The sequence below is a fragment of the Sessilibacter sp. MAH1 genome (assembly GCF_054658315.1).
In genome coordinates, this window is record NZ_BAAGIC010000012.1 from 1 (window position 1) to 57,671 (window position 57,671).

The following is a 57,671-nucleotide window of genomic DNA, read 5'->3' on the forward strand; positions in this document are numbered from 1 at the left end:
CCTAATGAATTATTTATGGGACAGCGAGTTGATTTACTCGCTGCGTTATGAAATTGCAGTTATTACTTGAAACCGCGTTAAAATAAATAGCTCTAAAGTTAACTTATAATCTCTAACTATCTTTCTAATTTGAATAAATCATTACAATTAGCTTATCAAAGTAGCTTCACACATATCTGCAACCCAACTGGGATCACCACATTGTTCTGCTGTCGGTAAATTTCCTTCCCTTATTTTCTCTAATCGCTGTTTAATTTTAGGGCTTACTCTATTCCACGCATAATGGGATTCTTGGTATCCATTGATCTGTTTTAGGTTTTGATACCAAACAGCAATATTGGGATAGAGCGCTAAAAAATCAGGAAAGTCTTTATCAATTTCTAACGCCGAAATCTCACAGGCAAATAAAATATCCGCCGCCGACGCAATGCCTGTTGCTAAAAACGGAAGTCTTAAAATAAATTGATCCAAATACGCAAATACACTTTTAACCGAATTTTTGCGCTCTTGCACGATACTCTCATTGGGCATTTGCCAACCTAAATAGACAGGCATCAACAATACCGGAAGAAAATACTCTAGGAACCTCTGATTAACTCATCCTTGATTTAATCAGAGGGCAGAAATTGAAAATGTGATTTCCAATTTCTTCACAATTTCAATCACTTACAGTTCTTGAAATTGGCGACACATCCTTGTGTCGCGAGAAACTCTAGGTTAATCAGAGTTTCCTCTAATGTTACAACACGTTTTAGATTTAAATGATACCAAGATAATCCTTGATTAATTATGGCTCTGTCTTGCTGAGTTTTACCAAACCACTGACTTTCTTTACCACTTAAATCTGCGATGTAGCGCATGATGGCCGTCGCCTCGGATAAGCATAGATTCTCATGCTTTAAAGCGGGTACTTGATGAAGTGGATTTATTTTGAGAAAAGCTTCACCTAGATGTTGATTTCGCGATAACCAAATATGCTCTATTAAAAAATCAATGTCGGCCTGTACACACAACCAGTGCACCGCTCGACAGGGCTCTGACGTAGGATCAAGATAAAGAGTTAGCTGATTCATAATTCAAGTATTTGTATACCTAGCAAACTTATAAAGACAACAATTTAACGCATCTAGATGCTGTCTCCATTTAAAAACCCTTAATTTCAAGCCTTTAATAATTCCTTGACCAGTAAAATATAGTTTTGCATGGAGTGGTCACTTACGGATTCTTTGAGTTTTGCTTTGATGTCATCGGTATTGAGCGTCATTTTATCGAGTGCTTTATACCAACTCGGTGGATTCACTACACCTTCTCCAAGGTCGTTAAAATAAATTAAGGTGCCACCGTGTTCGTAATCAAGCTTTAACGTGATCTCGTCATTTAACGAAAAGTTCGGTGTGGTGAAAGGTATGGTTGGCACTATGTCGCGGTTGTTCACCACTCGGAAATAACGATTAATTAATACCATATCCAAACGATTAGCGTAGTTCAGTGAACCAACTCGCGGTTGGCCAAAAGTGTATAGACCCGCGATATTTAAACTGCCTGCCCATTGTTGATCGTGCTCTAATTTACACTGTATTTTTTCTGCGGCCATAACAGCAAGAGCACCACCTAAACTGTGCCCCGAAATCCACAACGGAATGCTTTTTTCTTGCGTGAACAGTTTTGTTTGCTCAAATAATCCTTTAATGGAGTTCCAGTTATCTTCTATTGCTTGAGAAAAACCTTGGTGCAGTGTTATATCGAGAATTTCTAGATCACTTCTACCCAAATACCAAGGAGATTTAATATTTTGAATGTTTAGGTCTGTTAAATAATCGTCAATGTTTTTTTCGGTACCGCGAAAAACCAGCACAGCAAAATTGATGTTATAAAATAAAAAGGCCTGTGTTCCAAATTTGCCCTCTTCAAAACCAACAACCTCCAGCCCCCAAATCGCCGCCTGAGATTGTGCAACAGAAAGATTGGAATAAGCTAAATTTGCCAGTCGTGCACACCACAGCATATTAACGGCGTTGTAACCAATAACAGTGCTATTAAACGATTGAATACTATTAAGGTCTAGTGCTTCGGTTACTGCTTCGGGTGTTGGTAATCTACCTTGATTTAATTCTATGGGTTTATTGGCGCTTGATGTATTTGCAGCGCCAGACACTTCTGTTTTGGAGCTTTCCATACCCAAGACAGATCTTACCGAGGTACGTGCCTTAACAAGACGATTTAACATGTCAAACCAAAATGGCGCGCCTAGCGATAATGCAACGGCGGTAATAAACCAACCAATAAGAGTTCCAAAAACTGTTATCGAAGACTGTACAATCCCGCCGCCTTTCCCGGTGACAACCTCATAAATGGGCGTTTTATCGGACCAACCAACAACGGGAATAACATCAATGGCTAGGTCTTTTATATTTTTCTGACAATCTTTGAAACTATTTTTTTCGAGATTCTCACTAGCACAGGATTCAATCTTAATTTTACCGGATTCAACCAATTTTTCGGCCAGTGAAACCTGTTGCTCTCGAACCGTTGGGTTTTCCATGATTAAGCGCAAAATGTCGATGGTATTTGCGTTGACAAAAACAGCCAAACAAAATCCTATGGGTAGCAAAACCCACAGGCGCAGTCGTCGTTTAAACCAACCTTTTGATCGCTCTGCGGCGTCGTTAAACCAAACCGCAAGCAAGTGCTCAAATTGTTCAACATTTTGTCCCGATTGAATCCAATATTGAAACACCTGTGCTCGCCAGCGATTATCTCTGTGACTGCAATACACACCGTTTGCCATAGTCATGGCGTCTTCACATTTGTTGTGAAGCGCAGCATCTAGTTTGATGGTATTGGTTCTTAATTCAAAGTACCGATAATCGAGCAAAGAATCTAATAATACAAAAACGAAAGTATCGGCGGGAATTTGCGAAGGTACGTTGGTATGTCTCGGACGATGTTCGCTATCGAAAATTAATTTAAAATAAAGAACGCACAGTTGCTCGCGAAACCTGTACAACCAGGTAGCTTTCGGCTCTTTATCATCATCGGGTTTTGGACGCAAACTTTGTATGCGCTGATGTTTTAGCATCACGCTGCACTGTGCGTGGCTGGTCATGTTTGAAATAAGACGACACAGTATTTGCGAATGCAATCGCCAAATCTGCACAATAACTTCACTTCCAGCCGTTACAATTAAACTTAGGGTAAAATAAATAGCAATAATACCAATGAAGGCATCAAGCATATCCAGCGCAGTCATGGTTCCTTCCCTTTATTCTGAGTTGCAAAAAACAGCCTAAATAACGGCGGCTATTATTGGAACCTCTGATTAACTCATCCATGATTTAATCAGAGGGCAGAAATTGACAATGTGATTTCTAATTTCTTCACAATTTCAATCACTTACATTTCTTATAGTTGGCAACATATCCTTGTGTCGCGAGAAACTCTAAATTAATCAAAGTTTCCTATTCATTATTATTTGCATCGTGATTATCGAATTGTGTCAGCGCTGCGTAGCTACACACTACAAAATCGAATTCCGTGCAATTTATCGGTGATGCTTCAAGTTGTCTTAACAGAGGTCATTAAAGATCTCACCGATATCTGTAAAAGTGTTGCGAAACCGTGAATGACTCAAGTTTCGCAATGGATTTTAGAATACCGTTTAATGTCTGAAACCAAAAGTCAAAAAGCCATCGCAGCCTCTGATTAAGGCATCCATAACTTAAGGACAGAACAGCAATTGAAAAGACGTTGATGGCACAACCTTGTGTTGCTGGAAATTATAGGTTCCTGAGCGAGGCCAGATTTCATAAAAAAGCCCACACAGAAACCTGTGCGGGCTTTATAAAACGACTATTGCTGGGTTAGCGTTACTGAATAAAACTACCCAGTTTTTTGGCAAGGTCGGTATTGTCTTGATTACCAGCAAATTTAGAGGCGGCGACACCTTTGGCCAGCACGGGAACATCCACCGCGGTGTGTCCATCGGTGGTCCAGCCCGTGTGGGTTTTTAGGTCGATGTAGTGCTTAACCCAAGCATAAAAAGCTTTGTCGTCTTTTGCCGTAATCGCTTCTAACGATTCTTTTTCGTCTTTGGTAAGTTCAACTTTTAATAATTTTTCGGCGCTTGCAGCGCGTTTTTTCGCGTCGTCAATTTTGCCCAATTCATCGGCAATGGTTTTTGGTGACTGATCAAGGGTGTGAATAAACTCAGGGCTCCAAATGTATTCCCCATCACGAGCGAGCGTTAAGCCACCGGTGCTGTGATCGGCGGTTACCACCAATAGAGTATCCGGATGAGAGTCAACGTAAGCCTCTAGCCATTCTAGCGTGTCGGAGAGATCGGCCATTTCTACCATTGCGGCTGCGACATCATTGGCATGCCCAGCCCAGTCCACTTGGCTTGCTTCAATCATCAAAACAAAACCTTTGTCGTTTTCAAGCTGATGGACGGCTGCCTCAGCCAAAGGTAACAGGCGACGTTTTTGCGGATAATCCAGTGCCCAAGGCAAGCCGATTTCTGCAAATAACCCCAACAGTGGTGAACCCTGCTTTACCGATGGCAGTTGATCGATTTTATCAACGTAGGTGTAACCTGCGTCTTTAAACTGCTGAACGATATCGCGGTCTTTGCGCTGAAAATATAACCAACCACCGCCAAGCATAACGTCGGCGGTAAATTGACCATTTACGCGCTGATCAAAAATACTGTCTGCAATGGCATTGTAATTGCGACGGCTCTCGTTGTGAGTAAGAAACGCAGCCGGTGTTGCGTGGTTAATTTGTGACGTTACAGCAACGCCGGTTTTATAACCGGCGGCCTTGGCTTTTTCTAATAGGGTTTGTACGGGTTGTTTATCGGCATCAACGCCAATTGCGCCGTTATAGGATTTAACGCCAGAAGAAAGCGCCGTAGCGGCAGCGGCAGAGTCGGTAACATAACCTGAAACCGGTGCAGGATAAGTACTTGCTGATCCGACATAAAGGCGGTCAAAGACGGTTTCTTCGACTTCTTTGGTGGCAGGGTCGTCGGCAAAATACCGGTAACCGGTTGTATATGCTGGCCCCATACCATCACTGATTACAAAAATAATGTTTTTTGGCGTTGTTTCAGCCCATACCGAGGCTGAAAAGAGACAGAGCCAAGCTGCTGCAAGTTTTTTCATAAATATCCTATAGATAAGGAACGTGATCACATCAATTAAATCGGCTAACAACCGCATACGGTGTAGGTCGTTTTCTCGTAAAAGATTACGTACAAACATCGTTGCGCTGGTTAAAACTAAATATGTCTGTTATTTAAGCTAAGAATTAACTCTTTTTATAACATCATGAATTTATGAAGTTTTTACGAATACTTGTGGAAGTTACAAAGAAACATTCAAAAAAATTCACGTTTGTATAAATCACTCATACACTTTAGATGAGATGACTTTTTCAAACACATGTCATCTGACAAACTTAACCCATAAAATTCAGTAATAACGAGCATTATCTCGGCAACCATAAAAAATAAAGATACCCGATATGTCTGATCCTGTAATTTTACTCGTCTCTGTGGGCCTCGCTTCAATCGCTTGCCAATTACTCGCTCACAAATTACGTATTCCCGCGATTTTACCGCTTTTAATATTGGGAATTCTTGTCGGCCCAGTTTTCGGACTACTCGACCCAGACGCCTTGTTTGGCGATCTGCTCTTTCCGTTAATTTCCATTTCCGTGGCAATTATCCTGTTCGAAGGCTCTTTAACGCTCAAACTTAAAGAAATGGCTGAGCACGGTTCTGTGGTCAGAAACCTGTGTACAGTAGGTACGGTTACTACTTGGCTTGTGGCAACGCCTGCGGCGCATTACGGTTTAGGATTTTCTTGGCAGATGTCCGCACTGTTTGGCGCTATTGTCACGGTAACTGGGCCAACGGTAATTGTGCCTATGTTAAGGTCGGTGCGTCCGGCGAAAAAAATTGCCGATATTTTACGCTGGGAAGGCATCATTATCGATCCCATCGGCGCACTTTTAGCGGTGCTCGTGTACGAGTTTATTATTTCGGTACAAGACGCTTGGACACACACCTTAGCGGTGTTTGGGTTAACGCTGGCCGTAGGGCTTGGATTTGGGCTTTTAATCGGCTTTTCTCTTGGCTGGTTATTAAAAAAACGTTTAATTCCCCACTATTTGGAAAACACCGCCGTGCTTACTCTTATGCTCGGCGCATTTGCCTTTTCGAATCACATCGCTCACGAATCCGGCTTATTAACCGTGACCATTATGGGTATGGTCATAGCTAATATGAAAAATATCGACCTCGATCCCATCATCGAATTTAAAGAAACTCTCAGCGTTTTACTGATCTCGGGCTTGTTTATATTGCTCGCCGCCAGACTGAACATTGACGCCATCACCAATTTAGGATTGGGTTCGATTTTGGTATTGCTGGCCATTATGTTTATCGCCCGACCCATTGCAGTGTTTGTCTCGTCTCTGGGCAGCGAATTAACCTTGAAAGACAAAGCGTTATTAAGCTGGATAGCGCCACGCGGTATTGTCGCAGCGGCAGTTTCATCGCTGTTTGCTATTAAGCTCGAAAGCAACGGCTTTGATGAAGCAAGTGCATTAGTGCCTATGGTTTTTTTGGTGATTATCGTAACGGTTGTGTTACAAAGCCTAAGCTCTGTAAAAGTGGCCAAGCTATTAAAATTGCGTTCGCCATCGGCGACTGGGATTCTTATCTTTGGCGCCAATGAATTTAACCGTCGCTTCGCCAAGGCTTTAAAAGAGCACGGAATCAGCGTCACCTTGGCCGATACCAACTGGGACTCGGTGAGCAAAGCGCGAATGGATAATCTCAATGCGTACTTTGGCAACCCAAGCTCTGCACACGCAGAAAATGTTCTCGATTTTAGCACCATAGGCCGAGTGCTAGTGATGTCGCCCTACAGACAACTTAACCCTGTAGTTACCTACCATTTTGAATATCTACTCGGAAAAGGACATGTGATTGGCTTATCGCATGCAGAACAAGATCAACGCGCTAGCCACAAGATTGCACAGGCCTACGCCGAGCGTTTATGTTTATTCGAAAAAAGCGCAACCTACGGACGCTTAGCCAGTATGACCGCGCGCGGAGCCGTTATTAAAACAACGCGATTAGGTGATAATTTTGATTTAAACAGTTACGAGTCTTTGTATAAAGGCCGCTCCTTTCCCTTGTGTGCGTTTGATAGCCACGGCAAAATGCATCTCTATACAACGCAGCCAAATTTTCAGCCTAGCAGTGGTTGGTTGATTGTAAGTCTGGTAGAACCAGAATCCGAGGTATCAAAACAGTTACCAGTTACCGATGACTTAAAATCCACCGTCAGCTTGCCAAAAGACGCTTAAATTTGGACAACATTTAAGAAACTCTGATTAACCCAGAGTTTCCGGTGACACAAGGATGTCGCCAATTTCAAGAACGGTAAGTGATTGAAATTGTGAAGAAATTGGAAATCGCATTCTCAATTTCTGACCTCTGATTAAATCATGGATGAGTTAATCAGAGATTCCTTTAAAATAAGTTTGGTTTTGATAAATTATTCATCCGTATTTTATCAAAGCCATTTTATATACAGATGCACAAAACCCTATGACACCGGCCATCAAACTCTTACAAAAGCTTAAAATAGCCCACACTATTCACGAATATCAGCACGACCCTGGCGCACAGTCCTATGGTTTAGAAGCTGCTGAAAAATTAGGGTTAAACCCTGCGCAAGTTTTTAAAACCCTCGTTGTTCAGCTTGATAATAAAGAACTAGCTGTTGGTATTATTCCCGTCGAAGCCAAACTCAGCATGAAATTAATTGCCAAAGCCGCCAAAGCGAAAAAAGCCGCCATGGCCGATCCCGTATTGGTTGAGCGAACGACAGGTTACGTTTTAGGTGGCGTAAGTCCTTTAGGCCAAAAAAAGCGTTTGAAAACCGTTATTGATCAAAGTGCAGAAAGCTTTGATCGCATTTATGTGAGCGCGGGAAAACGAGGCATGGATTTAGAATTATCACCCAAAGATTTACAAACAGTAACCAGTGCAATATTTGCTGAGTTAATGCAAATATAATAATCACTAGAGAACATCGTAAATCAGTTCTAAGTTAAACATGTTACTTATAGGAACCTCTGATTAACTCATCCATGATTCAATCAGAGGTCAGAAATTGAAAGTGCGATTTCCAATTTCCTCACAGCTTCAATCTTGTACCGTCTTTGAAATTGGCGACACTTCCTTATGTCACTAGAAATTCTCATTAAAAACCTTTTAGATACCGATATTAATTACAATTACTCGGAAATACCGACAAAAAAGTCGCGTAATCAGATGCAACCAATTCTGCGTAATTAAAGGCAATGCTGCGCACCAAGGCCCGAAATTCTGAATGTGAACCATCGGTGAGATTATCTACCTCGGTATCGAACGAATAATTAATAAAGTTTGCATTGCCGTCGCGATCTGATCGAGCGTGAGCATAAGCAAGCGCAGCTCCCCACTGCTCCGCTAAATTAATCATGCGAGTTTGAGTAGTTAAATCAGAAGTATCAAAGGTTTCTCGAAAAGCGGTACGCTCTCGCACCGAATAGGTTCCACCATTAAAACTCATCCAACCCACATGGTCATCGGTGCGGCGTGTTAAGGCATTAAATGCAATCGCATGACGTGACGCGTGATTAATAAATTGTGAATTGTATTGAGACTGAAAACTCGTTCCTAAAAAGCGATACGGAGTTGGCGACTGTTGTAATTTTACGTCTAAAATTCTATCGTCACTGGCGCTATTAGTGGGGCCTTCAATTAACACATAAAATCTCGGTGTTCCGAAGGAACCAATTCCTGCAAGTTTACGTTGGGCAATATCTTTTACTCGAAAATAACTGGTATTGTAGCTAAGCGCGCCACTAAGTGTATTTCCGTAATGACTCATCTGATTAATAATGGCATTGCGAGTAGTGCTAGAAACAGACGATAAACGTTCATCCGTTAAATCAAAAATTCGCGACGAACTCGACAGGTTTGTCCATTGATCCAGCATTTTAAGACGACTTTGTGATTGCTCCACATCTCGCAAAAAATCATCGAGTAAACCGTAGGTATTTGAGGCATTAAGCGTAATACTGGTTTCTGAGGAATTTCCACGAACATCGGCAATGGTGTCTAGATAATTTTCGGTAAAGGCATCAACAAATATTTCTTGATCACCATTACTGAAACCACCATTTTCGCGCGCAATTAATAAAATACTGGCCGCCATTCGCCAAATATCGTATTGATAATTCGCAAGAACCGACTCATCAAAATCATTTAACTCATAAACCACCGTACCTTTGTCATCATCAAAGGCACCGTAATTATTTGCGTGCAGATCACCTTGCAACCAAGCAACCGTTCGAGAACTGGAAAACTGATTTAAACGCGGATCATTCGAAAAATCTTGCCAAAATAAATGATTAGAACCACGATAAAAAGTGAAAGCAGATTCCGCCATACGGCAGTATTTTCCCTGCCGATCAACCGAAGAAAGTGGTGCATTCCATTGCTGAATTGCGTTAATAACATCCGTTGCTCTATCCGCTTGAACCGTTGCAGACAAACCCAACATCAACCCAAAAACAGCGACGAACTTCTTCATAACATTGACTCTTATAACATCACAAAAAATTGTGATCATTGAATAGGAGGCAACGTTTTAACGAGCTTTGGTGACAGAATAGTGATTGTTGTGTTTCAAAAATTTAACAAGTTTATGACTTGAAAATTATCGAATAGACGACCATTTTTAATCCTGCAAATGAAAGAAAAAGTCAAGTTTTTCTAGAATTGACTTACATTAAAAAAGTGGCGAGTAACATAGCAGATATTTATTTTCTCTAAAAATTAATACGAATTATTAACCCATCAAATCTCAAGATAGATCTGAAAATACCACACATCAAAAAGACAATTGTGGATAATCTTAACGCCACCATAAACTAAAGTGTGGCAATTTTTTCTTAACTAATACACTCTTTATCTTCTTTAAACGTCGGTGTTTATGCTAAATTACCATAAGAATTGAGCAATAAATCGAATTGGTTTACTCCAAAAAAAATTTATTTAACACATCAGCACAATCATCACCTTGGGTATTTTTTATGCAAAAAACGTTGTTTTCAATTGCTATTCTTGTTTTAGCACTTACGGGCTGTACCTCAACAACTACTCTTACACCAGTACAAGTATCTGCATTGGAAGAATCTAAATTATCTATAGAGGCAGTGACCCAAGCAGATAATGCCGTAAAAGCACCAAACCCAACCACCGAGCCAGGTTATAACTCTGCGGTTCCAGCAGGTACCGGCGGTGGATTAATTCCTGCGCTAATTGGAGCTGCTATTGACTCTTCGATAAAAGCTGACCAACGTAAAAACTTTACCGAAAAATATTCAGAATACTTTGACGCGGTTGACAAGAATACTCCCGAAGATCTCAGTAATGCCCTTAATGATAAGCTGGCTAATGCTGTTACAAGCAATGAGTTCTTCGCTCCATTAATTGTTGAGGAGTCACGTATTAAATTAAATACAACCATCACGTCTTATGGTTTAAATAGAACCAACAAAATAAATGATGACGTATTTTTAACGTTTGGTGTTTCCGCTTTAGTTGAAATGGCAAGCGCTGGAGAGAAACCTATTATAAAGAAAATCTTTTCTGCCCAAGCAGGAAAAGAATACACCATGAAAGATTACGCAGAACAAGAGCAGCTTATCAATGAAATGTCTCTAAAAGCTGTTGAAAATTTATCAACGCTAATAAAAGAGCATTTAGACCAACTTACGGCGTTTGATAAAAAGTAAATACAGAAAATACCCTTATTTATAAGGACTTCCAAAGACACAAGGACGTGCCACTATGTTCGAAGAACTATTAAAACTTTGGAAAGATTGAGAATTTCTTTTTCTAACCTCTAATTAAATTTTCTGTAATTCAATTAGAGGTTCTCTTAGAGTTTAAAACCTGCCTTCATAGAGCGTTAGTGCTCATCAAACAACTGAACCGCGTAACCGGTTTCCAGCGCTTCTTGAATTTGTTTATCTTTTCGTTTGAGCTGCAATACTTTGCCTTGTGGTAGTTGTTTTCTTTTTTCGATAATAACATCGTAAAAACCGGCTTTCATAACAAAGAGTTTCGCCAGCTGTTCTGCGCCAAATAAATCTTTAAAATCTATGTATACAATAAATGGCGCAGGGCTGTCTTTACTGAATCCTTCGATATCGGTTCGGGTTTTTGCGGTTACTGAAAAAATATACATAAGCTCGTTTTTTATCGCACGGTGAATTAATTAAGCGTTAAATTTAAATAAGATCGTTAAGAACACTGATGAGCTTTTGTGTTTGCTCAAGCGTACCAAAGGTAATTCTAAGAGCAGTTTTGCCTTGGTTATCTACTCTTGGTCTTACTAAAATTCCAGCCGTTTCTAACGCACGCTTAATGTTTTCTGGGTTATCGAAGTACACCAAAATATAGTTTGCGACAGATTTCCAAAAATTAATGCCTTTTTCTGCAAGAAAACTTTCAAGTAATGGCTTACTTTGCCCCATAACTTCTTGAATATATTGCTCTGTATATGCTGGATCATTTAAGGCGGCGCTCGCGGCCACCACAGCCAGCTGATTAATATCGTAAGGCCCGCGCATTACCAATATTGCATTGATATTTTCTTTACAGGTAATCACATAACCAAAACGCAGAGAGGGCATTCCCCAAGTTTTTGAGAAGGTGCGAGTAATGACAATGTTTTTGTATTTCTCGATTAACGACTTAGCGGTTGATCGCGTGTATTCATAATAACACTCGTCCACCAAGATAACGGCGTTAGGCGCAGCCACTGCAAGTCGCTCAATATCACTCAAACTAATGGGTGTGCCACAAGGGTTGTTTGGGTTTGCAGCAACTATTAAGCGAGTTTTATCGGTGATCGCAGCGATTACTTCATCTATGGGATAACCGCCTTCTTGAGTGTATTCCGGTGAGACAATACTTAAGCCTTCGACCTTAGCAACTTGGCTGTAAATAGCGAAGGTTGGCCCAGGAATAATAGCCTGATCACCTTCACGGCATACACCGCGAATAGCAAGTTCAATTCCGTGGTCGGAACCGTTGGTAATGGCTACTTGATCGGAGGTGACTCCGCAGTACTCTGCCAACTGCCCGGTGATGTTGCCGTAATTGGGGTACTGCTGAATACGATCACTGTGAATAAAGTCGACCAATGCTTGTTTGATTGCCGGGCTAACTGGAATGGTTCGCTCGTTGAAATCTAACAATACAAAACGCTGGCCGTCACGACCTTCTAGAGGTGGTTTGTAGGCGTCCATAGCGCTAATGTGATCTTTAAATATACTCACTTGATATTCTCTTCAGCAGTTTAAAGTAAACTAATTTTTTGCGACTAAAAATGATGTTTGTGTACCACCAGATTATCGCGATGAATAAGCTCGTCTTCGTCTTTATAGCCGAGCAATTCCTCAATGGATTCGGTGGGTTGACCTTTAATTTTTTCCACTTCCCGCGCACTGTAATTGACCAGCCCACGGGCAACTTCGATTCCTTCAAAATCGATACAGCGAACCATGTCTCCGCGAGTAAATTGACCAATCACATCTTTTACACCCACGGCTAATAGGCTGCGGCCCTGTTGCCTAAGCACTTTTACGGCACCTTCATCTAACACTAATGTGCCACGAGTTTGAAGGTGACCCGCAAGCCATTGTTTACGCGCTTGATCGGGCTGGCGATCGGCCACCATCAATGTGCCTAGGGTTTCTCCATCGGCGATTCGCGAAATTACCGATTCGATTCTGCCGCCAACAATAAAGGTATGAGTACCGGAGCGCGCCGCAAGACGTGCAGCACGAACCTTGGTTTGCATACCGCCGCGACCTAAAGCGCCCCCGCCACCGGCCATTGCATCTAAAGATGTATCACTGGCATTAGCTTCGGCAATGAGTTTCGCGTCAGGATTATTGCGAGGATCTGCGGTATACATGCCGTCTTGGTCGGTAAGAATGACGAGAATGTCGGCATCAACAAGATTTGCAACCAGTGCCGCAAGGCTGTCGTTATCACCAAAACGGATTTCATCGGTTACTACCGTGTCGTTTTCGTTAACGACTGGGATCACACCATAATGCAATAAAGTATTAAGAGTTGATCGACTGTTTAAATATCGCTCTCGACTGGATAAATCGTCGTGATCAAGAAGTACTTGTGCGGTTTGAATAGAGTACTTCGAGAAGGCTTCTTGATAGGTCTGAATCAGACTCATCTGACCGACCGCAGCCGCCGCTTGTAATTCGTGAATACGATCAGGGCGCTCGTTCCAACCCAAACGTTTCATGCCTGCGGCCACAGCGCCGGAGGACACTAAAATGATTTCTTTATCGAGTTTTTGCAATCGGGCAATTTGTTCAACCCAGCGCTCGATTGCGGGTTTATCCAGCTTACGTCCGTTGTCGGTTAATAACGCACTGCCAATTTTTATGATCCAGCGTTTACGCTGATGTAGGCTTTCCCTGATACTCATGATGACCACTCAACTCCCAAAATAATTATAGGCTCGTATGACTTGCGAACACTTACTATCACAGCAAGCGCGCAAGTGTAACTCGCTCGGATTTTTTTTGGGAGCCAACCATTACTCAGATCTATAGTTAATAAGTAAAACTTGAGAACCTAAATTAACTCATTGAAAAATATAAGAAAATTTTCATACCTGCTCAAAAAGCAAGTGCAGATTCAAGGATCGATCAGCACCAAGTTGCACCACTTAAATCGAACTCAATGAGTGCCAACTTGGCTTCAATTGGAAATCTTGACAATGCTAACTTAAGGCGCGTAAATGATTTCTACGTCGTAATCGTCATCATCCCAGTCATCGTCGTCATCACTGAGGTTCTTGGCAATTCGTTCCGCTCGCTTCGACTCTCTTAGGGCTTCAATACGCTCGCGAGCCTCTTCCTGCATTTGCCGTTGAATCGTTAATTCGCGCTCACCGACTTCGGGATCATCTTTCTCCAGTTGCCATATGTCTTCGAGGTGATTAAGCACCTGAGAAGCAACAACAGCGGTACCATTTTTATTGATCGCAGAAACTTTAACGACGCGACCTTGCCAATTCAGTGCATCAACGACTTCCTGACAGCGAGATTCAACTTCTTCCGGCGGCAACAAATCTATCTTGTTCAACACCAACCATTGCTCGCGCTGCGACAGGGTTGGGCTGAACTTTTCAAGCTCTGTTTGAATTTTTTGAATATTTTCAGCCGGTGTAGAACCGTCGTAGGGAAACATATCGACCAAATGCAACATGATTCGGCATCGAGTCAAGTGCTTCAAAAATCGAATACCTAGGCCTGCACCTTCTGAGGCGCCTTCGATAAGACCGGGAATATCTGCGATCACAAAACTTCTGTGCTCGTTAACTTTCACAACACCTAGGTTAGGAACAAGCGTTGTAAATGGATAATCTGCCACTTTGGGTTTCGCCGCCGACACGGCGCGAATAAAGGTAGATTTACCCGCATTAGGCATACCCAACAAACCCACATCAGCCAAAACACGTAATTCAAGCTTGATATTACGAGCTTCACCTTCTGAACCGGGCGTTGTTTGGCGGGGAGCACGGTTAATACTCGATTTAAATCGCGTATTTCCCAAACCGTGGAAGCCTCCTTGAGCGACTTTCAGTTTTTGACCCGGCTCTTTTAAATCACCGAGCTGTTCTTCGGTATCTAAATCGATAACCGTGGTGCCAACCGGGACCTTAAGAAAAAGGTCTTCGCCTTTACTGCCGCGGCAATCTCGAGAACTTCCCGACTGCCCATTTTGGGCGCGATATTTAGGTTGGTATCGGTAATCAACCAATGTATTTAAATTTTCATCCGCCAGCAGATAGACGCTGCCGCCATCACCGCCATCACCGCCATCTGGCCCACCGTTGGGGATAAACTTCTCACGGCGAAAGCTCATACAGCCATTACCACCGTCACCGGCTTTCACAAAAATCGGTGCTTCATCGACAAATTTCATCAACTACCTCTGTTTGGAGTTGTTCGGTCTTGGAAACCGCAACAGTTGAATCCCTTTGTTCGCGGCCTTATTACCATATCCAATTTACTTAATTTTATAATAAAAAAAACCCCATCGGAGTGATGGGGTTTTTCGAAGAACCTTACCAGAAGGTTGGCTTTAATCGCCCTGCTTATTGAACAACAGGAACAATACTTACGTATTTACGATTTTTTGGGCCTTTAACTTCAAACTTTACAGTGCCATCTTCTTTTGCAAACAAGGTATGGTCTTTACCAATACCAACATTTACACCAGCATGGAACTTAGTACCGCGTTGGCGAACTAGAATGTTGCCAGCAAGTACTTCTTGACCGCCAAAGCGCTTAACCCCTAAGCGTTTACTTTCCGAGTCGCGGCCGTTACGTGTACTACCACCTGCCTTTTTATGAGCCATTAGATTATACCTCTTAGATTAGCCTTGGATGCCGGTGATTTTCACCTCAGTGTACCACTGACGGTGACCCTGGCGCTTCATGGAGTGCTTACGGCGACGGAATTTAACAATTTTCACTTTGTCAGCACGACCGTGGGCAACAACTTCAGCAGAAACTTTTGCACCATCAACAATTGGCGCGCCAATTTTTACGTCGTCACCGTTGGCAACTAACAAAACTTTATCAAAATCAACGGTTTCACCGGTGGCAACTTCGATTTTTTCTAATCGAAGAACTTCACCTTCGGCGACACGGTGTTGCTTACCGCCACTAACAATAACTGCGTACATGCATTTGCTCCAATTAATGAAATCGGACGCCACGAAGTATGATGAATGCAAAAAATTACTTGTTCATCATTTTTTCAAGTCAACACGAATGAAAAACTTGCGACGTTTGTTTAAGGGTGGCGGATTTTATGGGAAATGAAGCAAAGATACAAGCGCCTATTTCATAACCAAATATTTTAACGCGAAACGGCAATCTTGGGCGCCACTGCAAGCTTGTTGGTCATCGAAGAGCAGATAATCGGTGTTAGCACGTCCTAGCGCGACGACTGTCTATTAATAGGATCTCTTATTTTAATCAGACCAAAGGATGAGCGAACTGAAAATGTGTAAAACAAGCGGCATACAATGATAACTAAAGCGTCACAACAGCTTGACGGTAGCAGCTCTCGTGCCTAGGATGCGCCTAACTTTATTTTTTGTAAAATGAATCACCGAATGCTCTCTTTTCATAATGTTGTCCGCACTGACTTTGAAGCGGTTAATCAACTTATCATCGATGAACTCTATTCCGACGTTACTCTTGTTGAGAATATTGGCCAATACCTTGTCGAAGCCGGCGGCAAACGCCTGCGACCACTTCTGGTTCTGCTCGGTGCAAACGCATTGGGCTATTCAGGCACAAACCATTTAAAACTTGCAGCTATTATTGAATTTATTCACACCGCAACATTACTGCATGATGATGTTGTCGACATGTCTGAACTGCGACGAGGCCGTCCTACAGCTAATGCCAACTGGGGTAATGCGCCAAGCGTCTTGGTTGGTGACTTCTTATACAGCCGAGCTTTTCAAATGATGGTCGCCATTGGCAATATGGACATCATGAGCATTCTTTCGAACACCACTAACGTGATTTCGGAAGGAGAAGTGCAGCAATTGGTTAACGCCAAAGACCCGAACGTTAGCGAAGAGAATTACTTTAAAGTTATCAACAAAAAGACCGCCGCACTGTTTGAAGCTGCTTGTGAAACCTCTATGGTTTTATGCAATGCAACCGATAAACAGCGACAAGCCTTTGCTGCGTACGGCTCCAGTCTTGGTCTTGCCTTCCAATTGGTCGACGACGCCTTAGATTACGAAGGTGACGCACAAGCGTTGGGCAAGAATGTCGGCGACGATCTCGCCGAAGGCAAACCAACATTACCTCTTATTTACACCATGAATCACGGCACCGCTGCCGAAAAAGATCTGGTGGCAAACGCGATTCGTAATGGTAGCGTTGAACATCTAAATGAAATCGTCGCGCTGGTAAAATCGACCGGCGGGCTAAAATATACTCATGAGCAGGCGGCACACCATGTGCAGAGAGCTAAAGATTCTCTTTTAGAACTGCCCAAAAGTGATTACAGAGATGCGATGGAGGACTTGGCTAATTTCGCCATAAACCGAGATCGCTAAAGAAGGACAAACCTTAAGCAAGGATAGCAGGCAAGGGATTACAGCGAACCATGACCAACAATCTAGATTCGAACACTTCAATTAAAGACCACTATTCTTACCCCAGCTGGGAAAAGCTAAAGTCTTTAGCGCTCAGCTGGGATGAAAATCTTACCAATCTATTTGCAAAAGATCCTAAACGAGCCGAGAAATACTCACTCTCAGTAGGACAAATCTTTCTGGATTTCTCGAAAAATCACATCGACGAAGACATTTTCGAGGCACTTTGCGAAATTGCCAACGACGCAAAACTGCCCGCTTGGATTCAAGCGTTGTATTCGGGTGATCTGGTCAACAATACCGAACACCGCCCTGCCCTGCATACGGCATTAAGAACGCCGGAACTTTGTCCCTCAGAAAAGCAAGCCGAGGTAAAAGCAGCGCTCGAAAAAGTTGAATCATTGGTTAATGAGGTTCATACCGGTCAATGGCTTGGTCACACCGGCAAAGCCATTACCGATGTAGTTAACATTGGTATCGGCGGATCGGATCTTGGCCCGAGAATGGTAGTTACGGCACTTAAGGCTTTTAAAAATAAATCCTTAGAGGTTCATTTTGCGGCAAACATCGATGGCGCCGACCTTGCCGACCAACTGGAAGCATTAAATCCAGAGACGACATTGTTCGTCATCGCGTCAAAATCATTCTCAACCTTAGAAACCCGTGAGAATGCTCTGGCTGCACGACGTTGGTTATTAAACTTCGGCTGCAAACACGAACAGCTACAACATCATTTTGTGGCCGTTAGCAGCAACATTTCAGCAGCCATTGAATTTGGCATTTCTGAAAACAACATTCTGCCAATGTGGAGTTGGGTTGGCGGACGCTATTCCTTATGGTCAGCCATCGGCTTGCCCATCGCGTTCGCACTGGGCTTTGATAATTTCAGACGTCTACTCGACGGCGCCGCCGTAATGGATCGGCACTTTCACGATGCTCCGCTCAAAGAAAACATGCCGGCCGTGCTCGCTTTACTGACGTTTTGGTACAGCTCGACTCAGGGCTATGAGAGCCAAGCAATCCTGCCTTATGCGCAGCGCTTAAATCGCCTTCCCGCGTATCTTCAACAGTTAGACATGGAGAGCCTCGGCAAGCGCGTAAACCATAATGGCAATCCTCTAGACTACAATTCGGGACTTATTCTTTGGGGTACTGAGGGAACCAACGGTCAGCACTCTTTCCACCAGTTACTGCACCAAGGCACTCGTAAGGTGTTAGTGGATTTTATTGCCAGCATAAAACCCATGAGTGGTCTAGACAGCCATCACCATTATTTATCGGCAAACTGTATTGGCCAATCCCAAGCATTACTTGCAGGAAAATCTTTTAAGCAGGCTTATGAAGAGCTTCTTGAAAGCGGCAAAACAGAAGATGAAGCGCGAAAAATAGCGCCTCACAAGGTTATCCCTGGCAATCGCCCCAGCAACACACTACTTCTAGAGCAACTCACGCCAGAGTCTTTGGGAAGCTTAATCGCGCTGTACGAACACAAAGTATATTGCCTAGGCGTGCTTTGGGATTTAAATCCTTTTGATCAATGGGGCGTTGAGCTTGGCAAGCAACTCGGGATGAAAATCTACCCAGCGCTCACCAGCGGGGAATGCCCAGACTCTTGGGACTCTTCGACCCGCTCTTTAATTGCAAAATTAGGGGCCACCGGCAAATAAAACACAAGCGTCGCCACGGAAGCACATGTATCGCTTGCGTACATCTCTCTTAATAATTGCTAAAACCATTAAGAGAGATGTCATCTTAGTTTTAGTCCAACAAACTCTTTAATCGCAATAACATTAGATCAATAATAGCCCGGTGCCCTATAAACCAAGTCTCCGGCGAATTCACAATTGCATTCTCAAGATAAATACACCGAAATACATTTTTCGAAACGCTGGTTACTCATTGTTACCGGCTGGATATCGTTAACGCTGGGTATCTTGGGAATTTTCCTACCGTTACTGCCTACCACACCTTTTGTGTTGCTCTCGTCATGGTGTTTCGCTCGATCCAGTAAGAGATTTCATCAACTGCTGGTATCGAATCGATTTCTTGGGCCAATTATCACCGAATGGGAGGCTGGGCGGGGAATCTCATTAAAAGTGAGGAATCGAGCACTAATCACCTTGTGGATCACATTAGCGATATCGATGTTAATTGTGGGTAAATGGTGGTCGGTGCTTCTTCTGTCGAGCATCGGCACGGGAACAACAATCTACCTGTGCCGCTTGGCTCGAAAAGCGAAATCGGAACAACTTTGATGGAGCAAGATCATCTCGGAAAATCATCGAAATGATCAGTCGACAGACTATGGCAATGAGATTTCTTTCTCGCGACCAAACGACTCTCGAATCAATGAAAGGTATTTAGGCCGATTCCATAAGCGCCAATAGCTCATCCCTTTTTTCTTCCATCAATGCTTGATTAGCGCGAGTTTCAACATTTAGGCGAATAACGGGCTCGGTATTCGATCTGCGAAGATTAAAACGCCAATCATCGAACTCTATTGATACGCCATCGGTGTAGTCTATGTGGTTGGCAGATGCCGAATAGAAAGCTTCGATACGATCAATGACTGTCTGAGAGTTTTCAACTACGCGATTAATTTCACCACTGCACGGATAGGCGCGCATACACTCATCCACCAATTTTGATAGAGGTTTACCCGTAACAGAAACAAGCTCGGCGACCAGTAACCACGGAATCATACCGCTGTCGCAGTATGCAAAGTCTCTAAAGTAATGATGGGCGCTCATCTCACCGCCATAAATAGCGTCTTCTTCGCGCATTCGTTCTTTAATAAACGCATGGCCCGTTTTACTCATAACCGGCACACCGCCGTGCTGCTTGACAATACTTTGGGTATTCCAAGTCAAACGCGGATCATGAACGATTTTGCTGCCAGCCGATTTTTTAAGAAAAGCCTCTGCCAGCAAACCAACTAAATAATACCCTTCGATAAAACGACCATTTTCATCAAAGAAGAAACAACGATCAAAATCACCATCCCAAGCAATACCAAAATCGGCCTGATTATCAATAACCGCACAAGAAGTACTGCTACGATTTTCTGGTAATAAAGGATTAGGAATGCCATTTGGGAAATGGCCATCAGGCTCGTGCTGAATTTTTACGAATTTAACGGTTGGAAGGCATTCCTCGATCGCATCTATGATAAGACCCGCTCCACCATTACCGGGATTGGCGACAATCTTAAGAGAAGAGAGCTTGGAAAGATCAACATAAGTCAGAAGATGATCAATGTACGAAGGTCTTGAATTTAAATGACTAACAGCGCCTTTTTTAACTTGATTAAAATCACCAGATTCCGCCAGGGCTTGGATGTCAAACAATCCGGTGTCACCACTGATTGGGCGAGAACCTCGTCGGACCAGCTTCATACCGTTGTAGTCAATGGGGTTGTGACTGGCGGTCACGCAAATACCGCCGTCTACATCTTGACTAAAACTCGCAAAGTAAACTTCTTCTGTTCCGCAAACACCAATGTGCAACACATCGGCGCCGCCGTCGGTAAGACCGTCGATAAGACTGTCTGTCAGGGCTGGGCTGGACAATCTAATGTCGTGCCCAACAACGACCTTTTTAGCCGATAAGTACTGAGCAAACGCACGACCTATACGGTAGGCGACATCTTCGTTTAACTGACCGGGAACCTGTCCGCGGATATCATAAGCTTTAAAACAGGATATTTTGTTATCCACGGAAGGGGACCCTTATTTCTTTACCAAGCGATACAGATTGGAGATTACATCTTATAAATGTTGTTGTAGACGTAGTTGGTTGCTTCTACGAAGCCATCCACACTACCGCAATCGAAACGAGTGCCTTTGAATTTGTAACCTAAAACGCAACCGTTTTTGGCTTGTGTTAATAGAGCATCGGTCAGTTGAAGCTCGCCATTTTTACCGGGAGGCGTATTCTCGATGATTTCAAAAATATCTGGCGTCAAAATGTATCGACCGATAATCGCAAGGTTACTTGGTGCCTCTTCTACCGCAGGTTTTTCAACCATGTTGGTGACTTGGAAGATACCGTCTTTCAGTTTTTCACCGGCAATCACACCAAACTTACTGATCTGATCTTCTGGAACTTCTTGAATTGCGACAATGCTGCACCGGAACTGTTTGTACAACTGAACCATCTGAGCCAAAACACCATCACCACCTTCGGTGTTTAAACACAAGTCATCCGATAAAACCACGCCGAAGGGCTCGTCACCTATTAAGCGACGACCGTTTAAAATAGCGTCACCCAAACCACGCATTTCTTGCTGGCGAGTCATTGAGAAGGTAGCTTTGCTCATAACTTCGCGAATACTGCTCAAGAATTCTTCTTTAGACGTTCCCGCGATTTGATGCTCAAGTTCATAACTGACATCAAAATGGTCAGCAATTGCGCGCTTTCCACGACCAGTCACTAAACCGATTTCGGTTAGGCCGGCTTCAATTGCCTCTTCCACACCGTACTGAACCAAAGGTTTATTTACGATCGGTAGCATTTCTTTCGGCATGGATTTGGTTGCAGGAAGAAAACGGGTACCGTAGCCCGCCACCGGGAACAGACACTTCTTGATCATTTCATTTAATCCTTAAATTAATTGATTCTTTCAAACTTATGCTATCCAAGATTTGTGATCTTTGATGGTTTTATTCACACAAGTATCACCTTAACATAGTTTTTCTGAACGTGTTCTGTGATAAAAGTTGCAAATAACTCAACTCGCATATCTTGGAATTTATTTACAAATTCAAAGCAAATGGCCGTATTTCCAGACGTAAGTTTGATCTTTACGACCCTTGAAGCTGCACTAGAGATGTCATTATCATCTATCTGATTACCGAAATTCCAGCTCGCAAAAAATGTATGTATAGAAATAATTTCACTTCAAAAACCGCAGCATCAAGAACCAACATTCCAACAAACACTAGTATTTAATCTGGACAAGAAGCCATCATCCATTAGAATGTGCCCCCTTCGCTAGCCAGCACATCGACTTTCGAACAATGGCTCATTCGTAACGAAAACTGTTAGAGTCAATTTATGGATTCTTTTATACCTAAAAACGCCTATAGCCGCGAAGAGCTAATCGATTGCGGACATGGAAAAATGTTCGGGCCTGATAACGCTCGCTTGCCTGTACCTAACATGTTGATGATCGATAGAATTACGCACATCAGCACTGAGGGTGGGGAGTTCGGCAAAGGCGAGATTATCGCTGAGCTGGATATCAATCCCGACTTGTGGTTTTTTGAATGTCATTTTCCGGGCGACCCGGTTATGCCCGGCTGCTTAGGCTTAGATGCCATGTGGCAATTGGTTGGCTTCTATCTAGGATGGCGAGGCAATCCTGGTAAAGGAAGAGCATTAGGCTCTGGGGAAGTAAAATTCTCCGGTCAAATTTTACCAACCGCTAAAAAAGTCACCTATCATATAAACCTAAAGCGTGTGGTAGAAAGACAACTGGTTATGGGTATCGCAAATGGCTCCGCATCGGTTGATGGCAAGCCAATTTACACAGCGAACGATTTGCGTGTTGGTCTATTTACAGACACCAGCAAGTTCTAATGTAATTGCAGTTCAGCTTTCAATATTGAGCACTACAAATTATATTGAATTTTCACAGTTATAACTTTTTAGCCAGTAAATGGCTCACCAGGTGGGGCAGCATATGAGACGCGTTGTAGTTACCGGAATGGGTATTGTTTCCTGTATTGGTAATGACCTAGATACGGTTCTCGAATCACTGAGAAATGGACGCTCTGGTATTCGCTTTCAGCCGCAATACAAAGAAATGGGCTTTAGAAGCCATATTGCCGGAAGTATAGACTTAGACCTAAAAGAGTTGATTGATCGCAAGATTTATCGCTTTATGAGTCCGGCGTCCGGATACGCATACCTATCTATGCAACAAGCTATTGCTGACTCCGGGCTTGAAGAGTCCGACGTTTCCAATGAGCGCTCCGGCATCATCATGGGTTCCGGTGGAGCATCTACAGCCAATCTAATCGAGACGGCGGATATTCTTCGCGAGAAAGGCGTAAAACGTGTTGGGCCTTATCGTGTAACCCAAACCATGGGTAGTACCACCTCAGCTTGTCTAGCAACACCGTTTAAAATTAAAGGTGTTAACTATTCAATCTCTTCTGCTTGCGCAACCAGCGCACACTGCATTGGTAACGGCGTTGAGCAAATCCAGCTGGGTAAGCAAGACATAGTCTTCGCCGGCGGTGGTGAGGAAGAGCATTGGTCGTTAACATGCATGTTCGATGCAATGGGCGCCTTATCCACCAAGTATAACGATACTCCCGAAAAAGCATCCCGCGCGTACGATGCCGACCGAGACGGCTTTGTCATTGCTGGTGGCGGCGGTTGTGTGGTGTTAGAAGAACTTGAGCATGCTAAGGCTCGTGGCGCAAAAATCTACGGTGAAATCATCGGTTACGGAGCTACCTCAGATGGTTACGACATGGTCGCGCCTTCTGGAGAAGGTGCAGTACGATGTATGAAGCAAGCCATGTCTACCGTTAATAGCAAAATTGATTACATCAATTCACACGGTACATCGACACCTGCGGGAGATATCCAAGAGCTTGGCGCCGTTAAGCAAGCCTTCGCTGGCGCTGTTCCTCCGGTTAGCTCTACAAAATCTCTAACCGGTCATTCCTTAGGCGCTACAAGTGTTCAGGAAGCTATTTACTGCATGCTTATGATGAAACATAGATTCATTGTTGCCTCTGCAAACATAGACCAGTTGGATGCCGGCGCAGATGGAGCCAACATTGTACAAACACGTATTGATGATGTTGATCTCAATACCGTGATGTCTAACAGCTTCGGTTTTGGTGGCACTAACGCAACCTTAATCATGAGCAAGTATCAAGACTGATCGACCCAGTAACATGCTCTCGACAGCGCAAAGCTTAGAGAGCATGATCCATTATCACCACCGCTAAACTCCCACTAAGTCCAACAATCGCTTCTCACCCGTAAACAACCTAGAACCTAATACCAATCTCGCTTATTAACAGCTAGTAACAAACTTATCATTGCAAGTTCCCAATACCTCTCTCGATTTCACTGACTAACTCCGTCAAGTGGCATGGTTTCTCGATCAGCTACTGTTCAGCCAATTTCTGTAAACTGAAATCTGCTTAATGCGATAACGCAGCTCCATAAATTACGTTGACTTGAACTAATAATGAAAATGAGGGGATTTAGTTATGCGACAGCTTAACAAAGCAACCCAAGAAAATGATAAAAACGCGCACACTCATGTAAGAGGCGAGAACAAAAGATGGGGTAGGCTCAGCTCATCGGTAGCTGCTTTATTAATGGCTTTTACCCTGAGCCATTCTGCTCACGCTGAACTTAACCAAATCAAAAAAGAACATAGTTCAAAAAATTACCATGCCCAAGAGCACTCTGGGCACAAGTCTAACTATGAAAATCTAAAGAAAACTTACTCCAGTAAGCCGCAAAATCATAACAGTAATTGGAGTCACAACAGAGATAATCGCCAAACCAGTTACAATCGGAACAACAACTATTCCAATAACAATTATTCTCATAACAACAATTACTCTCACGACGATAACAACAACTATCATCGAAATTACACAAACAACTACAACTACCGTAATCATCACACCAACGCTCATCACCGTTACGGACACGAAGTAAGATATTTGCCACGTGGATACAAGCGATTACGCTACAGTAGCTATCCACTGTATTACCACGGCGGCAACTACTACAGACCCAGTTCATACGGTTATGTTGTTGTCAGAGCGCCTTACGGGGTTCACGTGAGTCATCTACCCTATGGTTATGCAACCTTTGCTTTTGGCGCTCTCACCTACTTTGTGGTTAACGATATTTACTACCAAAAACATGGCGATGATTACGTGGTGGTAGAACCTCCTAAACAAACACAAGTGTCCTATAACGAAACCAGTTCAGATTACTCACGAGAATGGCTTATCTATCCGGCCGAAGGACAGACAGAATCTGAGCTTGAAGCAGATCGATACCAATGTCATCGCTGGGCCACCGACCAATCCGACTATGACCCAAGTAACAGCAACCGTAACAGAGGAAGTCGAGAAAACTATTATCGCGCACAGGCTGCGTGCTTAGAGGGCAGAGGTTATGTTGTTAAATAAATTACTAGTAAACAGCGCGAAGATTACAGGTATCTCGTTACTTGCTTTAGTTTCTGTTATCTCACACGCATCAGATCCGGATATTTTTACCTATCCAGCAGCAGGCCAAAGCCAAGAGCAGACGCAGAGAGATCGCTATGAATGCTATCGCTGGGCGGTTTCAGCAACAGGAGTAGATCCGTCAACTCTGCAGGAGCCAGCTGCCAACTATTCAACCAGAGTGGTAGCTAACCAAAATCGCGGCGATACAGCTAGAGGCACAATAATTGGGACTATCGCAGGAGCCGTTATCGGTTCAACCATAAAATCTGGCGGCGGATATCATCGCGGTGAACACAGAAATACTGCCGCAGGAGCAGTTGTGGGGGCAACGGTAGGAGCGATAATCGGCTCTCAAAATGAACAGTCGGGATATCGTAAGGCTCAGGAACAAGCTGCCGTGCTCTCAGAAAAACAACAAAGGGAGCAACAAGCCTATGAGCAAGGTATCAACGACTATATTCGTGCGTTCTCAGCCTGTATGACTGGAAGACATTACAGTGTTAGGTAAATAATGTGGGGCTATTGATCGCAGGATGTCTTGTGTTGTTGGTAATGGTTAACCCACAAGCCCAATTCTGTCGATAAACTTTGGCGCCACATTTTAGGCTGGATGCCAAAGTTATCCATTAGACGCTTATAACCCAATGCAGCACTCACAGGCTCGGAATCCATCTCTACAACATTGGCTGTGATGGTTCCGAGATCAAAACTAGACTGCAATTCAGACAAAACCTCACGGGCAAATTCCCCTTCGGTACAGGCGTCACTGGAACTGTAGTGAAAAGTACCCCAGTTTTCCGACCCACAACTGATCTGCTTAACCAATGCCAAAATAATACGAGCGACATCGTGGTGACCAACCGGTGAGCCTCTGCGCTCAGAAAAGATTGCAGCGTCATCGCCTGCAACAAACTTACTCGCAATCTCCGTTAGAAGATTAGAGCCACTGGCGCCAAGCACCCAGCCCAGCCGTAAAATAAGATGCTTATCCAGAGCCTCGACGATCTTTTCAGAATTTAAATACACTTCGCCAATGTTATCTCTAGCGACTGGTTCGTCCGACTCGATAAAACCGGATTTTTTACCGCTGAATACTCGGTAGTTCGACAACTGAATTAATGGTGAACCTATGTTCCGGCAACCATCAACAAGACACTGAGCAACTGCCAGATGATTTTCTAAATTCAAAGAATTTCCATTGTCACTCCAACCAAAATTGTTAATCACTAAGTTTGGAGCGTTTTTGGCAAGATAGGCCAACGTAAAATCAGGCTCGTGCCAACGTCCGGAGTCATCGGAGAGAATTGTTACGTCAAAGGAGCTTTCAAGCAGCTCTTTAACAATAACCGCACCAAGAGCACATTGAGTGTCGGTGATCAAGACGGAATAAAACAAAGACGAGCCCTTACTCTGAATAAAATCTTCAATTAAAACGGGATATCATCGTCGAAGGAATCGAAACTCGGCGGTTGCTGAGGTTGCTGAGGTTGCTGCGGCGTTGAAGGAGCAGGCTTCTGAGCATTGGAGTTGTTAGGGCGACTGTTGTAGTTTCCACCTGACTGGCCGCCACCGTATCCGTCCATATCGGACTCATAAGCCGGAGCCTGATTTCGTTGATTTTGCATAGCCGCTTCGGTACGGCCGCCTAACATTTGCATCTCCGACGCAACTATTTCGGTGGTGTATCGATCTTGGCCACCTTGATCTTGCCACTTGCGGGTGCGCAGAGATCCTTCAACATAAACTTGCGAACCTTTACGCAGGTATTCGCCAGCAATTTCGGCCAATCGGTTGAAAAAAACCACCCGATGCCACTCGGTTCGTTCTTGGGGCTGCCCAGTTTGCTTGTCTTTCCAAGTTTCACTGGTGGCAATACTGATATTCGTCACGGCCCCACCACTTGGCATATAACGAGTTTCTGGATCTTGACCACAATTGCCGACAAGAATCACTTTGTTTATGCCGCGAGCCATGTAAATCTCCTGAAAATTTTTAATTTCAACAATCACCACGACCAATTTCGTGGAAAAATAATAGTAACAAGAATAACACGTTACCGAATAGAAAGACCTAAACCAAGACCATCAATACTGTCTTGCTTAAATTTAGATTGATCAACCCTCATCAATATCTCTTGGCTATTTTCTTTAAAAGAAACTTCACAAACACCAGCTAATTGACGAAGTTTTGGTTCCAGCTCGCTAAAACAATGTTCATCAGCCGATAACACCAGTTCACGCAGCGGAAGCGGGACTTTCATAGATAGCGACAGAGAAAACCAGATCAATATCATTACAGCAGCAAACTCAAATACAGCTGCCGATCCGTAATTCTGCACTAGGAATCCGCCAACAACCCCACCACAAAACGCGCCCAAAAACTGGAAGGTCGAGAAAACTCCCGATGCTGTGCCTTTCGAACCAACAGGTGCCTGTTTGCTCATCAAACTGGGAAGTGTCGCTTCCAATAGGTTAAATCCCCAGAAAAACACAAACAAAGCAACTACCCATAACGCTGTATTGTGAATCAATTGTGAAAAGACAATCTGAGCCAGAAAAACAAAGGATATCGCCAACATAAATACCGGTTTCATTTTTTGCCTTTTCTCAGCAATGATGACCAAAGGCACCATAGCAATAAAAGAAACCAACATAACGGGCAAATAAATCATCCAGTGACTATCAACGGCCAAGGCAAGTTCATCGCGTAAAAAAGTCGGAATAACCACAAACATCGATGTCATTGCCATATGCAGAACAAACACTCCCACATCCAAACGCAACAGTTGACCGTGTCGTACGATACTTGAGATCTGATGAAACACAGGCTGTGACTTGTTTATTAAACTTTTTGGTGGGTTAGGAACGACACCTAGAGTTATCCAAACACCGGGAATAATTAACGCAGCAGATACCCAGAAAATTCCCGAAAGCCCCCAAGCAGAGGCGATCAAAGGACCAATCACTAGAGAAATAGCAAATGCAACACCAATAGAAACGCCCAACGAAGCCATTGCTTTGGTGCGATTTTTTTCACTGGTGAGATCGGTCAACAAGGCCATAATAGCAGCCGCTATTGCCCCAGCCCCTTGCAAGCCACGACCTAAAATAAGCATCCAAATAGAATTTGCTTCTGCGGCAATGACACTGCCTACCCCAAAAATGACTAAGCCAAAAATAATAACGGGCTTTCTGCCGATATGATCGGACAACAGTCCCAGAGGAATTTGCAGCAACGCTTGGGTCAGGCCATAAACACCAATAGCGATACCAATTAAGGCAGGTGTCGCTTGTGGATATTCTTGCCCTAAAACCGAGAGAACAGGCAAGACCATAAAAAGCCCCAACATCCTAAAGATGTATAGAGCTGCCAGAGCAGCAACGGTCTTTCGCTCGAGAGGTTGTGAATCGGCCACGCTACTTTCTTCCTAAAACTTTGCGGGCAACTATTTTAATGCCATGCTCATTGTCTGACCAGCTGAAGGGAAATTCAATTTAGTCGCATCTGGCGGTAACGACTGTCCCACCAAATGACACTCAAATTAAAAACGTACTACCATGCGCTCAGAGGCTTAACCGAAATTAGGCCTCCGAGCGCGCATTCACCCATCAGTTAGATCGTCCAATACCTATGTATTTAATGCCGATTTGAGACAGCCGTGACGGACTGTACATATTTCGACCATCAACGATTAACGGGGTTTTTAAGTTAGATTTAATGAGCTCAAAATCAGGCGCCCAAAACGCTTTCCACTCCGTACAAATCAAGAGCGCATCGGCTGCCAACAAACAGGATTCTTTGGTTCCCATCAGCTGAAGATCTTCTCGCTGCCCATAAATACGCTGCGCTTCGTGCATGGCTTCGGGGTCAAAAGCCTTAACCGAGGCACCACTGGCCCACAGAGACTCCAACAATACCCGAGAAGATGCTTCTCGCATGTCATCAGTGTTGGGTTTAAAAGCTAAACCCCAAACGGCGAAAGTCTTACCTTTCAAATCGCCTGAAAAATAGGCCGTCAATTTATCAAACAATCTAGATTTCTGCCGGTGATTAACGGCTTCAACAGACTCTAGTAATTGTGCGTGATAACCAACCGACCTGGCTGTGGAAACTAGAGCTTTAACATCTTTTGGAAAGCAAGAGCCACCGTAACCACAACCGGGATAAATAAACTGGTAACCAATGCGCGGGTCCGACCCGATTCCCTGTCTCACTCGTTCAATATCAGCGCCCACGTATTCCGCAATATTAGCCACTTCATTTATAAAACTAATTTTGGTTGCCAACATGGCGTTAGCCGCATACTTTGTAAGCTCAGCCGAGCGAACATCCATAAACATGAGTCTATCGTGATTGCGATTAAAGGGCGCATACAACTCCTCCATTGAAGCCCGCACACGCTCGGAATCCGTACCAACAATAATTCGATCAGGCTTCATGAAGTCCGATACTGCGGCTCCCTCTTTCAAAAACTCTGGGTTAGAAGCGATGTGGTAAGCAATATCAACATTGCGAGCAGCTAAAACTTCAGCAACTTTTGCTCTCACTTTATCTGCGGTGCCAACAGGTACGGTAGACTTAGTGACCAAAATGACTTCGCGACTGACATATTCGGCGACTGTCTCGGCAACCTTCAGAACATACGATAAGTCTGCGGCGCCGTCTTCATCGGGCGGAGTACCAACCGCAATAAAAATGACCTGACCATGTTTGACAGCGTCTTCAGCGTTAGTGGTAAACGCTAAACGTCCGTGCGCAAAATTGGCTTTAACAACCGATTCCAACCCGGGCTCATAAATAGGAATTTGCCCGTTTTGCAAATTAAGAATCTTCTGTTCATCAACATCGACACAGACAACACTGTGGCCTACCTCTGCGAGACATGCACCGGTTACCAAACCGACATAACCCGTACCAAAAACTGTTACTTTCACTAACTTAAATTTCCTTTAATCACTCACAATGCCTAACTGAAAAGCCCTATCAAAAAGCCTCTCAAGCAATTCGATCATATCTGTAAATTAATCAGACATTATGCTCTAAGCGTTAATTCATTCCCATGATAATTAAACAAATAAGAGTCTTCTAATGGCTCTCAAAAACCTTGTTAAACCTAAATTACCGGAAGGAAAATCCACAAAAGATGATATTGACGCCAACAATTACAAAACTTAAATAAAAGGCAATTAATTTTACATTCAAAATACCCAAAACCACCTAAATGACCTTATTTGTCACCAAATTAATTTAAACAAATACTCTAATAATAATTTTCTCTCCACGGTAGTGAGAGAGACTGTAATAAGGCGGCACTACCTTTCTGTAGTTTTAGTGATATTAAGTTGGCGTTTCGTACACTTTTAACCGATTAAAGTCGTCAAAAACGTTAATTAAAAATGATTTTGATGACAGCAACGCCAACAATCTCACAGTTCTTAACTTAATTTCACAAACTGAGCAGTTTTAACAGCTAGACCGATATAAGATCACCGGATAAGTCAAAAATTAATGGGTTAATTTACAATTGTAGAGCTTAAAAACCTCTATAAAAATGATTTAAACGCCAACTTATCCCTATTTTGCAACATAAAAAATCCAACGATACGAGCTTTTTGTTTTACCAGTTTTTGGAATCCATTGCGCACATTGTTCGTGACTCTATAGATTCAAAACAGACGCTCAAATCAGCCAACGCCAAACGAATTGAGAATAGTAAGGAAGTTCATGAATATCCCCGGACTACAAACGGGCCGTTATTTGGGCCACCAAACCATTTCACCTCTCGCGGTGAAAGAATCTTCCACCTCACTGCCATTAGTTTTTGTTTCTCAACATGGCGGTTTTGCGAGCAAATTCTTACCAGACATGCTGCAAAGAGAACTCGGTTGTGACTGTTCGCAAATTGGTATGGGAATGCCATTAAAGGAAGAAGTCGATCTTGTTGTTATTGATTGCCAAGAGACTGATTCCAAATCAATTAGTATTTGGTTGCAGAAAAACCTCCATCGCTGTCGAGCCATCGCACTCGTAAAAATGCCACACGAGACGAAATTTGAGAATCTTATTGAATGGCCGAAAGTAAACGGTATGTTTTATCTTGAAGCTACCGATGAACAGATCTCCCGCGGTATTCGACGAGTATTGCTGGGTGATTTTTGGCTGCCTCGCCGCTTGTTATCAGCGCACTTAGAGAAATCCCGTGAGTCACACCACGGTAAAATTGACGTCAAATTAACGCCCCGCGAAAAAGAAATTCTTCGTTTAATTAAACGCAGTGCAACCAACGCTGAGATTGGTGAAATTTTGAATCTGAGTGAGAATACTGTGAAGAGCCACCTGTATAAGGCATACAAAAAAATAGGCGTAGTAAACCGCCTAGACGCATGCAACTGGGCACGCTTAAACATCGACTAATCGATGTTTAAGCGTCATAGGGCAACACTTTGCTATTGAGTGCTGTCCTATTTTTTATCCAAAAGTGGTTTTAGAAAACGCCCTGTATGTGAATGTTTTATTTTTGCAACCTGCTCGGGTGTGCCTTGAGCAATAATTTCGCCGCCACCACTACCACCTTCGGGGCCCAAATCAACAATCCAATCCGCAGTTTTAATAACATCCAAGTTATGCTCAATAACAACCACCGTATTGCCATGATCGCGCAGTCGATGCAGCACGCTTAATAGCAATTCGATATCTTGAAAATGCAAACCCGTTGTTGGCTCATCGAGGATATACAGGGTTTTTCCTGTATCGCGCTTCGAAAGCTCTCTGGATAATTTCACCCGCTGTGCTTCACCACCCGACAAGGTCGTAGCCGCCTGTCCAAGCTTCAAATAACTGAGACCGACATCCATCAGAGTTTGTAATTTTTTGGCAACCGCTGGGATGGCATCAAAAAATTCACGAGCATCTTCAATTGTCATTTCTAAGACTTCATGAATGCTTTTTCCCTTGTATTTAACCTCTAATGTTTCACGGTTATAACGTTTACCGTGACAGACATCGCAAGGGACATAAATGTCTGGAAGGAAGTGCATTTCTACCTTAACCACGCCATCGCCCTGACAAGCCTCGCAACGCCCACCCTTGACGTTAAAACTGAAACGACCGGCCTTGTAGCCCCTTGAACGAGCTTCTTGAGTACCCGCAAATAACTCTCGGACCGGCGTGAAAATACCCGTATAAGTAGCGGGGTTGGATCTGGGTGTGCGGCCTATAGGGCTTTGATCGATATCGACACACTTATCCAAATGCTCAAAACCAGACACGCTCTCATATGGAGCAGGCTTCAACGTACTGGCTTTATTCAATTCTGTTGCGGCAATTGGATATAGCGTGGCGTTTATCAGAGTAGACTTACCGGAGCCAGACACGCCTGTGATACACGTCATTAAGCCAATTGGAAGAGAAAGAGTTACGTTTTGAAGGTTGTTGCCAGTAGCACCGGTTAAAACTAGGCTCTTCTCAGGATCAGCAACACCTCTTTTCTCGGGAATCGCGATTTTTTTCTCACCCGATAGATATTTTCCGGTCACCGAATTTTTATTTTTCATGATTTGCGCAGGCGTTCCCTTAGCAACCACTTCGCCACCATGAACACCAGCACCAGGACCAATATCAACAACGTAATCCGCCAAACGAATTGCGTCTTCATCGTGCTCAACCACGATTACCGTATTACCCAATTCTTTTAAATGAGTAAGGGTATTGAGCAGCCTTTCGTTATCACGCTGATGTAAGCCGATCGAGGGTTCATCCAGAATATACATGACACCTACCAAACCAGCACCGATTTGACTGGCCAACCGAATTCGTTGAGCCTCACCACCGGAAAGAGTCTCGGCACTTCGACTGAGCGTCAGGTAATTCAAACCTACATCGACCAAAAACTTTAGCCGATCTCGAATTTCTTTGAGGATCTTATCGGCAATTTTTCCTTTGGCCCCTTCAAACTTGACCTCATGGAAATACTTAAAAGCATCCGCTACGGGCATCAAGGTGATATCAGGTAAGTTTTTATTATCTATAAAAACGTTTCTGGCATCGCGCCGCAGACGTGCACCCTGACATTCGGGGCAATTTTGGCTAGACATGTACTTAACCAGCTCTTCGCGCACCATATTAGAGTCGGTGTCGCGATAGCGTCTCTCCATGTTAGGAATCACACCTTCAAAGGTGTGCGTGCGAGAAATAACATCGCCGCGATCATTAACATAACTGAAATTAATTTCTTCGTTTCCCGAGCCCTGAAGGATGACTTTTTTGTATTTTTTTGCGAGCTTGTTCCATGGCTGATCAACATCAAAACCATAGTGTTCAGCCAACGAGGCTAGCATGTGGTAGTAATAAACGTTGCGTTTATCCCAGCCTCTTATTGCACCTTCAGATAAAGAAGCCGTCTCGAACTGAATAACTTTGTCTTCGTCGAAATATTGCTTAACCCCCAAACCGTCACAACTTGGGCAAGCACCGGCCGGATTGTTGAAAGAAAACAATCTGGGCTCTAGTTCTGCCAGGGCATAATCACAAATCGGACAGGCATGCTTGGATGAAAACGTTTTATCTTCTTTATCCCCATCCATAGACGCGAGAATTACCGATCCCTCCCCAAGAACTAAAGCAGTTTCAAAAGATTCGGCTAACCGTTGCTGTAAGTCATCGCGAACCTTAAAACGGTCTACAACAACTTCAATAGAATGCTTCTTTCTTTTATCGAGGGATGGTGCTTCATCAAGATCAACAACCAACCCATCGATTCGTGCACGGATATAACCTTCGCGCTTAAGTTGCTCAAAAACATGCAGATGCTCACCTTTTCGATCACGGATCACAGGTGCAAGTAACATCAGCTTTTCGCCTTCAGGCATTGCCAATACCTGATCGACCATTTCGCTGACGGTTTGAGCACTGAGAGGCTCACCATGGATTGGACATCTCGGCTCTCCCACACGTGCAAATAGCAAACGCAAGTAGTCGTAGATTTCAGTGATAGTGCCAACAGTTGATCGAGGGTTGTGTGAAGTAGATTTTTGCTCAATAGAAATGGCTGGACTTAAGCCTTCGATATGATCCACATCAGGCTTTTCCATCATCGATAAAAACTGCCGAGCATAAGTAGAAAGCGACTCTACATAACGACGTTGCCCCTCGGCATAGAGCGTATCAAATGCAAGGGAAGACTTACCAGAACCCGAAAGTCCGGTAATTACAATCAATTTGTCGCGGGGTAAATCAAGGTCGATATTTTTGAGGTTGTGGGTTCTAGCGCCACGAACAATGATGGTATCCACAAAAGTCCTTGTTTTTAGGTTCGGAAAAATTAACGCATTAGTATACGCTGAACCTAAAAAATTGGCTGTCTTCCCTGACATACTTTTCGATTAAGCGACGTTGTTCAATAAAATAAAAAACGAAGATCAATCTGCCGATGACCTTCCATACTTATCTTCAAAACGAACAATATCATCCTCACCAAGATAACTTCCCGATTGCACCTCAATTAACTCAAGGGGAATACTCCCAGGGTTTTTAAGTTGATGGATTTGACCAATCGGAATATAGGTTGATTGATTTTCGGTCAAGATTGTTTCTGTGTCGCCATTTACGACCAATGCGGTGCCTGAGACAACTATCCAGTGCTCGGCGCGATGATGATGCATTTGTAACGACAGCTCGGCGCCTGGATTGACAACAATACGCTTTACTTGGAATCGATCACCGCTATCAATTGAGTCGTAATATCCCCAAGGCCGGTAGACTTTTCGATGCACAGTCGCTTCAGGACGATTCTGGGTTTTTAACATCGAGACAATTTTTTTAACGTCTTGTACTCGATTCTTGCTGGCAACCATTAGAGAGTCGTCTGTATCAACAATAACCAAATCGTCAACACCTACAATAGCGATGAGTTTGTTATCTGCCTGAACGAAGCATCCTGTAGCGTCTTCAGCAACCACATCGCCTTTTAATGTATTGCCGCTCGAATCTTTCTCAGAGACCTCCCAAAGAGCAGACCAAGATCCAACGTCACTCCAACCGGCATCCAAGGTAACCATAAGAGCGGATTCCGTTTTTTCCATAACAGCGTAGTCAATGGAATCCTCTGGACATTGCTCAAACAAATCTTTGTCCACTCGGATAAAGTCCAAATCAGCTTGTGCCAATTCAAGAGCTTTTCGACAATACAAGACTATCTCGGGATTATGCTTTTCTAATTCTGCTAAATACCGCGAAGGCTTGAACAGAAACATGCCGCTGTTCCAGAAATAACTACCAGAACTTACATAATCTTTAGCGATTTCAATGGAAGGCTTCTCCACAAAACGATCAACTTTATACGCTGAATCTGAAAAGCCGCCCGCAGCTGAACCTTTTTTTATGTAACCGTAACCCGTCTCGGGAGAACTGGGAACAATGCCAAATGTGACTAGGTACCCACTCAGCGCGCACTCCCGTGCAACCCCTATGGCTTTATGAAAAGCACCTATGTCTTTTATGACATGATCTGCCGGTAAAATCAGCATAGGTGAATCATTACCAACGGATAACAACTGAAGAGCAGCCAAAGCAATTGCAGGAGCGGTGTTCTTCCCTACCGGCTCCAAAATAATGCCGGCTGGGCTAACCCCCTGATGTCTCATTTGTTCAGCAACAATAAATCGATGATTATGATTGCAAATTATCCAAGGACTTTCGCAGAAGCTTAAGTCCTTGATGCGCAACAGAGTCTCTTGAATCATGGTATTGTCTGATAAAAGAGGGAGAAATTGCTTGGGGTACTCAGATCGCGAGTAGGGCCAAAGACGTGTTCCGGAACCACCGGACAGAATAATCGGTATCATGCCTGTTGTACTTTAATTTGACGTTGTAGTTTGCATATTTTGTAAGTTTGTTCAGCATAAAACAACTTCAGCGTAATAAATGATGTCTTTTAGACAAACAAAATAAAATTACTCATCAATTATTTAATTCATTTAGAGTAGATAAAAATGGAAATCCTAACAACAAAGCTTGAAGGTGTGGTAATCATAGAGCCAAAGATTTTTGGTGACGAAAGAGGTTTTTTCTTGGAAACCTTTCAGAAAGATCGATACAAAGATCTCGCTGGAATTCACCTAGAATTCGTTCAAGATAACCATTCACGATCGTCTAAAGGGGTATTACGCGGACTTCACTTTCAAAAGTCCAAGCCTCAAGGAAAACTGGTTCGAGTTGTGCGCGGCGAAGTATACGACGTAGCCGTAGACATAAACCCTGCCTCACCTACTTACGGTCAATACGAAGGCGTCATATTGAGCGAAACCAATAAGCGACAATTCTGGGTTCCACCCGGCTACGCGCATGGTTTTGTTGTACTGAGCGACACCGCCGATTTCGAGTACAAATGCACAGATTATTATGACCCAAGTGACGAAGGTGGCATCATATGGAACGACCCCGATGTCGGTATCGATTGGCCGATTCTCGATCCCAAGCTTTCAGAAAAAGATTCGATTCTACCGACGCTAAAAGAACTAAACGCATAATTTAACGAAGGAATTAGAGTGAAAATTTTAATTTTTGGGGCAAAAGGGCAAGTTGGAACCAGCTTAGTTAATGCATTAAAAGCCATCGAGGATTTATCTCTGTATGCCCTGGATCGCGAAGACTGCGACTTTACAGACACACAAAAAATAAAAGAACAAATCTCTCTAATTCGTCCAGATCTTGTCATTAATTGCTGCGCCTACACTGCAGTTGACAAAGCAGAGAGTGATGAAATTACTGCAGACCTTGTTAATCACACAGCAATGGAAACTATCGGTAAAGAAACCCAAAAGCTCGATGCTCCCGTCATCCATATTTCAACCGATTATGTGTATACCGGAGAAGCTAAGGAACCCTATCAAGAAACCGATGAAACAGGGCCTTTGAGTGTTTATGGAAAAACAAAATTACTCGGAGACCTGAGTTTAACAGCCTCAAACGCAAAGCATATTATCTTGAGAACCAGTTGGGTGTTTGGTGAGTACGGCGCCAATTTCGTTAAAACCATGCTGCGATTAAGCGAAGGTAGAGATGAGATTAATGTCGTCTCAGATCAAAGAGGAAGACCTACCTATTCCGGCGATATTGTCGCGAGCATTGTCTTTTTTGTTGAGCAAATACGCACAAAACAAGTCGTAAATTGGGGTATTTATCATTGCTCCAGCAATGGCGAAACCAATTGGTATGAGTTTGCCGTTGCGATTTTCGCTGCTGCCAAGGTTGACGGGCTAATAAATAAATCCATGAAGGTGAATCCCATTCCAACCTCTCAATACCCTACCCCTGCGCCAAGGCCTTTATACTCGGTTCTAAACACCCAAAAGCTCGAGAAAACTTTGGGACATAAAATTCCGCATTGGAATATCGGTTTAGAAAAAGCACTCTCGTTTATTAAAGCCGAAAAGTAGTTGTACCCCTCCTCTCGATGACAAAACTTGTCTCGTTAAGTCATCGAGAAAATATAACTCTCGCCAACATTATTAATTACGACGCCACTTATCCTCTATTACCGAGTTCCTTTCAACAACAAATGCGCAAAGACACTACCTTGGCATTTTGATAGCATAAGCACCTTTTACCCTTCGTAAAAATAGTCATTCTCATTACACAACAGCAGAGGAAGTGATGTTTAACCTCTTGGATCAGCGTCCAACCAACATTAAAAATGACGTACTTTCTGGAATAACAGTTGCGCTAGCGTTAGTACCGGAAGCCGTAGCATTTGCATTTATTGCCGGTGTAGAGCCAATGGTTGGTCTCTACGCCGCCTTTATGATGGGATTAATTACATCGATTGTTGGTGGTCGGCCCGGAATGATCTCTGGAGCCACAGGAGCAACCGCTGTCGTTATGACATCACTGGTTGTTGTGCATGGTGTCGAATATCTATTTGCAACCGTTCTTCTCGCTGGAATATTGCAAATAATCGCCGGAATTTTAAAACTGGGAAAATTTATCAGAATTGTTCCACACCCGGTGATGCTCGGTTTTGTAAATGGGCTAGCGATTGTCATTTTTCTTTCTCAAAAAGATTTATTTAAGTTCGAATCGAGCGAAGACGTGTGGCAGTGGTTGCAAGGCACCGAGATGCTATTCATGGTCAGCCTTGTTGCGATTACCATGTTGATCATGCACTTTCTGCCTAAAATAACTAATGCTGTACCGGCAGGCCTCGTCGCAATTGTCTCCGTGTCCCTCGCCGTTTTAATGCTCGACCTACCGGCTAGAACAGTAATCGATTTTGTTGCCGACAAGCTACCCGAGTCCCTAGCCGACTCAGCTACGCTACAAGGAACACTTCCCAGTTTTAGCATCCCGCAAGTTCCTTATACCTTTGCAACTCTTTGGATCATTTTGCCTTACGCAGCCATTATTGCTGCCGTAGGTTTAATCGAATCTTTGTTAACACTCACCGTTATCGACGAACTGACTAACACGCGTGGAAAAGGTAATCGGGAATGTATTGGTCAAGGCGTTGCCAACTCCGTAAATGGCCTATTCGGCGCCATGGGTGGCTGTGCGATGATCGGCCAAAGCATGATTAACATCAACAATGGAGGGCGCGGTAGGTTATCGGGAATCACTGCAGCCTTGGTCTTGTTAGCATTTATCTTATTCGCCGCACCTCTCATTGAGCAAATCCCACTGGCGGCATTAGTCGGCGTTATGTTCATGGTGGTGCTAGGCACATTTGAATGGTCTAGTTTCAGAATAATGCGCAAAATTCCAATCACAGACGCCTTTGTCATCGTGCTCGTGTCCGTCGTGACTGTATTTTTTGATCTAGCCATTGCTGTTATTACCGGAGTAATAGTCTCCGCTCTGGCATTCGCTTGGAAACATGCTCAACATATTTATGCAGATGTTTCCTATGATAGTTATGGCAGAAAAATCTACGATTTAAGAGGCCCTGTGTTTTTCGGGTCCGTTAGTAATTTTAAAGAGATCTTTGATATTGAAAACGATCCTCAAGAAGTGATCATCGAATTCAAAAGATCCAGAATCAGCGACCACTCTGGTATTGATGCACTGGATGCTATTGCCGAAAAATATCAGAACCTCGGTAAGACACTTCACATAAGACACATCAGTGAGGAATGTAGAGAGTTACTTTCTAAGGCAGGAGACTTGTGTGAAATCAATGTCTTGGAAGATCCAATCTATCACGTTGCCAGCGATAAGCTGGGATAGCGTTTAGCAGAGGTTAGTGAATAACGTTTTCGTTGTTAGACCTTTATAAAAAAGCCGAGCATTTGCCCGGCTTTTTGCTTTTTTTTAGTTAGTAAGCATTCTTGTTGATGAAACCTTTAAAGATAGTTAAGAAGATTATCTTGATATCCCATGCAACCGACCAGTTACGAATATAATGTAGGTCATACTCAACGCGCCGCTCCATCTTATCTAAGGTATCAGTTTCACCTCTAGCTCCGTTTACCTGCGCCCAACCAGTGATTCCAGGTTTAATCTTATGGCGTAACATATATCCCGATATTTTCTCACGATACATTTCGTTGTGAGCAACAGCATGAGGACGAGGACCAACAATAGACATGTTGCCCTCAAGCACATTTAAGAACTGAGGTAGTTCGTCCAAAGAGGTTCTTCTTAAAAAAGCACCTAGCTTAGTGATACGCGTATCATTTTTCTGCGCTTGTTTAATTTGAGAAGAGTCATCTTCACACACGGTCATTGATCTAAATTTCCACATTTTAAACGGACGACCATCCAAGCCATATCGCGTCTGCCGGAAGAAAATTGGTCCCTTGGAAGTTAGTTTAACCGCTGCGGCGATAACCAGCATTGGACCACTGATAATCGCAAGAATTATCAACGCCAAAACGATATCTTCCATCCGTTTTAACATAGACATGGTGCCGCGATTAGGTTCACCAACAATACCGATAGCGGGAATACCGTTTAAGTTTACAGTTCGCGCATGAAGTAAATCGAACATAAACACATCCGGAATGATGTACACGGACGTCGCCGAAGTGGCTAGGCGTTTGGTGATCCAGCGGATCCTCTCCTCACCGCGCATTGGAATGGTTAGGTATACTTGATCAATTTTTCCTGCTCTAGCTTCGGCAATGAGATCAGAAAAATCCCCGCTGAGAGGGCATACGTGAGAGACGCCCGAATCAGTACGTTCTTTTTGATTGGGTTCCAAATCTCTTTTAACGGGGTTTTGTCTGTCGTCATAAAACCCTCTGATTACATAACCGCCCCAAGTGCACTTCTGCAATCTGTGAGCAACTTCAAGCGCTAACTCACCGTTTCCGACAATAGCCACATTACGGGTGTTATAACCTTTATCACGCAGTTTCTGTACAAGGACGCGAGCTGATAAACGCCAGCCCAGCAACAATATAAGGGAGACAAAAAACCAAAGAGAAAACTGAGGCCATGCGAATAATGATGCCTCTAAATTGGTTAGGCTTCCTATTGCGAGTATTACAATGAAACTGGCCAACCAGCAGTAAGTAACTTGCTTAGCTTCAGCCCAGATGGTTTCGGAGCGCCAAGAGCGATAAATTTCTGCAAATTCTGCAGCAAACTGAAGGCAAATAACGGCGCCTAACGCTGCCAGTAAATAAGTTTGAGGTAGGGATTGCACAGTGATAAGCGATGTGATTACAACACCGGTAATTACGATTGCACAATCGACGACCCGCGCTAACAACGCAAATAAAGAACTATGAGGCTTAACCACTCCTTTGGCGTTCATTCCCATAAATACATTCACTCCCTATGTGTCTGCCGCTTTGGTGAATTCATTACAAATTTGTAGAATATTCAAAAGCGCAGTCTGGAAACATTAACTAAATAAACACCTTATCACTTAATAATTTGAACAAACAAAAGTTCAATAACACATTTAAGTTTGAAGCTGTTCACAAATTACAATACAAAAGCGAGTTTTAAACAAACGAATTTTGTGGATTACAGCAAGATTTGACAATGATATTGCAATTAGTAAAAAAATAAATTCTAAACTAGACAGTGTCGAAATAATCTGCAAATTCTGAACCGTCTAGAATATTTTTATATCGCACATACAAAAACACCGAGCATAAGCTCGGTGTTTTGTAAAAACGTCTAAGAAAATATAAATTAATTTTCTTCAACCGCTTCAGCTTCAACTGGACGATCTACCAACTCAACGTAAGCCATTGGAGCTTTATCACCAGCACGGAAACCGCATTTTAAAATACGAATGTAACCACCTGGACGATTTTGGTAGCGTGGGCCTAATTCCGTGAAAAGTTTACCAACGACAGCGTCGTTTCTTACACGAGAAAAAGCCAATCGACGATTCGCAACACTGTCTTTCTTCGCAAGAGTAATTAACGGCTCAGCAACTCGGCGAAGCTCTTTTGCTTTAGGCAACGTAGTTTTAATCAACTCGTGCTCAACAAGAGAAGCAGCCATATTGCTAAACATAGCCTTACGGTGAGAACTGTTACGATTCAGCTTACGGCCACTTTTACGATGACGCATGACTCTAAATCCTATTAATATTCTATTGCTATCACAGCAATGGTTAATTGGCGAACGATTTAATTAATCGTCATTTCGTAGGCTTGCTGGCGGCCAGTTTTCTAGGCGCATGCCCAATGACAAGCCACGTGTAGCCAAAATGTCTTTAATTTCAGTCAGAGACTTTTTACCCAAGTTAGGCGTTTTTAATAGCTCAACTTCAGTACGCTGAATAAGATCACCAATATAGTAGATATTCTCAGCTTTCAAGCAGTTTGCCGAACGAACAGTAAGTTCCAAGTCATCAACTGGACGAAGCAATACTGGATCGACTTCTTCTTGTTTCTCTTCAGGCTCAGATTGTTTCTCACCTTCGAAGTCAACAAATACAGCAAGCTGCTGCTGAAGAATGGTAGCCGCTCGACGGATAGCCTCTTCCGGATCGATCGTACCGTCTGTCTCCAAATCGAGCACAAGACGATCAAGGTTGGTGCGTTGCTCAACACGGGCACTCTCTACAGTGTAAGCTAAACGCTTTACGGGGCTGTAGGTAGCGTCCAATTGAAGACGACCAATTGCACGAGTTTCATCATCATCGCTAACACGAGCATCAGCTGGTTGATAGCCTCGACCACGAGCAACGGTAAGCTTCATATCAAGCTCAACATCACCTGTGATATTTGCAATTACATGCTCTGGGTTAACAACTTCTACTTCATGATCAAGCTGAATGTCGCCAGCAGTAACAACACCGGGACCTTTCTTACTTAAAGATAAAGTAGCAGTTTCTTTACCATGCATAACGATCGCAACACCCTTAAGGTTCAGTAAGATTTCGATAACATCTTCCTGAACGCCTTCGATCGCGCTGTATTCATGCAACACACCGGAAATTTCTGCTTCGATAATCGCACATCCTGGCATAGAGGACAGCAAAATACGACGCAGCGCATTTCCTAATGTGTGGCCAAAACCACGTTCTAAAGGCTCAAGTACAACCTTCGAGTGATTTTTGCTGATGTCGGTAACATCAATAGTTCTTGGAGTTAAAAAATCGTTTACAGCACTCTGCATAATCGTACCTTAGTTATTGGCTGGCGCTTACTTAGAGTAAAGCTCGACGATAAGGTTTTCGTTAATTTCTGCAGGTAAATCGCTACGATCAGGCTTACGCTTGAAAGTACCTTCTTTCTTCTCAGTATTAACGTCAACCCACTCAACGTCACTACGCTGGCTAGAAAGCTCTAAAGCGTTGTTGATGCGCAATTGATTTTTAGCACGTTCACGAACTGAAACTACATCGCCAACTGAAATTTGGAATGACGGAATATTAATTACTTGACCATTTACAAGTATAGACTTATGTGAAATCAACTGACGTGATTCCGCTCTGGTAGAGCCAAATCCCATACGGTATACCACATTGTCTAATCGACATTCCAACAACTGAAGAAGGTTCTCACCAGTAGCACCTTTGATACGGGCTGCTTCTTTATAATAAGAACGGAATTGCTTCTCCAAAAGGCCGTAGATACGACGTACTTTTTGCTTTTCACGCAACTGAACACCGTAGTCAGATAAACGACCACGACGAGCACCATGCTGACCAGGAGTTGTTTCAACTTTACACTTGGAGTCAAGTGGACGAGCACCGCTTTTTAGAAATAAGTCGGTACCTTCACGACGCGCAAGCTTACATTTTGGACCAATATAACGAGCCATCTAAATCTATCCCCCTTATACTCGACGTTTCTTAGGTGGACGACAGCCGTTATGAGGAATCGGTGTCACATCAGTAATGTTAGTTACTTTAAAACCAACATTATTTAAAGCCCTAACTGCTGATTCACGACCAGGACCAGGACCTTTAACCTCAACATCGAGATTTTTTAAACCATATTCTTTAGCTGCTTCGCCAGCACGCTCTGCGGCTACCTGTGCAGCAAATGGAGTACTCTTACGAGAACCGCGGAAACCAGAACCACCAGCAGTAGCCCAGCTCAAGGTGTTTCCTTGACGATCTGTAATAGTAACAATTGTATTATTAAAAGACGCGTGAATGTGCGCAACGCCATCAACAACCGTCTTCTTCACTTTTTTACGAGTGGTTTTATTACTTGGCTTGGCCATGCAATTTATCCTTTCGGTTGATTATTTCTTGATGGGTTTGCGCGGACCCTTACGAGTTCTCGCGTTTGTCTTTGTACGCTGTCCACGAAGTGGAAGGTTACGGCGATGACGAATGCCGCGGAAGCAACCCAAGTCCATCAAACGTTTGATGTTCATAGAAACCTCACGTCGAAGATCACCTTCAACAGTAAGCTTTGCTACTTCTTCACGCACTGCGTCCATTTGCTCTTCTGAAAGCTCACCAATTTTGGTAGTTTCAGCAATTCCCGTAGCTGCACAAATACGTTGAGCGGTTGTTTTACCAACACCGTAAACGTATGTGAGGGAAATAACGGCATGTTTGTTATCTGGTATATTGACACCAGCAATACGAGCCATTCAACTTACTCCACTATATATTAAATTTCAGCACCAACAGCGATCAGTGGTATGACTACGATAATCAGAGACAATGAAAAACTAGTAAAAAGTTGTTTACCGCTCTAAAAAAGGTGCGCAATCATACTGACACTGTCACAAGAATGCAATAGCTTGGCGATTTCTCAACCAAACGACAGTTGGTGCCTCCTATCCAATAAGAAAAAGCGCAGCAAAGCTGCGCTTTTTCTTATGAATGCGCTTGGCTAAACTTAGCCTTGGCGTTGCTTGTGACGAGGTTCTGCACTACAGATCACACGTAACACACCGTTACGACGAACCATCTTACAGTTCCGACACATTTTTTTAACAGACGCTCTTACTTTCATTTTAACTAACCTCACATTTAGCGAGCAACGCCGCTACCGTAGCCCTTTAAATTAGACTTTTTCATCAGCGAATCGTACTGACTAGACATCAGGTGAGACTGAACCTGTGCCATAAAGTCCATGACTACGACCACTGCAATTAACAAAGAGGTACCCCCTAAGTAGAAAGGAACATCAGTTGCTAATATCAAAAACTGCGGCAATAAACAGACAGCTGCGATATATATTGAGCCAACAAGTGTCAAACGAGTTAATACTTTATCAATATATTTCGACGTATGATCACCAGGACGTATACCTGGGACATAAGCCCCTGATTTTTTGAGATTATCCGCGACTTCTTTCGGGTTAAACATCAAAGCCGTATAGAAGAAACAAAAGAAGATAATCAAAGCCACAAACAAAATAAGGTTCAAAGGCTGGCCAGGACCAATAAGCAAGGCAAATTCTTGCAGTAAATCAGAACCTGTACCGCCTGTACTATTACCAAACCATTGAGCAATAGATGCAGGGAAAAGTAATATCGTGCTTGCGAAAATTGCAGGAATAACACCAGCCATGTTCACTTTAAGCGGCAGATGACTACTTTGGGCTGCAAAAACTTTACGACCACGTTGTTGCTTCGCATAATTTACTGTTATGCGTCGCTGACCACGTTCCATTCTCACAACAAACCAAATAACCGCAATCGCTATCGCACAAACAACCAAAAGAATGAATACATTCAAGTCACCTTGGCGTGCCGATTCAAACGCTTGACCAACAGCAGCAGGAATACCAGCAACAATACCTGCGAAAATCAGCATAGAAATACCGTTACCGATACCTCTTTCAGTCACTTGTTCGCCAAGCCACATCATAAACACGGCACCGGTTACAAGCGAAACTACAGCGACAAAGTAAAAACTAAAATCAGCTGTGTACGCAAAACCCTGAGCCAAGCCTACCGACATACCAATGGCCTGCACGGTAGCCAACAACACAGTTAAATAACGTGTATATTGGTTTATCTTTCTCCGACCAGCATCACCTTCTTTCTTCAATTGCTCCAATGAAGGAGTCACAGCAGACATAAGCTGCATAATAATTGAAGCAGAGATGTAAGGCATTATCCCAAGAGCAAGAATACTCATACGCTCCAAAGCACCACCCGAGAACATATTAAATAGACCGAGGATTGTGCCTTGATTTTGGTTGAATAAATCTGAAACTCTATCGGGATCGATACCAGGAACAGGAATATGAGTACCTATTCGGTATACAATAATTGCGATAAAGAGAAAGCGAAGGCGAGCCCAGAGCTCGCCCAAACCTTTTTGATCTCCGAATCCTAATCCACCTGCGTTAGCCATTGGCTTCCCCCAAAAACGACTTAACCTAAACTAAGCCATGGATTATATTAATCTTCGATCTTTCCGCCAGCTGCTTCGATCGCTTCACGAGCGCCTTTAGTAGCTGTAATACCTTTCAACGTAACGGCTTTAGTAATTTCTCCAGAAAGAAAAACTTTTGCACGTTTGATAGAGGCATTAACGATACCCGCTTCACATAGAGCAGTTACATCAATGATCTCTGCGTCGACTTTATTCAATTCAGAAAGACGAACTTCTGCGCTCACACGTCCAATACGAGAAGTAAAACCGTATTTTGGAAGACGCTTTTGAAGTGGCATCTGACCACCTTCGAAACCAGGCTTAACTGAACCACCTGAGCGAGACTTCAAACCTTTGTGACCGCGACCACCAGTTTTACCTAAACCGCTACCAATACCACGTCCTAGACGCTTCTTAGGAGATACCCGGCCAGGAGCTGGAGCTAGAGTATTAAGTTTCATATTACTCACCTTCAACCTTAACCAAGTAGCTTACTTTATTAATCATGCCACGAGTAGAAGCAGTATCTTCAACTTCTACGGTGTGACCAATACGGCGTAACCCTAAACCAAGTAAGCATGCCTGATGAGCTTTTAACCGACCTGCTTTGCTCTTAATTTGAGTTACTTTGACAGTTTTATTAGCCATAGTAATTCTACCTAGATTCTAAAACTTGCCCTAGGGCAAGTTCGAATTTTAACCCGTAATTTCTTCTACTGACTTACCACGTTTAGCAGCTACAGACTCTGGAGATGCCATTTGTTGTAGTGCTTTAAAAGTTGCACGTACAACGTTAACGGGGTTAGTAGAACCGTAACATTTCGCCAAAACGTTCTGTACGCCAGCAATTTCAAGAACCGCACGCATTGCACCACCAGCAATAACGCCTGTACCTTGAGAAGCAGGTTGCATGTACACTTTAGAAGCTGAGTGACGACCTTTAGTTGGATACTGGATGGTATCACCATCCAAATCAACTTGAATCATGTTACGGCGCGCTGCTTCCATCGCTTTTTGAATAGCTTGTGGCACTTCACGAGCTTTTCCGCGACCGAAACCAACACGGCCATTACCGTCACCAACAACAGTTAAGGCGGTAAATGTAAAAATACGGCCACCTTTTACGGTTTTAGCAACACGGTTAACACCGACAAGCTTCTCTTGCAAACCTTCTTCTTGTTGACCGTTGTTGCGATCGTCTTTTTTCTCTTTAGCCATTGCTTAACCTTTAGAATTCCAGACCTGCTTCGCGCGCAGCGTCAGCTAACGCCTTGATACGACCATGGTATTTAAAACCGCTACGATCAAATGCTACTTCGGTAACGCCAGCAGCTTTAGCTCGTTCGGCAATCAACTTACCAACTGTAGCCGCGGCATCTGCGTTACCGGTTTTACCTTCACGTAGATCTTTTTCAACAGTTGACGCGCTGGCCAAGACTTTAGCACCATCGGCAGCAATAATTTGAGCATAAATGTGCTTCGGAGTACGAAATACACTTAAACGCGTAGCACCTAACTCACGAATTTTTGCTCGGGAGCGTCTTGCACGACGTAAACGAGATTCTTTTTTTGCATTCATAGTCTTAGGACCTACTTCTTCTTAGCTTCTTTACGACGAACAAGTTCGTCGGAATAGCGAACACCTTTACCTTTATAAGGCTCTGGCGGACGAAACGCTCGAATTTCCGAAGCAACCTGACCTAACAAATGCTTGTCAGCACTCTTAAGCAATACTTCTGTTTGACTTGGAGTCTCAACAGTAACACCCTCAGGTAGTTCATAATCTACTGGATGAGAGAACCCCAAAGTCAGGTTTACAGTATTGCCTGTAGCTTTAGCACGGTAACCAACGCCAACCAAGTCAAGTTTTTTCTCAAAACCCTGGGTAACACCGACTACCATATTGTTAACAAGGGCACGCATTGTACCCGCTAAAGCGACTGACTGCTTGGCTTGATCGCGAGGTTGGAACTTAAGAACGTTTTCCTCTTGAGTCACAGCAACATTACTGTGAATCTCCAAAGCCAAAGTACCCTTGCTGCCTTTAATAGAAAGTGATTGACCGTCTAGATCCACTTTCACACCAGCAGGTATTTCAACCGGACTTTTTGCAACTCGTGACATGTTTAAATTCCACTTAGAATACTGTGCAGAGTACTTCGCCACCGACGCCAGCTGCACGAGCCGCACGATCAGTCATCACACCTTTACTGGTGGATACAATGGCAATACCTAAACCACCACGGACAGATGGCAATTCATTTTTGCCCGCATAATTGCGCAATCCTGGACGACTAACGCGATCCAATTCTGCAATTACTGGCTTGCCTTCAAAGTACTTTAACTTAATAGAAAGAGTTGGTTTTGCATCACCTTCAATGCCGAAATCGGCAATGTAACCTTCATCTTTTAAAACAGTCGCTACGCTGACTTTTAATTTAGAAGAAGGCATGCTTACAGTGGTCTTACCAACCATCTGTGCGTTACGGATGCGTGTCAGCATATCTGACAAAGGATCCTGCATGCTCATAACTTTCGCTCCTGAATCTGTTTACCAGCTGGCTTTAACTAAGCCAGGCACATCACCGCGCATAGCTGCTTCACGTAACTTGTTACGGCATAGGCCGAACTTACGGTAAACAGCATGTGGACGACCAGTTACTCGACAACGACGCTGAATACGAGTCGCACTAGCATCGCGAGGCATTTGTTGCAATTTTACTTGCGCTTCCCAAACTTGGTCTTCAGAAGATTCAGGACTGGCAATAATTGCTTTTAATTCAGCTCTTTTAGCTGAGAATTTAGCAACGGCTTTCGCACGCTTTACATCACGTGCAATCATTGATTTCTTTGCCATAACAGTCTCTTAACCTTTGAATGGGAAGTTAAAGGCTCTCAACAATGCACGACCTTCATCGTCATTGCGGGCAGTGGTGGTAATACAAATATCCAAACCGCGAAGCTTGTCTACTTTGTCGTAATCAATTTCCGGGAAGATGATTTGTTCGGTAACACCCATAGAGAAATTACCGCGACCATCAAATTGCTTGGGGCTAATACCACGGAAATCGCGAATTCGTGGGATGGCGATAGAAACTAAACGCTCTAAGAATTCGTACATACGATCTTGACGCAAAGTCACTTTACAACCAATCGGCCAACCATCACGAATTTTAAAACCTGCAATTGATTTGCGAGCTTTAGTTACAACCACTTTTTGACCAGTGATCGCCTCTAAGTCACGAACTGCATTTTCTAAAACTTTTTTGTCACCAACCGCTTCACCAACACCCATATTAACGGTGATCTTGGTAATGCGAGGAATTTCCATAACATTCTTAACGCCGAGCTCTTTTTGTAGCGCAGGCGCGATCTCAGATTTGTAGACTTCTTTTAACTTAGCCATTCTGTTCTCACCTTACGCGTCTACAGCTTCGCCGCTGGATTTGAAAACGCGAATTTTCTTTCCATCTTCAAGAATTTTAAAGCCAACACGATCAGCTTTACTGGTTGCACTATTGTAGATAGCTACATTAGACGCTTGAATCGGGGCTTCTTTTTCTACGATACCACCAGCAACACCCAATTGTGGGTTTGGCTTCTGGTGCTTCTTCACGATTTGCACGCCTGAGACAAGTAGACGGTCATCAGCTAAAACTTTGATGACCTTACCACGTTTACCTTTGTCTCGACCGGCAATGACGATTACTTCATCGTCACGTTTAATCTTGCGCATTTGCCGTTCCTCTATAACTCTGACCGGTATACTGTAAGCCGTGACCTTACAGCACCTCTGGCGCCAAAGAGATAATTTTCATAAATTTTTCGCTACGTAACTCACGAGTTACGGGGCCAAAAATACGAGTGCCAATTGGCGCTTCGCTTGCGTTTAACAACACTGCTGCGTTGTCATCAAATTTGATCAATGAACCGTCTGGGCGACGCACACCTTTTCTGGTACGCACTACCACAGCCTTCATCACTTGACCTTTTTTGACCTTACCGCGTGGAATTGCTTCTTTCACGGTAACCTTAATGATGTCACCAACAGCTGCATATCGTCGGTGAGAACCACCAAGTACTTTGATACACATAACGCGGCGAGCACCTGAGTTGTCAGCTACCTCTAGATAACTTTGTGTCTGAATCATCGTCCGTCTCCGAAACTTTTAGAATGCTCTGTGTATCAAATTACGGTTGCGCGTTCTTCGATCTTAACCAAAGTCCAAGACTTGGTTTTAGAAAGAGGGCGAGTCTCAGCGATTGTAACTAAATCGCCTTCCTTACACTCATTGTTCTCATCGTGCGCTTTGATTTTAGAGGACTTACTTACGTATTTTCCGTATACAGGGTGCTTAACACGTCGCTCAATAAGAACAGTAACTGTCTTATCCATCTTGTCGCTAACGACTTTACCGGTTTGAGTACGAGCTTGGTTTTCTGCCTGAGCCATTATTCACCTGCCTTTTGCTTAAGCACTGTCTTTATACGGGCAATATCGCGTCGTGTTTGCTTCAACATGTGAGTTTGATTTAGCTGTTGAGTTGCAGATTGCATACGCAATCTAAACTGCGACTCTAACTTAACAACCAACTCTTTATTGAGCTCTTCAACTGTTTTTTCGCTAAGCTCTTTAGCATTCATCACATTACCGTCCGTTTAACAAAAGTGGTGCTTACAGGTAACTTCGCTGCTGCCAATTGGAAAGCTTCACGAGCCAACTCTTCGCTAACCCCCTCCATTTCATAGAGGACTTTTCCTGGCTGGATCTGACAGATCCAATATTCAACGTTACCCTTACCTTTACCTTGTCGAACTTCCAACGGTTTTTCGGTAATCGGTTTATCTGGAAATACTCGAATCCAGATTTTTCCGCCACGCTTAATGTGACGCGTCATTGTTCGACGTGCAGCTTCGATTTGACGTGCTGTAATGCGACCACGACCGGTTGCTTTCAAGCCATACTCACCGAAACTAACTTTAGAGCCGCGCTCTGCAAGACCGCGATTGCGGCCTTTTTGCATCTTTCTAAATTTGGTACGCTTTGGCTGTAACATTTATGCGTACTCCTTACTTAGTTCGTTTTTTCTTAGCAGAAGTGTCTTCAACTTGCTCGACACCACCGATAACTTCGCCCTTGAAGATCCAAACTTTTACACCGATGATTCCATAGGTGGTTGAAGCTTCAGCCGTTGCATAGTCAATGTCCGCGCGTAAGGTGTGTAATGGTACACGACCTTCGCGGTACCATTCAGAACGGGCAATCTCTGCACCACCTAAACGGCCACCAACTTGCACTTTGATACCTTGAGCGCCTTGACGCATCGCGTTTTGTACAACTCGCTTCATAGCGCGACGGAACATTACGCGGCGCTCAAGCTGAGAAGCAACACTCTGCGCTACTAGCGTAGCATCGATGTCTGGCTTGCGAATTTCTTCAATATTGATATGAACTGGCACGCCCATTTTCTTGGCAAGCTCATTTCGTAGCTTCTCAACATCTTCGCCTTTTTTACCGATAACGATACCAGGGCGAGCGGTGTGAATAGTTACGCGAGCAGTGTTTGCTGGACGTTCAATTTCAATACGACTTACAGAAGCGTGAGCTAAACTCTTTTGCAGATAGTCACGAACACTTAAATCTGTGTATAACTTGTCTGCGTAGGCGTCACTTCCAGCATACCATGTAGAAGTATGCTTCTTAACGATACCCAGACGAATGCCTGTCGGATGTACTTTCTGACCCATAACGCCTGTCTCTTATATTTCAGCTACTTTTACGGTGATGTGACAAGATCGTTTAAAGATACGATCTGCACGTCCCTTAGCTCGAGGGCGAATGCGCTTCATTGTCATTCCTTCATCTACGAAAATCGTAGAAACCTTGAGCTCGTCTACATCGGCACCTTCATTGTGCTCAGCGTTAGCTATTGCTGACTCAAGCACTTTCTTGATGATTGCGGCACCTTTTTTGGTACTAAAAGTCAAAATATCCAACGCTTCTTCGACATGCTTGCCACGGATTTGATCGGCAACCAAGCGGGCCTTTTGCGCTGATAGACGCGCACCGCTCAATTTTGCAGCTACTTCCATCATTAAACCCTCGAATTAGCGTTTCTTAGCTTTTTTGTCTGCCGCATGGCCGCGGTAGTTGCGAGTCAAAGAGAACTCACCCAACTTATGACCTACCATTTCTTCGTTAATCAACACAGGAACGTGTTGCTTGCCGTTGTGAACAGCAATGGTAAGACCGACCATTTCAGGCATAATCATCGAACGACGAGACCAAGTTTTGATTGGACGTCGATCATTTTTTTCGATCGCAGCTTCAACCTTCTTAATAAGATGAAGATCGATGTAAGGACCTTTCTTCAGTGAGCGTGGCACTGCAACTTCCTCTTCAGCTAGTTATTCGCGCGCTTATTTCTTATCGCGACGACGAACAATCATGTTATCGGTACGTTTGTTAGTGCGAGTCTTATACCCTTTAGTTGGGGTACCCCATGGACTCACAGGATGACGACCACCTGAGGTACGACCTTCACCACCACCGTGCGGGTGATCTACCGGGTTCATGGCAACACCACGAACTGTCGGTCGAACGCCTCTCCAACGAGATGCACCGGCTTTACCGAGTGAACGAAGGTTATGCTCCGAATTCGAAACTTCACCGATAGTCGCACGACAATCAGATAGAACTCGACGCATTTCTCCACTGCGCAAACGAATTGTTGCGTAGTTACCTTCACGAGCCACCAACTGAACCGAAGTTCCAGCAGAACGCGCTAACTGAGCACCTTTACCAGGCTTCAATTCTACACAGTGAACAACAGAACCCACTGGCACATTACGAAGCGGTAAAGTGTTACCAACTTTAATCGGAGCTGAAACGCCAGTCTCAACTACGTCACCAACAGAAAGACCTTTTGGTGCAATAATGTAACGGCGCTCACCATCAGCGAAACAAACCAATGCAATGTAAGCAGTGCGGTTTGGATCATATTCAAGACGTTCTACTTTCGCAGGAATACCGTCTTTATTTCGCTTAAAGTCAACGATTCTGTAATGATGCTTGTGACCACCACCAACATGACGTGTCGTAATACGACCCGCGTTGTTACGGCCACCTGTTTTGGACTTCTTCTCTACCAAAGGTGCATATGGATCACCTTTGTGCAAATCTGGGTTTACAACGCTAACAACAAAGCGGCGACCCGGAGAAGTAGGTTTGCGTTTTACAATAGCCATTTCCCAGCTCCTCTTAGTCAGCTACTTGAAGATCAATTTCTTGACCTTCTTGAACTCGAACGTAAGCCTTTTTCCAATCATTGCGCTTACCGATACCATAACGAGTTCGCTTTGTTTTACCAGCAACGTTAAGAGTACGAACACCGACAACGGTCACGTCGTACAACTTTTCAACTGCCGCTTTGATCTCAGCTTTTGACGCATCAGTGGTAACTTTAAAACCATACTGATTGCTCAACTCAGTAGCCATTGCTGACTTTTCAGACTGAATTGGGGCTAAAATTACTTTGTAAATTCGCTCTTGAATACTCATGCCAGCACCTCTTCAAACTTTTTAAGCGCAGCAACTGTCATCAATACTTTTTCACAGCGAATTAGTGAAACAGGGTTAACACCACTGACATCACACACATCAACTTTGTGTAGGTTACGTGAAGACAAGTACAGTGACTCGTTTACTTCTTCGGTAACAATCAACACATCGTTAAGATCAAACTGTGCAAGCTTTTGGACAAGAGCCTTAGTTTTTGGAGCATCAACTTCGAAGGATTCAACAACGATTAATCGTTCTTGACGAGCCAACTCAGAAAGAATGCAGCGTAGAGCACCACGGTACATCTTCTTGTTCAACTTTTGTTCGAAGTCGCGAGGCTTAGCCGCGAAAGTAGTACCACCACTTCTCCAAAGAGGGCTGCGAATGGTACCAGCGCGAGCACGACCAGTGCCCTTCTGACGGAATGGCTTTTTACCACCACCAGAAACTTCAGAGCGTGTTTTTTGAGCTTTTGTACCTTGACGAGCACCAGCCATGTAGGCAACTACTGCTTGATGCACCAAGTCTTGGTTAAATTCTTTACCAAAGGTCGCTTCAGAAACGTTTACTGTTCCTGCACTACCTTCTGGCGTAGCTATGGTTAATTCCATGAAACCCCCTGATCTCAGCCGCGAGCTTTAACTGCTGGACGAACAACAACTTGACCACCAGGAGCACCAGGAACAGCACCCTTGATAAGCAGCAATTTGCGCTCGGCATCAACACGAACAACTTCTAAGTTCTGAACAGTCTTGCGAACTGCACCTAAGTGACCTGCCATCTTCTTGCCTTTAAATACACGGCCAGGAGTTTGACATTGACCAATAGAACCAGGAGCACGGTGTGATAGAGAGTTACCATGTGTAGCGTCTTGCGTGCGGAAATTCCAACGCTTAACACCACCAGCAAAACCTTTACCTTTAGAAGTGCCAATCACATCAACTTTTTGGCCAGACTCAAAAACGTCTAAAGAAAGCTCAGCACCAACTTCGAAAGATTCCTCACCTTCCAAACGGAACTCAACCAAGCTAGAGCCAGCTTCAACATTCGCTTTCGCGTAGTGACCAGCTAAAGACTTAGAAACCTTAGATGCACGAACAGAACCTACAGCGACTTGAATAGCGCTATAACCGTCTGTTTCATCGTTTTTTACCTGAGCAACGCGATTGGATTCAATTTCAATCACGGTTACAGGAACAGACACACCCTCGTCAGTAAAGACGCGAGTCATGCCGCACTTGCGACCGACAATACCAATTGTCATTTTGTAGACCTCTTAGTGTACGGGGCTGTAACCCGCTATGGCCGCCCATTTCAGAGCGTTACACAAACCCAAACTTGGGATTCGGCGACTTGCGAGACTTTTCACCAGTTTTCAGCCAGGGCAATACGACCGAACACGATAAAAAGCAGGAGTTATTAACCAAGACTAATTTGAACTTCAACGCCAGCTGCTAAATCCAGCTTCATTAAAGCGTCAACAGTCTTTTCAGTAGGCTCAACAATATCCAACAAGCGCTTGTGTGTACGAATTTCGTATTGATCACGCGCATCTTTGTTAACGTGCGGAGAAATCAATACAGTAAAACGCTCTTTGCGAGTTGGCAGCGGAATCGGACCGCGAACTTGTGCACCTGTGCGCTTTGCTGTTTCTACGATTTCTTGTGTAGAAGCATCAATCAATTTATGATCAAACGCCTTCAGGCGAATACGGATACGCTGATTCTGCATCGAGCCAAACTCCAATAAATTTTAAAGAACTTTTCCGTTAGGACTTTCTGACCGTGCAGGTCAAAAAGGAGGCGCAATTCTATAGACGGAAAATCATACTGTCAAACCTTTTCCTCAAGATATTTCGGGCAATCAGAGATATTTTTTACACCACTTGTTGGCGGCTATCCGCTCACTACCTTTACACGAAGATAACTTCGCATTGGCCTCTTGTTGGCGTAAAATTATCCATCTAAGATGTCATAAATTTGTGTGTATTAAGCAATAATTCACATCAGTTATGTGCTGACCTTTGCAAATTAGATTCAATCTTAACTTTTGCTGGTTTTTCTTAGGCTCTTTGATAGTTGGCGCTCTGACTTTCAGTATTGGTAACAGAACATCACTATTTTCGACCTCCACACGTTTGGCTCTAGCCATCCATGTTTTGATCGGAGCCCAGAGTACTCTTGCCAAGCAACGGACAGCTGATTACACAATCAAGGAAATTTTCTGGCGATGGATGATGTATTACAACGCAACCCGGATAACGACTCTAGCGGCGATCATTGTTTCGCGACTCCAGAAAACTCCCAAACGATCCGCTGTTTTACCCTAGCAGCTATTGAAACGCACACTCAAAAATTTCCGGAAAAAATAGCCGCAAGTTTTGAGGGTGAGTCGATTAGCTATCGCGAACTAGAACAACGGTCTCAAATACTAGCAAACGCTTTAATATCGAGTTTTGGCCCCAAACCTGTTTGCGCTTGCAGTGTACGTCCAAGCTTATTTAATCCAGTCATTCTGCTCGCAATTTTAAAATCAGGTGGAACCTATGTTCCAATTGATCCCGATTTTCCAGAAACGCGGATTATTTACATTTTAGAAACCACTGGCGCCAACATTTGTTTTGTTAGCGATTCCGATCTTGCCAATTTTCCAAAACAAACTTCCAGACACTCTTTTTCTGTTCTAGCCAGCTCAGCAATTGGTACATTTTGCGAAAACGCATTAAAAGGCCAGCTCGACAATTCCGATGAAAAAGGCACTCAGCCTTTGTTTGGAAAAAATACAACACCTTCAGATATTGCGTATATCTTTTTTACGTCAGGAACCACTGGCAATCCAAAAGCTGTACAGGGCTCCTACTCAAACCTAAATTATTACGTTCAAAGTGCTATTCAAGAATTTCACTTGGATACTCAAACTCACATGGCTGTAATAGCCAAATTTAGCTTTAGCATTAGCCTATTTGACCTTTTATGCCCACTGGTTGCCGGTGGCACTATCGAAATATTACCTAGGGATTTAATCGTTAACGATGAGGCCATGTTGACGGTATTTACCAAGGTCAACACATTTCATATCGGACCTACGCTTCTTCGAAAAATATTAAAACTTTTAGATGCAACTGATCCTGCCAAAATCCCTTCGTTTGCGCACGTCCGTCATGCATCTTCGGGCGGAGATATAGTACCCGCCGATATTATGTTAAAACTCGGTCGCATTTTCCCCAACGCTGAAATATTTACTATTTATGGCTGCACAGAAATCGCATGCATGGGTTGTAGATACGAACTTAACCGAGAAAATCCGGCGGATATATCTCTCGTCGGCAAGGCGTTTCCCAACACTCAAGCCATTCTACTTGATGAAAATTTCACACCTGTTGATCAAGGCGAGAAAGGGGAAATATTTTTTTCTGGGCCGGGTGTTACTTCGGGATACATTAACAACGAACAGGAAAATACCTCAAAGTTTATTGACCTGAACGGCCAACGTTTTTATCGCACCGGCGATATTGGTGCCAAAGACAAGAACGGTAATATCGCGGTTTTGGGCCGAAAAGATTTTCAAGTAAAAATTAACGGTATTCGTGTTGAGCTTGCTGAAATAGAAACGCAAATAAAATCACTAACAAAAATTCATGACGCCGCCGTTATGAATTTCTTGGTAAACGACGAAACCAAAATCTACGGTTTTCTGGTCGGCGACATTATTCAGTCAGACATTAAAGAAATTCGCCTAGCACTTAAAGAAAAGCTACCTTCATTTATGGTTCCCAACGGCTTTGTCATTCTCGACAAATTACCGCTAAACAATAATATGAAGGTTGATCGAAAAGCCTT

Annotated in this window: 63 protein-coding genes (1 of these 63 running past the window's edge); 15 read left to right on the plus strand and 48 right to left on the minus strand. The window is 43.5% G+C overall.

Annotated features, from left to right (window positions below; all coding sequences use genetic code 11):
- Positions 1-147: 147 nt before the first annotated feature.
- The 4 genes from ACYQ28_RS12465 to ACYQ28_RS12480 form a co-directional block, all read right to left on the minus strand.
- Positions 148-555, minus strand: a complete 408-nt coding sequence (locus ACYQ28_RS12465) for a glutathione S-transferase family protein (RefSeq protein ID WP_460050213.1) — start codon at positions 553-555, stop codon at positions 148-150.
- A 107-nt stretch (positions 556-662) separates the two neighbouring features.
- Positions 663-1,073, minus strand: a complete 411-nt coding sequence (locus tag ACYQ28_RS12470) for a glutathione S-transferase N-terminal domain-containing protein (RefSeq protein ID WP_460050215.1) — start codon at positions 1,071-1,073, stop codon at positions 663-665.
- 86 nt (positions 1,074-1,159) lie between these two features.
- Positions 1,160-3,250 carry a lipase family protein gene (locus ACYQ28_RS12475; RefSeq protein WP_460050217.1) on the minus strand — a complete coding sequence of 697 codons (2,091 nt, stop codon included), beginning with the start codon at positions 3,248-3,250 and terminating at the stop codon, positions 1,160-1,162.
- A gap of 616 nt (positions 3,251-3,866) precedes the next feature.
- The gene (locus tag ACYQ28_RS12480) at positions 3,867-5,162 is read right to left on the minus strand and encodes an alkaline phosphatase (protein WP_460050219.1); all 1,296 of its coding nucleotides are present in this window, start codon (positions 5,160-5,162) and stop codon (positions 3,867-3,869) included.
- 361 nt (positions 5,163-5,523) lie between these two features.
- Here ACYQ28_RS12480 and ACYQ28_RS12485 point away from each other — a divergent pair, with 361 nt between their 5' ends.
- Both ACYQ28_RS12485 and ybaK read left to right on the plus strand, forming a co-directional pair.
- Positions 5,524-7,377, plus strand: a complete 1,854-nt coding sequence (locus ACYQ28_RS12485) for a cation:proton antiporter (RefSeq protein WP_460050221.1) — start codon at positions 5,524-5,526, stop codon at positions 7,375-7,377.
- Between the two features lie 244 nt (positions 7,378-7,621).
- The gene (gene ybaK / locus ACYQ28_RS12490; protein WP_460050223.1) at positions 7,622-8,092 is read left to right on the plus strand and encodes a Cys-tRNA(Pro) deacylase; all 471 of its coding nucleotides are present in this window, start codon (positions 7,622-7,624) and stop codon (positions 8,090-8,092) included.
- Between the two features lie 211 nt (positions 8,093-8,303).
- Here ybaK and ACYQ28_RS12495 read toward each other — a convergent pair whose 3' ends face one another.
- Entirely contained in the window at positions 8,304-9,656 is a 1,353-nt protein-coding gene (locus ACYQ28_RS12495) for a DUF2252 domain-containing protein (RefSeq protein WP_460050225.1), read from the minus strand.
- A 502-nt stretch (positions 9,657-10,158) separates the two neighbouring features.
- On the opposite strand from ACYQ28_RS12495, the gene ACYQ28_RS12500 reads away from it, so the two are divergent.
- Positions 10,159-10,863 (plus strand): hypothetical protein, encoded by a 705-nt coding sequence (locus tag ACYQ28_RS12500; protein ID WP_460050227.1) that lies wholly within the window; start codon positions 10,159-10,161, stop codon positions 10,861-10,863.
- A gap of 176 nt (positions 10,864-11,039) precedes the next feature.
- Here ACYQ28_RS12500 and ACYQ28_RS12505 read toward each other — a convergent pair whose 3' ends face one another.
- The 6 genes from ACYQ28_RS12505 to rplU form a co-directional block, all read right to left on the minus strand.
- Entirely contained in the window at positions 11,040-11,318 is a 279-nt protein-coding gene (locus ACYQ28_RS12505) for a hypothetical protein (RefSeq protein ID WP_460050229.1), read from the minus strand.
- A gap of 43 nt (positions 11,319-11,361) precedes the next feature.
- On the minus strand, positions 11,362-12,414 hold the full coding sequence (locus ACYQ28_RS12510) for a pyridoxal phosphate-dependent aminotransferase (protein WP_460050231.1): 1,053 nt from the start codon (positions 12,412-12,414) through the stop codon (positions 11,362-11,364).
- A gap of 44 nt (positions 12,415-12,458) precedes the next feature.
- Positions 12,459-13,592, minus strand: a complete 1,134-nt coding sequence (gene proB / locus ACYQ28_RS12515; protein ID WP_460050233.1) for a glutamate 5-kinase — start codon at positions 13,590-13,592, stop codon at positions 12,459-12,461.
- Positions 13,593-13,894: 302 nt separating this feature from the next.
- A complete protein-coding gene (gene cgtA, locus ACYQ28_RS12520; protein ID WP_460050235.1) occupies positions 13,895-15,097 on the minus strand; it encodes an Obg family GTPase CgtA in 1,203 nt (400 codons plus the stop codon).
- Between the two features lie 172 nt (positions 15,098-15,269).
- Entirely contained in the window at positions 15,270-15,533 is a 264-nt protein-coding gene (gene rpmA, locus ACYQ28_RS12525) for a 50S ribosomal protein L27 (RefSeq protein WP_460050239.1), read from the minus strand.
- Positions 15,534-15,551: 18 nt separating this feature from the next.
- Positions 15,552-15,863, minus strand: coding sequence for a 50S ribosomal protein L21 (rplU, locus tag ACYQ28_RS12530; protein ID WP_460050241.1), 312 nt, complete (start codon positions 15,861-15,863; stop codon positions 15,552-15,554).
- A gap of 435 nt (positions 15,864-16,298) precedes the next feature.
- Here rplU and ACYQ28_RS12535 point away from each other — a divergent pair, with 435 nt between their 5' ends.
- From ACYQ28_RS12535 to ACYQ28_RS12545, 3 genes are all read left to right on the plus strand, one after another.
- Entirely contained in the window at positions 16,299-17,261 is a 963-nt protein-coding gene (locus ACYQ28_RS12535) for a polyprenyl synthetase family protein (protein WP_460050243.1), read from the plus strand.
- 50 nt (positions 17,262-17,311) lie between these two features.
- On the plus strand, positions 17,312-18,967 hold the full coding sequence (gene pgi, locus ACYQ28_RS12540) for a glucose-6-phosphate isomerase (RefSeq protein WP_460050245.1): 1,656 nt from the start codon (positions 17,312-17,314) through the stop codon (positions 18,965-18,967).
- A 177-nt stretch (positions 18,968-19,144) separates the two neighbouring features.
- The gene (locus ACYQ28_RS12545; RefSeq protein ID WP_460050247.1) at positions 19,145-19,555 is read left to right on the plus strand and encodes a YbaN family protein; all 411 of its coding nucleotides are present in this window, start codon (positions 19,145-19,147) and stop codon (positions 19,553-19,555) included.
- A gap of 105 nt (positions 19,556-19,660) precedes the next feature.
- On the opposite strand, the gene ACYQ28_RS12550 is transcribed toward ACYQ28_RS12545, so the two are convergent.
- Entirely contained in the window at positions 19,661-21,016 is a 1,356-nt protein-coding gene (locus ACYQ28_RS12550) for a phosphohexomutase domain-containing protein (RefSeq protein ID WP_460050249.1), read from the minus strand.
- 44 nt (positions 21,017-21,060) lie between these two features.
- Entirely contained in the window at positions 21,061-21,891 is an 831-nt protein-coding gene (gene galU / locus ACYQ28_RS12555) for a UTP--glucose-1-phosphate uridylyltransferase GalU (RefSeq protein ID WP_460050251.1), read from the minus strand.
- A 464-nt stretch (positions 21,892-22,355) separates the two neighbouring features.
- On the opposite strand from galU, the gene fabA reads away from it, so the two are divergent.
- From fabA to ACYQ28_RS12575, 4 genes are all read left to right on the plus strand, one after another.
- Entirely contained in the window at positions 22,356-22,880 is a 525-nt protein-coding gene (fabA, locus tag ACYQ28_RS12560; protein ID WP_460050253.1) for a 3-hydroxyacyl-[acyl-carrier-protein] dehydratase FabA, read from the plus strand.
- Between the two features lie 103 nt (positions 22,881-22,983).
- On the plus strand, positions 22,984-24,201 hold the full coding sequence (gene fabB, locus ACYQ28_RS12565; protein WP_460050255.1) for a beta-ketoacyl-ACP synthase I: 1,218 nt from the start codon (positions 22,984-22,986) through the stop codon (positions 24,199-24,201).
- Positions 24,202-24,535: 334 nt separating this feature from the next.
- Complete coding sequence (locus tag ACYQ28_RS12570) at positions 24,536-25,477, plus strand: DUF6515 family protein (protein WP_460050257.1); 942 nt, start codon at positions 24,536-24,538, stop codon at positions 25,475-25,477.
- Positions 25,464-26,027: a glycine zipper family protein gene (locus tag ACYQ28_RS12575; protein ID WP_460050259.1), complete on the plus strand. Its 564-nt coding sequence runs from the start codon at positions 25,464-25,466 to the stop codon at positions 26,025-26,027. The genes ACYQ28_RS12570 and ACYQ28_RS12575 overlap by 14 nt, the downstream gene beginning before the upstream one ends.
- An 11-nt stretch (positions 26,028-26,038) precedes the next feature.
- On the opposite strand, the gene ACYQ28_RS12580 is transcribed toward ACYQ28_RS12575, so the two are convergent.
- The 4 genes from ACYQ28_RS12580 to ACYQ28_RS12595 all read right to left on the minus strand — a co-directional run bounded on the left by ACYQ28_RS12580 (position 26,039) and on the right by ACYQ28_RS12595 (position 30,453).
- Positions 26,039-26,914: a sugar nucleotide-binding protein gene (locus tag ACYQ28_RS12580; protein WP_460050261.1), complete on the minus strand. Its 876-nt coding sequence runs from the start codon at positions 26,912-26,914 to the stop codon at positions 26,039-26,041.
- Between the two features lie 32 nt (positions 26,915-26,946).
- Positions 26,947-27,492, minus strand: a complete 546-nt coding sequence (gene ssb / locus ACYQ28_RS12585) for a single-stranded DNA-binding protein (RefSeq protein ID WP_460050263.1) — start codon at positions 27,490-27,492, stop codon at positions 26,947-26,949.
- Positions 27,493-27,572: 80 nt separating this feature from the next.
- Positions 27,573-28,934 carry an MFS transporter gene (locus ACYQ28_RS12590; RefSeq protein WP_460050265.1) on the minus strand — a complete coding sequence of 454 codons (1,362 nt, stop codon included), beginning with the start codon at positions 28,932-28,934 and terminating at the stop codon, positions 27,573-27,575.
- 193 nt (positions 28,935-29,127) lie between these two features.
- Positions 29,128-30,453 carry a UDP-glucose dehydrogenase family protein gene (locus ACYQ28_RS12595; RefSeq protein WP_460050267.1) on the minus strand — a complete coding sequence of 442 codons (1,326 nt, stop codon included), beginning with the start codon at positions 30,451-30,453 and terminating at the stop codon, positions 29,128-29,130.
- Between the two features lie 790 nt (positions 30,454-31,243).
- Here ACYQ28_RS12595 and ACYQ28_RS12600 point away from each other — a divergent pair.
- Positions 31,244-31,933 (plus strand): LuxR C-terminal-related transcriptional regulator, encoded by a 690-nt coding sequence (locus ACYQ28_RS12600; protein ID WP_460050268.1) that lies wholly within the window; start codon positions 31,244-31,246, stop codon positions 31,931-31,933.
- A 47-nt stretch (positions 31,934-31,980) separates the two neighbouring features.
- Here the strand turns inward: ACYQ28_RS12600 and uvrA are convergent, their stop codons facing one another.
- Entirely contained in the window at positions 31,981-34,809 is a 2,829-nt protein-coding gene (gene uvrA / locus ACYQ28_RS12605; protein WP_460050270.1) for an excinuclease ABC subunit UvrA, read from the minus strand.
- A 126-nt stretch (positions 34,810-34,935) separates the two neighbouring features.
- On the minus strand, positions 34,936-36,360 hold the full coding sequence (locus ACYQ28_RS12610) for a mannose-1-phosphate guanylyltransferase/mannose-6-phosphate isomerase (protein ID WP_460050272.1): 1,425 nt from the start codon (positions 36,358-36,360) through the stop codon (positions 34,936-34,938).
- Positions 36,361-36,507: 147 nt separating this feature from the next.
- Between ACYQ28_RS12610 and rfbC the strand changes: the two genes are divergently transcribed.
- From rfbC to ACYQ28_RS12625, 3 genes are all read left to right on the plus strand, one after another.
- Entirely contained in the window at positions 36,508-37,044 is a 537-nt protein-coding gene (gene rfbC / locus ACYQ28_RS12615; RefSeq protein WP_460050274.1) for a dTDP-4-dehydrorhamnose 3,5-epimerase, read from the plus strand.
- Between the two features lie 18 nt (positions 37,045-37,062).
- Positions 37,063-37,953 carry a dTDP-4-dehydrorhamnose reductase gene (rfbD, locus tag ACYQ28_RS12620; RefSeq protein ID WP_460050276.1) on the plus strand — a complete coding sequence of 297 codons (891 nt, stop codon included), beginning with the start codon at positions 37,063-37,065 and terminating at the stop codon, positions 37,951-37,953.
- 217 nt (positions 37,954-38,170) lie between these two features.
- Complete coding sequence (locus ACYQ28_RS12625; RefSeq protein ID WP_460050278.1) at positions 38,171-39,736, plus strand: SulP family inorganic anion transporter; 1,566 nt, start codon at positions 38,171-38,173, stop codon at positions 39,734-39,736.
- An 88-nt stretch (positions 39,737-39,824) separates the two neighbouring features.
- Here ACYQ28_RS12625 and ACYQ28_RS12630 read toward each other — a convergent pair whose 3' ends face one another.
- From ACYQ28_RS12630 to rpsJ, 29 genes are all read right to left on the minus strand, one after another.
- Complete coding sequence (locus tag ACYQ28_RS12630) at positions 39,825-41,276, minus strand: undecaprenyl-phosphate glucose phosphotransferase (RefSeq protein WP_460050280.1); 1,452 nt, start codon at positions 41,274-41,276, stop codon at positions 39,825-39,827.
- Positions 41,277-41,656: 380 nt separating this feature from the next.
- Positions 41,657-42,043: a 50S ribosomal protein L17 gene (rplQ, locus tag ACYQ28_RS12635; protein ID WP_460050282.1), complete on the minus strand. Its 387-nt coding sequence runs from the start codon at positions 42,041-42,043 to the stop codon at positions 41,657-41,659.
- 63 nt (positions 42,044-42,106) lie between these two features.
- Positions 42,107-43,096, minus strand: a complete 990-nt coding sequence (locus ACYQ28_RS12640) for a DNA-directed RNA polymerase subunit alpha (protein ID WP_460050284.1) — start codon at positions 43,094-43,096, stop codon at positions 42,107-42,109.
- Positions 43,097-43,123: 27 nt separating this feature from the next.
- The gene (gene rpsD / locus ACYQ28_RS12645) at positions 43,124-43,744 is read right to left on the minus strand and encodes a 30S ribosomal protein S4 (protein WP_460050286.1); all 621 of its coding nucleotides are present in this window, start codon (positions 43,742-43,744) and stop codon (positions 43,124-43,126) included.
- Between the two features lie 15 nt (positions 43,745-43,759).
- Positions 43,760-44,152 carry a 30S ribosomal protein S11 gene (gene rpsK, locus ACYQ28_RS12650; RefSeq protein ID WP_460050288.1) on the minus strand — a complete coding sequence of 131 codons (393 nt, stop codon included), beginning with the start codon at positions 44,150-44,152 and terminating at the stop codon, positions 43,760-43,762.
- Between the two features lie 21 nt (positions 44,153-44,173).
- Positions 44,174-44,530 carry a 30S ribosomal protein S13 gene (gene rpsM, locus ACYQ28_RS12655; protein WP_460050290.1) on the minus strand — a complete coding sequence of 119 codons (357 nt, stop codon included), beginning with the start codon at positions 44,528-44,530 and terminating at the stop codon, positions 44,174-44,176.
- Between the two features lie 251 nt (positions 44,531-44,781).
- Positions 44,782-44,898 (minus strand): 50S ribosomal protein L36, encoded by a 117-nt coding sequence (rpmJ, locus tag ACYQ28_RS12660; protein WP_232593856.1) that lies wholly within the window; start codon positions 44,896-44,898, stop codon positions 44,782-44,784.
- A 17-nt stretch (positions 44,899-44,915) separates the two neighbouring features.
- The gene (gene secY / locus ACYQ28_RS12665) at positions 44,916-46,250 is read right to left on the minus strand and encodes a preprotein translocase subunit SecY (protein WP_460050292.1); all 1,335 of its coding nucleotides are present in this window, start codon (positions 46,248-46,250) and stop codon (positions 44,916-44,918) included.
- 47 nt (positions 46,251-46,297) lie between these two features.
- Entirely contained in the window at positions 46,298-46,732 is a 435-nt protein-coding gene (rplO, locus tag ACYQ28_RS12670; protein ID WP_460050294.1) for a 50S ribosomal protein L15, read from the minus strand.
- 1 nt (position 46,733) lies between these two features.
- Positions 46,734-46,919 (minus strand): 50S ribosomal protein L30, encoded by a 186-nt coding sequence (gene rpmD / locus ACYQ28_RS12675; protein ID WP_460050296.1) that lies wholly within the window; start codon positions 46,917-46,919, stop codon positions 46,734-46,736.
- A 48-nt stretch (positions 46,920-46,967) separates the two neighbouring features.
- On the minus strand, positions 46,968-47,489 hold the full coding sequence (rpsE, locus tag ACYQ28_RS12680) for a 30S ribosomal protein S5 (protein ID WP_460050298.1): 522 nt from the start codon (positions 47,487-47,489) through the stop codon (positions 46,968-46,970).
- A 10-nt stretch (positions 47,490-47,499) separates the two neighbouring features.
- The gene (rplR, locus tag ACYQ28_RS12685) at positions 47,500-47,850 is read right to left on the minus strand and encodes a 50S ribosomal protein L18 (protein ID WP_460050300.1); all 351 of its coding nucleotides are present in this window, start codon (positions 47,848-47,850) and stop codon (positions 47,500-47,502) included.
- Positions 47,851-47,861: 11 nt separating this feature from the next.
- The gene (rplF, locus tag ACYQ28_RS12690; protein ID WP_460050302.1) at positions 47,862-48,395 is read right to left on the minus strand and encodes a 50S ribosomal protein L6; all 534 of its coding nucleotides are present in this window, start codon (positions 48,393-48,395) and stop codon (positions 47,862-47,864) included.
- Positions 48,396-48,408: 13 nt separating this feature from the next.
- Positions 48,409-48,801 carry a 30S ribosomal protein S8 gene (rpsH, locus tag ACYQ28_RS12695; RefSeq protein ID WP_460050304.1) on the minus strand — a complete coding sequence of 131 codons (393 nt, stop codon included), beginning with the start codon at positions 48,799-48,801 and terminating at the stop codon, positions 48,409-48,411.
- A 21-nt stretch (positions 48,802-48,822) separates the two neighbouring features.
- The gene (rpsN, locus tag ACYQ28_RS12700) at positions 48,823-49,128 is read right to left on the minus strand and encodes a 30S ribosomal protein S14 (RefSeq protein ID WP_460050306.1); all 306 of its coding nucleotides are present in this window, start codon (positions 49,126-49,128) and stop codon (positions 48,823-48,825) included.
- Positions 49,129-49,137: 9 nt separating this feature from the next.
- Entirely contained in the window at positions 49,138-49,677 is a 540-nt protein-coding gene (gene rplE, locus ACYQ28_RS12705) for a 50S ribosomal protein L5 (RefSeq protein WP_460050308.1), read from the minus strand.
- Between the two features lie 12 nt (positions 49,678-49,689).
- Positions 49,690-50,007 (minus strand): 50S ribosomal protein L24, encoded by a 318-nt coding sequence (gene rplX / locus ACYQ28_RS12710; protein ID WP_460050310.1) that lies wholly within the window; start codon positions 50,005-50,007, stop codon positions 49,690-49,692.
- Between the two features lie 46 nt (positions 50,008-50,053).
- On the minus strand, positions 50,054-50,422 hold the full coding sequence (gene rplN / locus ACYQ28_RS12715) for a 50S ribosomal protein L14 (RefSeq protein ID WP_460050312.1): 369 nt from the start codon (positions 50,420-50,422) through the stop codon (positions 50,054-50,056).
- Positions 50,423-50,457: 35 nt separating this feature from the next.
- Positions 50,458-50,724: a 30S ribosomal protein S17 gene (gene rpsQ, locus ACYQ28_RS12720; protein ID WP_460050314.1), complete on the minus strand. Its 267-nt coding sequence runs from the start codon at positions 50,722-50,724 to the stop codon at positions 50,458-50,460.
- Entirely contained in the window at positions 50,724-50,915 is a 192-nt protein-coding gene (gene rpmC / locus ACYQ28_RS12725; protein WP_460050316.1) for a 50S ribosomal protein L29, read from the minus strand. Before rpmC ends, rpsQ begins: the two co-directional genes overlap by 1 nt.
- Complete coding sequence (rplP, locus tag ACYQ28_RS12730) at positions 50,915-51,328, minus strand: 50S ribosomal protein L16 (RefSeq protein ID WP_233086956.1); 414 nt, start codon at positions 51,326-51,328, stop codon at positions 50,915-50,917. Before rplP ends, rpmC begins: the two co-directional genes overlap by 1 nt.
- A 13-nt stretch (positions 51,329-51,341) precedes the next feature.
- Positions 51,342-52,019: a 30S ribosomal protein S3 gene (gene rpsC, locus ACYQ28_RS12735; RefSeq protein WP_460050319.1), complete on the minus strand. Its 678-nt coding sequence runs from the start codon at positions 52,017-52,019 to the stop codon at positions 51,342-51,344.
- 12 nt (positions 52,020-52,031) lie between these two features.
- On the minus strand, positions 52,032-52,364 hold the full coding sequence (gene rplV, locus ACYQ28_RS12740) for a 50S ribosomal protein L22 (protein WP_460050494.1): 333 nt from the start codon (positions 52,362-52,364) through the stop codon (positions 52,032-52,034).
- Positions 52,365-52,379: 15 nt separating this feature from the next.
- On the minus strand, positions 52,380-52,658 hold the full coding sequence (rpsS, locus tag ACYQ28_RS12745) for a 30S ribosomal protein S19 (RefSeq protein WP_460050321.1): 279 nt from the start codon (positions 52,656-52,658) through the stop codon (positions 52,380-52,382).
- A 33-nt stretch (positions 52,659-52,691) separates the two neighbouring features.
- Positions 52,692-53,519, minus strand: coding sequence for a 50S ribosomal protein L2 (rplB, locus tag ACYQ28_RS12750; RefSeq protein ID WP_460050323.1), 828 nt, complete (start codon positions 53,517-53,519; stop codon positions 52,692-52,694).
- Positions 53,520-53,532: 13 nt separating this feature from the next.
- The gene (gene rplW / locus ACYQ28_RS12755) at positions 53,533-53,832 is read right to left on the minus strand and encodes a 50S ribosomal protein L23 (RefSeq protein WP_460050325.1); all 300 of its coding nucleotides are present in this window, start codon (positions 53,830-53,832) and stop codon (positions 53,533-53,535) included.
- A complete protein-coding gene (rplD, locus tag ACYQ28_RS12760) occupies positions 53,829-54,443 on the minus strand; it encodes a 50S ribosomal protein L4 (RefSeq protein ID WP_460050327.1) in 615 nt (204 codons plus the stop codon). Before rplD ends, rplW begins: the two co-directional genes overlap by 4 nt.
- Positions 54,444-54,457: 14 nt before the next feature.
- Complete coding sequence (rplC, locus tag ACYQ28_RS12765; RefSeq protein WP_460050329.1) at positions 54,458-55,096, minus strand: 50S ribosomal protein L3; 639 nt, start codon at positions 55,094-55,096, stop codon at positions 54,458-54,460.
- Between the two features lie 155 nt (positions 55,097-55,251).
- Positions 55,252-55,563: a 30S ribosomal protein S10 gene (rpsJ, locus tag ACYQ28_RS12770; RefSeq protein WP_007644456.1), complete on the minus strand. Its 312-nt coding sequence runs from the start codon at positions 55,561-55,563 to the stop codon at positions 55,252-55,254.
- A gap of 498 nt (positions 55,564-56,061) precedes the next feature.
- Between rpsJ and ACYQ28_RS12775 the strand changes: the two genes are divergently transcribed.
- On the plus strand, positions 56,062-57,671 hold the 5' portion of the coding sequence (locus tag ACYQ28_RS12775; RefSeq protein ID WP_460050331.1) for a non-ribosomal peptide synthetase family protein. 1,045 nt of this gene lie beyond the right edge of the window; 1,610 of the gene's 2,655 nt are visible here — the first part of the coding sequence; the start codon lies at positions 56,062-56,064; its stop codon lies off the right edge, out of view.

Bases quoted from the DNA above. Each gene is read 5' to 3' on its own strand.
- ACYQ28_RS12465 (WP_460050213.1), bottom strand. From the start codon at position 555: ATGCCTGTCTATTTAGGTTGGCAAATGCCCAATGAGAGTATCGTGCAA.
- ACYQ28_RS12470 (WP_460050215.1), bottom strand. From the start codon at position 1,073: ATGAATCAGCTAACTCTTTATCTTGATCCTACGTCAGAGCCCTGTCGA.
- ACYQ28_RS12475 (WP_460050217.1), bottom strand. From the start codon at position 3,250: ATGACTGCGCTGGATATGCTTGATGCCTTCATTGGTATTATTGCTATT.
- ACYQ28_RS12480 (WP_460050219.1), bottom strand. From the start codon at position 5,162: ATGAAAAAACTTGCAGCAGCTTGGCTCTGTCTCTTTTCAGCCTCGGTA.
- ACYQ28_RS12485 (WP_460050221.1), top strand. From the start codon at position 5,524: ATGTCTGATCCTGTAATTTTACTCGTCTCTGTGGGCCTCGCTTCAATC.
- ybaK (WP_460050223.1), top strand. From the start codon at position 7,622: ATGACACCGGCCATCAAACTCTTACAAAAGCTTAAAATAGCCCACACT.
- ACYQ28_RS12495 (WP_460050225.1), bottom strand. From the start codon at position 9,656: ATGAAGAAGTTCGTCGCTGTTTTTGGGTTGATGTTGGGTTTGTCTGCA.
- ACYQ28_RS12500 (WP_460050227.1), top strand. From the start codon at position 10,159: ATGCAAAAAACGTTGTTTTCAATTGCTATTCTTGTTTTAGCACTTACG.
- ACYQ28_RS12505 (WP_460050229.1), bottom strand. From the start codon at position 11,318: ATGTATATTTTTTCAGTAACCGCAAAAACCCGAACCGATATCGAAGGA.
- proB (WP_460050233.1), bottom strand. From the start codon at position 13,592: ATGAGTATCAGGGAAAGCCTACATCAGCGTAAACGCTGGATCATAAAA.
- cgtA (WP_460050235.1), bottom strand. From the start codon at position 15,097: ATGAAATTTGTCGATGAAGCACCGATTTTTGTGAAAGCCGGTGACGGT.
- rpmA (WP_460050239.1), bottom strand. From the start codon at position 15,533: ATGGCTCATAAAAAGGCAGGTGGTAGTACACGTAACGGCCGCGACTCG.
- rplU (WP_460050241.1), bottom strand. From the start codon at position 15,863: ATGTACGCAGTTATTGTTAGTGGCGGTAAGCAACACCGTGTCGCCGAA.
- ACYQ28_RS12535 (WP_460050243.1), top strand. From the start codon at position 16,299: ATGCTCTCTTTTCATAATGTTGTCCGCACTGACTTTGAAGCGGTTAAT.
- pgi (WP_460050245.1), top strand. From the start codon at position 17,312: ATGACCAACAATCTAGATTCGAACACTTCAATTAAAGACCACTATTCT.
- galU (WP_460050251.1), bottom strand. From the start codon at position 21,891: ATGATCAAGAAGTGTCTGTTCCCGGTGGCGGGCTACGGTACCCGTTTT.
- fabA (WP_460050253.1), top strand. From the start codon at position 22,356: ATGGATTCTTTTATACCTAAAAACGCCTATAGCCGCGAAGAGCTAATC.
- fabB (WP_460050255.1), top strand. From the start codon at position 22,984: ATGAGACGCGTTGTAGTTACCGGAATGGGTATTGTTTCCTGTATTGGT.
- ACYQ28_RS12570 (WP_460050257.1), top strand. From the start codon at position 24,536: ATGCGACAGCTTAACAAAGCAACCCAAGAAAATGATAAAAACGCGCAC.
- ACYQ28_RS12575 (WP_460050259.1), top strand. From the start codon at position 25,464: ATGTTGTTAAATAAATTACTAGTAAACAGCGCGAAGATTACAGGTATC.
- ssb (WP_460050263.1), bottom strand. From the start codon at position 27,492: ATGGCTCGCGGCATAAACAAAGTGATTCTTGTCGGCAATTGTGGTCAA.
- ACYQ28_RS12600 (WP_460050268.1), top strand. From the start codon at position 31,244: ATGAATATCCCCGGACTACAAACGGGCCGTTATTTGGGCCACCAAACC.
- ACYQ28_RS12610 (WP_460050272.1), bottom strand. From the start codon at position 36,360: ATGATACCGATTATTCTGTCCGGTGGTTCCGGAACACGTCTTTGGCCC.
- rfbC (WP_460050274.1), top strand. From the start codon at position 36,508: ATGGAAATCCTAACAACAAAGCTTGAAGGTGTGGTAATCATAGAGCCA.
- ACYQ28_RS12625 (WP_460050278.1), top strand. From the start codon at position 38,171: ATGTTTAACCTCTTGGATCAGCGTCCAACCAACATTAAAAATGACGTA.
- ACYQ28_RS12630 (WP_460050280.1), bottom strand. From the start codon at position 41,276: ATGGGAATGAACGCCAAAGGAGTGGTTAAGCCTCATAGTTCTTTATTT.
- rplQ (WP_460050282.1), bottom strand. From the start codon at position 42,043: ATGCGTCATCGTAAAAGTGGCCGTAAGCTGAATCGTAACAGTTCTCAC.
- ACYQ28_RS12640 (WP_460050284.1), bottom strand. From the start codon at position 43,096: ATGCAGAGTGCTGTAAACGATTTTTTAACTCCAAGAACTATTGATGTT.
- rpsD (WP_460050286.1), bottom strand. From the start codon at position 43,744: ATGGCTCGTTATATTGGTCCAAAATGTAAGCTTGCGCGTCGTGAAGGT.
- rpsK (WP_460050288.1), bottom strand. From the start codon at position 44,152: ATGGCCAAGCCAAGTAATAAAACCACTCGTAAAAAAGTGAAGAAGACG.
- rpsM (WP_460050290.1), bottom strand. From the start codon at position 44,530: ATGGCTCGTATTGCTGGTGTCAATATACCAGATAACAAACATGCCGTT.
- rpmJ (WP_232593856.1), bottom strand. From the start codon at position 44,898: ATGAAAGTAAGAGCGTCTGTTAAAAAAATGTGTCGGAACTGTAAGATG.
- secY (WP_460050292.1), bottom strand. From the start codon at position 46,250: ATGGCTAACGCAGGTGGATTAGGATTCGGAGATCAAAAAGGTTTGGGC.
- rplO (WP_460050294.1), bottom strand. From the start codon at position 46,732: ATGAAACTTAATACTCTAGCTCCAGCTCCTGGCCGGGTATCTCCTAAG.
- rpmD (WP_460050296.1), bottom strand. From the start codon at position 46,919: ATGGCTAATAAAACTGTCAAAGTAACTCAAATTAAGAGCAAAGCAGGT.
- rpsE (WP_460050298.1), bottom strand. From the start codon at position 47,489: ATGGCTAAAGAGAAAAAAGACGATCGCAACAACGGTCAACAAGAAGAA.
- rplR (WP_460050300.1), bottom strand. From the start codon at position 47,850: ATGAATGCAAAAAAAGAATCTCGTTTACGTCGTGCAAGACGCTCCCGA.
- rplF (WP_460050302.1), bottom strand. From the start codon at position 48,395: ATGTCACGAGTTGCAAAAAGTCCGGTTGAAATACCTGCTGGTGTGAAA.
- rpsH (WP_460050304.1), bottom strand. From the start codon at position 48,801: ATGAGCATGCAGGATCCTTTGTCAGATATGCTGACACGCATCCGTAAC.
- rpsN (WP_460050306.1), bottom strand. From the start codon at position 49,128: ATGGCAAAGAAATCAATGATTGCACGTGATGTAAAGCGTGCGAAAGCC.
- rplE (WP_460050308.1), bottom strand. From the start codon at position 49,677: ATGGCTAAGTTAAAAGAAGTCTACAAATCTGAGATCGCGCCTGCGCTA.
- rplX (WP_460050310.1), bottom strand. From the start codon at position 50,007: ATGCGCAAGATTAAACGTGACGATGAAGTAATCGTCATTGCCGGTCGA.
- rplN (WP_460050312.1), bottom strand. From the start codon at position 50,422: ATGATTCAGACACAAAGTTATCTAGAGGTAGCTGACAACTCAGGTGCT.
- rpsQ (WP_460050314.1), bottom strand. From the start codon at position 50,724: ATGGCTCAGGCAGAAAACCAAGCTCGTACTCAAACCGGTAAAGTCGTT.
- rpmC (WP_460050316.1), bottom strand. From the start codon at position 50,915: ATGAATGCTAAAGAGCTTAGCGAAAAAACAGTTGAAGAGCTCAATAAA.
- rplP (WP_233086956.1), bottom strand. From the start codon at position 51,328: ATGTTACAGCCAAAGCGTACCAAATTTAGAAAGATGCAAAAAGGCCGC.
- rpsC (WP_460050319.1), bottom strand. From the start codon at position 52,019: ATGGGTCAGAAAGTACATCCGACAGGCATTCGTCTGGGTATCGTTAAG.
- rplV (WP_460050494.1), bottom strand. From the start codon at position 52,364: ATGGAAGTAGCTGCAAAATTGAGCGGTGCGCGTCTATCAGCGCAAAAG.
- rplB (WP_460050323.1), bottom strand. From the start codon at position 53,519: ATGGCTATTGTAAAACGCAAACCTACTTCTCCGGGTCGCCGCTTTGTT.
- rplW (WP_460050325.1), bottom strand. From the start codon at position 53,832: ATGAGTATTCAAGAGCGAATTTACAAAGTAATTTTAGCCCCAATTCAG.
- rplD (WP_460050327.1), bottom strand. From the start codon at position 54,443: ATGGAATTAACCATAGCTACGCCAGAAGGTAGTGCAGGAACAGTAAAC.
- rplC (WP_460050329.1), bottom strand. From the start codon at position 55,096: ATGACAATTGGTATTGTCGGTCGCAAGTGCGGCATGACTCGCGTCTTT.
- rpsJ (WP_007644456.1), bottom strand. From the start codon at position 55,563: ATGCAGAATCAGCGTATCCGTATTCGCCTGAAGGCGTTTGATCATAAA.